This window comes from Dorea amylophila, assembly GCF_025567265.1.
GTDB classification, from domain to species: domain Bacteria; phylum Bacillota; class Clostridia; order Lachnospirales; family Lachnospiraceae; genus Dorea_A; species Dorea_A amylophila.
Map to the genome: position 1 here is coordinate 99,436 of NZ_JAOQJW010000001.1, position 57,671 is coordinate 157,106.

The window sequence follows — 57,671 nt, forward strand, 5'->3', positions numbered from 1 at the left end:
TAAGGCATTTGATACACACGGAATAAAGCTTCGGGTAGCCACAGCCTTCCTGAATTAAATCCCAACATCAGCCTCAAGTATCTCTGCCTCACCAATCGGAAGCACCAGACAGGTGGCTGTAATGAGCGGCACGAATGTAAACCATATTCCATGAATTCCGGCGTGCTTTACTGCAAAATATCCGGCAAGAACTCCTAGATGGAAGAAAATTAGTGTACCTGTAAAAAGCCATGCGCGTTTTTTCTGTGACTGATCATGAGTCATATGATATCTCATCCACGCAAGAATGGTCTGTTTGTAGTTATTTGTCGAAAAGATGGTGGAACTGTTATAACATTCCGGAGTAGTAAACGTCTGCCACTGGTATGCATTCAGGATGAATACAGGGAACAGTGCGATCAATGGATGAACGGATGACGGAATGATTCCGGCAATCCATACACAGACAGTTTCTATCACCAGCGCGATATAAGATTTTACGGAGGAAAAACGTTCCCCGATTAAGAAAGCTGCAATGATTGCAAGACCATATAAAATAAAAATCGCCAGACGCAGAAAAGCATCTGTCAGATTCATTTCAGCAAAATTTAAGATCATTTCAATCAGATTCATGGTCTGTGCGGCACCGAAGTTACCACCGCGGACTAAGATGGCGTAGACACCGGTCAGTCCGCCGATAAATGCAAGGTTTATGTGCAGTAATGCGCGTTTATGATTATGTATCCAATTCATTTTTATCACCCGTTGCCTATTATAGGCTGGGGAAACAGAAAAATCAAACAAAAGTGCAGAAAAATTCGATTGAATGGAAAATAATACAAATATAGATTGACATTTGAAGGAAAGTTGAGTATTATAGACTTTAATGAATAAAAGCGTTAAAGTACGAAAGCCAAAGACGCTAAGAATCATATAAAACATAATAAATATGAAATGAACACGAAAGGGGAATTTTCCAATGCCGATTACAGATATATTGGAGAAAAACTGCCGCCTGTACGGAGACGATGTTGCGCTGGTAGAGATCAATCCGGAGATGCCGGAGACAAAAAGAACTACATGGAAGGAGTTTGACCTGATTGAACCATCCCGTGCAGCTTATTACAGAAGAGAAATTACATGGAATGTATTTAACGAAAAGGCAAATAGATTTGCCAATCTGCTGGTTGAAAGAGGAATAAAAAAAGGAGAAAAAGTGGGGATTCTCCTGATGAACTGTCTGGAATGGCTGCCAATCTATTTCGGAATCCTGAAGACCGGAGCACTGGCGGTACCTTTGAATTTCCGTTATTCTGCGGATGAGATTAAGTATTGTGTAGAACTTGCAGAGATAGATATTCTGGTATTTGGGCCGGAGTTCATCGGACGAGTAGAGGAGATTGCAGACGAGATCAGTAAAGGACGTCTGTTATATTTTGTAGGAGACGGATGTCCCGGTTTTGCGGAGGATTACAATGCGCATACAGCTAACTGCTCCAGTCAGTCACCTAAGATTGATGTGAACGACGATGACGATGCAGCTATTTATTTTTCATCCGGAACAACAGGATTTCCGAAGGCAATCCTGCATAATCATGAATCGTTGATGCATGCGGCAAAAGCAGAACAGAATCATCACGGTCAGACAAAAGACGATGTGTTTTTGTGTATTCCGCCGTTGTATCATACCGGAGCCAAGATGCACTGGTTTGGCAGTCTTCTGACTGGTGGAAAGGCAGTATTGTTAAAAGGAACAAGTCCAAAGACAATTTTACAGGCTGTATCTGAAGAACACTGTACAATCGTATGGCTGTTAGTACCATGGGCGCAGGATCTTCTGCTTGCACTTGACAACAAAGAACTGGACATTGCAGATTATGATCTGGAGCAGTGGAGACTGATGCATATCGGAGCACAACCGGTACCGCCAAGTCTGATCAAACATTGGAAAGAATACTTCCCAAATCACAAATACGACACGAACTATGGTCTGAGTGAGTCTATCGGACCTGGATGTGTACATCTTGGAGTGGACAATATTGATAAAGTAGGAGCTATCGGAAAAGCCGGATATGGATGGGAAACGAAGATTATTGATGAACAGGGTGAGCCTGTAAAACAGGGCGAGACCGGAGAACTTGCAGTCAAAGGACCTGGAGTCATGACCTGTTATTACAGAGATCCAAGAGCAACCGCAGAAGTTCTGCATGATGGATGGTTATATACCGGAGATATGGCGATGGAAGATGAAGATGGCTTTATCTTTCTGGTTGACCGTAAGAAAGATGTTATCATCAGTGGCGGTGAGAATATCTATCCGGTGCAGATCGAAGATTTCCTGCGTACCAACGAGGCAATTCTGGATGTAGCTGTTATCGGGCTTGCTGATCACAGACTGGGCGAGATATCTGCGGCGATCATTGAACTGAAGCCGGGAGTAGAATGTACGGAAGAGGATATTCAGGAATTCTGTAAGAAGCTTCCAAGATATAAGAGACCACGGAAGATTATATTTGCAGATGTCCCACGTAATCCTACCGGAAAGATTGAAAAACCAAAGCTTCGTGCGAAATACGGAGCAACACAGCTGGTTGCAGCACAGAACCAGGGATAATGAAAAGTATCAGAAATGTCATTTCTTTTGCAAGGAAAACTTTGTAGGGAGATGACATTTTTTTACAGACGTGTTTATAATAGTGAGAATGAAAAATAAGCAGACTGGAGCTGAAGATAGAATGAATCAGAATGAGAAAAAAGAAATGAAGATCCGAATTGCAAAAGAGGAAGATGCGGAAGCACTGCTTGCAATCTATGCGCCTTATATCGAGCACACAGTTATTACATATGAGTATGATGTGCCGACCGTGGAAGAATTCCGAGGAAGAATCAGACGCGTGCTGGAGAGATATCCATATCTTGTGGCAGAGTTAAATGGGGAAATATGCGGATATGCATATGCAAGTGCCTTTCACGACAGACCGGCAGGTGGATGGAATGTAGAGACATCTATCTATGTGGACCAAAATAAAAAAGGAATGGGAATCGGAACAGCACTGTATGATAAGCTAGAGAAGATATTAAAGAGGCAAAATGTACTGAATATGAATGCGTGTATCGCCTGTACGGAAATAGAAGATGAATATTTGACCAATGCAAGTATTCGTTATCATGAACATCTGGGATATCGTATGGTCGGCTGGTTTACAAACTGTGGTTATAAATTCCACAGGTGGTATAATCTGGCGTGGATGGAAAAAGAGATTGGAGAGCACGTGGCAGATCAGCCGCCGGTGATTGCTTTTCCGGAGATTGTGAGAGATATTTCTTTACAGAACGGAGAACTACGTTTATAATATGCATGTTAAAATAAGTGAAAATACAAGGTTTCTCCGAAGCCTTCATACCTAAGATCACATAAAGTATCATATCTGAGACGTTGATGTATGCAAAATGAAATCAAAATCAGACATAATAAAAGAATTGTGATGATGGGATGTTGGCCAGGAACGGCAGATATGTCAGTTCCTCAGGGTAGATGTGGAAACGTATCTGCCTCCCGCATATTTGGAAAGGAGAGCAGCACCTGAGATATACAAGAGAAGTTGCCGGATGTCCAAGCATCTGTAAAGAACTGCCAGTGGCAGATTTTTTGAATATATGGCAAGTTCTCTGTGTCTGCCTGCTCTTTTTTCGGAAAGAGCAGGTTTTTTATATTATGAATGAAGAATTGGATAAGATAAAGTCCGGATCCAGCGCAGTGATACTTTGCGGAGGGAAAAGCACCCGGATGAATCAGGATAAAGCAGGACTTTTGATTGGGAAGAAGACATTTTTACAACAGATAGAGAAAAATCTAAAAGACGCAGATGAGATATTGCTCTCGGTAAAAGACCGGCGGGATTATCCTGAGATAGGAGCAAGGCATATCGAAGACCGGGAAGCGGATAAGGGTCCGCTTATGGGACTCTGCTCGGTGTTGGAAGAATGCAGTTATGATAAGGTCTGGGTAATGTCCTGTGATATGCCGTTGGTTAACTGGGATACGGCACAGGAACTGGAACATTATCTGACAGATGGAATCGATGCAGTAATCCCGGTAGACAGAACCGGAAAGAAATACGTTCTCTGTGCATGGTATCGGAAATCTATACTGGAGATTCTGAAAGAACAGATGGGATCCGGAGATTTGAAGGTAAAGCACCTGCTGGGGCGTCTGAGAGTGTGTTATGTAGCTGTAGAAGGATTGACGGATGGAAGCCGTAAATTCCAAAATATCAATACCAGGGAGGAATATCAGACGTTTACAGAAAGATTAGAAGTCAGTCCGGAAAAAAAACTGCACACAGATATTCCGATTGTATCTTTTGTCGCATATTCCGGCACCGGTAAGACGACATTTTTGGAAAGATTAATTCCAAAGCTGAAAGCACGGGGACTTAAGATCGCAATTGTGAAACATGACGGACACCGATTTGAAATTGACCACGAAGGAAAAGACAGTGACCGTTTCACAAAAGCCGGGGCAGATGTGACGGGACTGATCTCATCGGAAAAAGCGGTATTGATGGAAAACAGGCAGACAGATCCGGAGAAATTTCTGAAAAAGATAGACGGAGTAGATCTGATCCTGACGGAAGGATTTAAACAAGGACCATGGCCGAAGATTATGCTGCACCGGAAGGGGACCGGAAAAACCATGCCGCTATTGCCAGAAGAATGTCTGGCAGTGATCAGTGATGTGGAGATTCTGGATTGCGAAAATGTCTTCACATTGGAAGAGATAGAGAAAACGGCAGATTTTTTATTCCGCTATATACAGAATATATCATGATAATAATGTAAACAAAAAGAAAATGAGGAGAAAAATATGAGACTGATCAGAACAGAAGATGCAGCAGGACATGTATTATGTCACGACATGACACAGATCATTCCGGGAGTAACGAAAGATGCAAGATTTCGGAAGGGCCATGTTGTCACAGAAGAAGATATTCCGGTATTGCTTTCGATTGGGAAAGAACATCTGTATGTCTGGGAGAAGACAGATGGAATGCTTCATGAAGATGAAGGTGCGGAACGCCTGCGTAAGATCGCACAGAATGAAAATATGCATCCGTCGGAAGTAAAAGAAGGAAAGATTGAATTGATTGCGGATATTGACGGTTTATTTCAAGTGGATGTCGGGCGTTTATATGATGTGAACAGTGTCGATGAGATCATGATCGCGACCAGACATACGAATATGGCAGTGAGAAAAGGAGACAAGCTTGCGGGAATGCGTGTGATTCCGCTGGTCATAGATGAAAAGAAACTGGAAGAAGCAGAAAAAGCAGCGGGGAAAGAACCATTATTGAAGGTGACACCGTGGAAATTAAAGACTGCAGGTGTGATCACGACAGGAAGTGAAGTCTATAAAGGCCTGATCAAGGATCAGTTTACGCCGGTAGTAGAAAAGAAACTGGAAGCATTCGGGATACAGATGATAAAACATGTGCTGTGCAGTGATGATATAGAGATGATTACACAGGCGATTGCAGATATGAAGAAATCAGGAGTGGATCTGATTATCTGTACAGGAGGAATGAGTGTTGATCCGGATGATAAGACGCCGGGGGCGATCAAAGCTTCCGGAGCCGGGATTGTAACCTATGGAGCACCGACACTTCCTGGGGCAATGTTGTGTCTTGGATATTTTGAGGACGGGACACCGATTGTCGGACTTCCGGGGTGTGTGATGTATGCAAAGGCGACGGTATTCGACCTGATCCTTCCGAGAATAGCGGCAGGAGTCCGGATTGACCGGAAAGCGATTATCCGGATGGGACATGGAGGACTCTGCCTGGGATGCAGGGAATGCCATTATCCGGTCTGCCCATTTGGAAAGGAGACATAAAGTGCGGCCATCCAGAGTAACACTTGAACAGGCGCAGGAGTTGTTTAAAACCTGCATGCCTGTAAGAAAAAAAGAAGAAAAGCGGTCGGCAGACTGTCTGGGACAGATTCTGGCAAAGCCGGTATATGCGGCAGTGACACAGCCGCCGTTTCCAAGATCCGCAATGGATGGATTCGCATTGAGAGGCCGAGATATATGCAGGGCGGATATACAGCATCCGGTTACATTAGAAGTTACAGGGTGCGTGTGTGCCGGACAGGAGACGGAACTTGTGCTAAAGTCGTATCAGGCAGTACGGATCATGACCGGTGCGATGATACCGGAAGGCGCAGACTGTGTGGTAAAGCAGGAAGATGCAGAATGGGACGAAAGAGCAGTCCGGATATATCATAATGCGAAGCCCGGAGAAAATTACTGCCCGGCGGGAGAAGATTTTTCGGCAGGAGATTTGCTGGCAGAAGCCGGAACCCCGGTAGATTCTTATCTGCTGGCAGCTGTCACGGCAGCAGGAGTAAGAAACCTTACGGTGTACAAAAGACTGAAGGCAGCGGTGATCACAACGGGTGATGAACTACAGAATACAGAGACACCACTGCAGCCGGGAAAAATCTACGATGCGAATGGAATCTGGCTGTGTACAAGGTTAAGAGAGATGGACTGCGAGGTAGTACGGTATCAGACAGCAGGAGATGACCAAAGTAAAATTGCAGATGAGATCAGAGAAGCATGGAAAGAAGCAGATCTGATCCTTACAACCGGAGGTGTGTCGGTAGGAGAGAAAGACCTTCTGCCGGGTGTCATAGAAAATCTAACCGGAAACGTGTTATTTCATGGGATACAGGTAAAACCCGGAATGCCGACGATGCTTTCGATGGTGAAGGGAACTCCGGTTCTGTCGCTTTCAGGCAATCCATTTGCTGTGGAAGCGTTATTTGAAGTATTAGCCGGCGGCTATCTGACAGATATGGAAGCCAGCAGGTATTTGCAGAAAAATCAGATGAAAGCATTGAAACAGACATTTGTAAAGACAGGTAAAATGAAACGGATTGTAAAAGGAAGATGTGATGAAAGCGGTGTATATCTACCACAGATCCAGAAAAACGGTCAGCTTAAGAACGGAATCGGAAGTAACTGCCTGGTGATTTTTCCGGAAGGTGAACGGACGTATGCAGAAGGAGAAGTCGTTCGGGTAATCAGGATATAAGCAGAATCACATAGTAAAAAGGAGTAATCATGGGAGAATTTACGCATTTTAATGAACAGGGACATGCAGTGATGGTTGATGTCAGTGAAAAATCAGACACAGTGCGTGAAGCAACGGCAATGGGAAGAATCTCAATGTCGCAGGAGTGTTTCGAAAAAGTGAAAACAGGCGGAATGAAAAAAGGAGACGTTCTTGGAACGGCCAGAATTGCAGGAATCATGGGAGCTAAGAGAACATCGGAGTTGATTCCGCTGTGCCACATCCTGAATCTGAGCAAGGTTATGATAGAATTTGAATATATAGAGGCAGCCTGTGAAATTGAAGCATGCTGTACAGCGAAGACAGTCGGAAAGACCGGTGTAGAGATGGAAGCGCTCACCGGTGTACAGGTAGCACTGCTTACTATCTACGATATGTGTAAAGCAGTGGATAAAGGTATGTGCATGAAGGATATCCGGCTGTTGGAGAAAACAGGTGGAAAAAGTGGAGTGTGGAAAGCCGGACAGGAGAAGAACATATGATCGATGCTGCCGGAAGAACAATTGATTATATGAGGATCTCCATTACGGACCGGTGTAATTTGAGATGCAGGTACTGTATGCCGGATGGAATTACGCAGGTAGCTATGTCTGAGATCCTCACATACGAAGAAATTAAAAAAATATGCACGCTTGCAGAAGAGCTTGGAATCCGGAAGATCAAGATTACAGGAGGAGAGCCGCTGGTAAGAAAAGGTTGTGTGGATCTGATCGGAATGATAAAAGAGATTCCGGGTATCATCCAGGTGACGATGACGACAAACGGCGTCCTATTGAAAGAAAACCTGAAAGCATTAAAGGATGCCGGACTGGATGGGATAAATATCAGCCTGGATACACTGGATCATAAAAAGTACTACAAGATCACCGGAACAGATGCCTGTGATACTGTGCTGGAAGCAGTGGAGGCTTCGGCAGAAAGTGGAATACGGACCAAAGTAAACAGTGTGTTGCAGGATGCCGGTGACAGACAGGAATGGAGAGCACTGGTAAAACTGGCAGAGAAACTGCCGGTAGATGTCAGGTTTATAGAATTGATGCCGATTGGCTGTGGAAAGAGGAATACAGGTGTATCGAATCTGGAATTACTGGATGAAATAAAGAAAGAGTATCCGGATATCCGGATAGATCCGGAAATACATGGAAACGGACCTGCGGTATATTACCGGATCCCGGGATTTGAAGGAAGCATCGGATTCATTAGTGCGATGCACGGTAAATTCTGCAACACCTGTAACCGCATACGGCTGACTTCAACCGGAGACCTGAAGCCGTGTCTGTGCTACGGGGATATATATCCGCTTAAAGAATTACTGAAAAGCGGAACAGATGATGAGATAAGAGAACAGATAAAGCATGCCATAGAGAATAAGCCGGCGGCACATTGTTTTGAAAAGCCGGGGGAGATTACAGAAGCACATCAGATGGCACAGATTGGAGGATAAAAACAGGATGGATCAGAAGAAAGGCGTAGTCAGAGGAATCTGTATCAGCAAAAAAAGAGGAACTGCCAAGTATCCGGTAGAGTCTGCCAGGATCGTACCGGACTGGGGAATCGAAGAAGATGCACACGGCGGGAAATGGCACAGACAGATCAGCCTCCTTGCACTGGAGAAGATTGAAGCGTTCCGGGAACAGGGAGCAGATGTGGATTTCGGGGCATTTGGAGAGAATCTGATCATAGAGGGATTCGACTTGAGAAATGTTCCGGTAGATTCCGAGATACGGATCGGGGATACTGTCAGACTGAAAGTTACACAGATTGGAAAAGAATGTCACAGCCATTGTGCAATCTATCGGCGGATGGGAGACTGTATCATGCCGAGAGAAGGAATTTTTGCAGAAGTGCTGGAAGGTGGAAACATCTGTGTGGGTGACAGTGTAGAAGTCAGAATGCCGCAGGCAAACCGGCCATACAGCACTGCGGTGATCACACTGAGTGATAAAGCATTTGCCGGGGAGAGGGAAGACTTAAGCGGTCCGGCGGTTGAAAAGATGCTAAGAGAAAGTGAAGAAAAAGAACATATCAGATTTGATATAAAAGAGACACTTCTTCTGCCAGACGGCGAAGAAGGACTGAAAAAGCAGCTGATTCGTCTGGCAGATCAAAGGCAGCTTGATCTGATCCTGACAACAGGTGGAACGGGATTCGCACCAAGGGATGTAACGCCGGAAGCTACTTGTGCAGTCTGTGACCGCATGGCAAACGGAATTGCAGATGCGATCCGGAATTATTCCATGACGGTTACAGACCGTGCGATGTTTAGCCGGGCAGTATCGGGAATTCGGAAGAAGACACTGATCATCAATCTTCCGGGAAGTCCGAAAGCAGTGACGGAAGCATTGGAGTATATTCTTCCGAGACTTCCTCACGGACTGGATGTTCTGCGGGGAAATGTACAGGAATGTGGCAGAAAATAATCCTGGTGCAGATATAGCAACTGGTAAACTTATAAAAACACAAGAACAGGAAGAGAAAGTATTATGAGAAACCAGATAGTAAAGAGAATCGCAGCTGTCCTTCTGGCGGGAGTGATGGTAGTCTCACTGGCAGCATGCGGAGGAAACAAAAAGACAGAAGAAAAGGCAGCAGATGACAGCAAAAAAGAGACGGAGATCCAGGTATTCATCGCAGCAAGTCTGAATACAGTTATGACAGAACTTGCTAAAGAGTATAACGAAGATCATCCGGAAGTGAAGATCACCTTCAACGCAGACAGTTCGGGAACGCTTCTGACACAGATTGAAGAAGGATATGAGTGCGACTTGTTCTTCTCGGCAGCACAGAAGCAGATGGATCAGCTCGAAGCAGACGGACTGGTAGTAGACGGAACAAGAGCAAACGTCCTGAACAACCAGGTAGTAGTTATATCTCTAAAGGACAGCGGAACAAAGGTGACAGGGCTTGAGAATTTGAAAGATGCCAAAAGTATTGCACTTGCAGGAGGAAGCGTTCCGGTCGGAAAGTATACAAGACAGGCACTTGTAAATCTCGGAACATTAAAAACAGACGGGGAAGTAGATGCCATTACAACAGTCCAGGTATCACAGGCACTCGGTGGAGTTGAGATCAGTGAGGAAGACAATGTAAGTAAAGTACTTACAGCAGTAGCAGAAGGATCCTGCGAAGTGGGAACAACATACTATTCAGATACTTACGGATATGAAGACAAACTCGATATCCTTCAGACAGTAAGCTATGATCTGACAGGTGATGTTATCTATCCAATCTGCCAGGTACAGAATGATGAGGCAGATAAGACACAGACTGTAGCAGCAAAAGACTTCTACAAATTTGTATTATCTGATAAGGCCAAGAAAGTCTTTGATGCATACTACTTTGATACAGATGTAGAAAGATAAGAAAATCTATAGGAGTACAAACACAGAAAATATGCAGACGGTTACGGCTGCATGTTTTCTGTTTATCAAAGTATATTACAGATAAAGTATGTAATAGATGCAATAGATGAAATACGAGGAGGAAAATACATGGATGCAGTGATAGAGATATTAAAGGGACTGGACTACAGTCCGTTGTATGTATCATTGAAGACAGGAATTGTTGCAACGATATTCTCATTTTTCCTTGGTCTGTTTGCTGCGAGAAAAGTGATCAAGGCAGGTCCGAAAGTGAAAGCAATTGCAGATGGAATCCTGACACTGCCGATGGTACTGCCGCCAACGGCAGCAGGATTCTTCCTGCTTCTTCTGTTCAGCAGAAGACGTCCGTTTGGAATTCTGCTGTATGAGGAGTTTGGTATCAAGGTTGTACAGACTTGGGCAGGCTGTATCATCGCAGCAACGGTGATCGCATTTCCGCTGATGTATAGAAATGCAAGAGCGGCATTCGAACAGATCGATGTAAATCTGATCCATGCGGCAAGGACACTTGGCATGCCGGAATATAAGATATTCTGGAAGGTTGCGGTTCCTTCTGCAGGACCGGGCCTTGTGGCAGGAACAATCCTGACATTCGCAAGAGCGCTGGGAGAATACGGTGCAACGTCCATGCTTGCAGGCAATATTCCGGGAAAGACGGGAACCATTTCCCAGAGGATTGCAATGGTTATCCAGGATGGTGATTACATGACAGCCGGAATCTGGGTTGTGATCATTATGCTGGTTGCATTTGTGCTGATATTCCTCATGAATCTGGTGACAGGCCGGAATATGAAGAATATCCGGAGATGGTAGGAGGAAAGACAGATGTCGATGGAAGTAAAGATACATAAGAAGTTTGGAGAATATGAACTGGATGTCTACTGGAAATCCATGAAGAAGAGAATCGGAATCCTTGGGGCTTCCGGAAGCGGCAAGAGTCTGACTTTGAAAAGCATTGCGGGAATTGAACATCCGGACAATGGCTATATCAGGATTGGAGAGCATATCCTGTATGATTCCGATTCCGGAACGTGTTTAAAACCACAGAAAAGAAATGTCGGTTATATGTTCCAGAACTATGCATTATTCCCTGCAATGACCGTGGCACAGAATGTAGGAGCCGGACTTTCCGGTGATAAAAAGAAGAAGCAGGAACAGGTAGAGAAGATGATACGGCATTTCCGCCTGGAGGGGCTGGAAAAAAGACTTCCGAGAGAGCTTTCCGGTGGTCAGCAGCAGAGAGTTGCACTGGCGAGGATTATGGCATATGAGCCGTCCGTCATCCTTCTTGATGAACCGTTTTCGGCACTGGATGTCTTCTTGAAAGACCGTCTGCAGCAGGAGATGATGGAACTTTTGAGTGATTATGACGGGACGGTGATCCTGGTGTCCCACAGCAGGGATGAAATCTACCGGTTCAGCGAAGAACTTCTTGTTATCGATGACGGGAAGCAGATCTGTTATGGTGATACAAAGGAGATATTTGACCATCCAAAGAAGGTAGAAGCTGCAAGACTTACCGGGTGTAAGAATATTGTTCCGGCAGAACGTCTGGATGCACATCATGTCAGGATTCCGGACTGGGGAACCTGTCTTCATCTGAAACAGATGATAGATGTGGATATCACCCATATCGGGCTCCGCGCCCACGAGTTCATTCCGGTATGGGGAGAAAGAGAAGACAACTGTATTCCGGTTAAGGTAAAAGGAAAGGCAGAATTTCCATTCGAATGGAAATATTTCTTAAAAGGAGAGACGGAAGAAAGCGACGATATCTGCTGGTATGTACAGAAAACCCTCTGGGCAGAACTGGAAGAAAAAGGAATTCCGGATTATTTGAAACTGCCGGAAAAAGAGATTCTTTTGCTGAAATAGAAAGCATGTTATAATGAGCATCAGAGTTTTAAGATGATTCTATGGAGGAAAATAATGTATACAATCGGAACACACATGTCCATCGCAGGAGGACTTGCAAAAACTGCGGAAAACGTAGTAAAGATGAATGCTGATACCATGCAGATATTCAGCAGGAATCCAAGAGGATCAAGTTATAAAACGTATCTGCCGGAAGAAATAGAAAGATTCCAGAAGATACGGAAAGATCATGCATTCGGTCCGGTTCTCGCACATGCACCGTATACGATGAATCTGGCGAGTGCAACAGAAAAAACGTATGAATTTGCCTGTACGGTGATACGGGAAGATATCAGACGTATGGATGAATTGCAGATAGAAAATCTGGTATTCCATCCGGGCAGTCATACCGGGATTGGAGAAGAAGCGGGAATTGCCTATATCATCCGTGGACTGGATCAGGCAATTACAGGTTCGGAGAACATTACGGTTTTACTGGAAACGATGAGTGGAAAGGGTACAGAGATCGGTTACCGGTTTGAACAGCTAAAAGAGATCCGGGACGGTGTGCAGCATCCGGAAAGGATCGGAATCTGTCTAGATACCTGTCATGTGTTTGCGGCGGGATATGATATTGTTCATAATCTGGATGGAGTGCTGGAAGAATTTGACCGGATACTGGGACTGCCGCTTTTAAGAGCTGTCCATCTAAATGACAGTATGATGCCGTTTGATTCCAGAAAGGACCGTCATGCAGTGATCGGAGATGGAGAGATCGGATTGGAAGCTCTTCTGAATGTGATGCGTTATCCAAAGCTAAAAGATCTTCCATTCTATCTGGAGACACCGCTTGATGATGCCGGACACAAAGATGAAATTGCCAGATTAAAAGAGTATCTGGGGGAAACAAGGAGCGAACATATTTGAAAGCACTGAAATATATAGCAAAAATCCAAACAGACTTTCCGACAAAATTCGGGATTCCGAGACAGTCGGGACTTGTGAATACGAAAGGAACTATTGTATTCGAACCGGAATACCGCAAAGAAGAGGCACTAAAAGGACTCGAAGAATGTTCACATCTGTGGCTGATCTGGGAGTTTTCAGAGACTGTCAGAACAGGCTGGAGTCCGACCGTGCGTCCGCCGCGGCTTGGGGGGAATAAACGGTGCGGTGTGTTTGCAACCAGATCACCGTTCCGTCCGAATCCGATTGGATTATCCTGTGTGAAGCTGACCGGAATTAAAAAGCATCCGGAAAAAGGAATGGTTATTGAAGTGGAAGGGGCAGATCTGATGGATGGAACACCAATCTTCGATATCAAACCATATCTTCCATATGCGGATTGTGTACCGGATGCCAGAGGCGGATTCGCTGATGTGGTAAAGAATTATGCATTAGAGGTAGAGATTCCGGAAATCTATCTGTCAAAACTGCCGGAGGAGCACAGGGAATGTGTGAGGCAGATTCTTGCCGGTGATCCGAGACCATCTTATCAGAATGACCCGGACAGGGTGTATGGAATGGAATATGCCGGATACGAAATCAAATTCCGGGTGAAAGACTGCGTGTTGACGGTCTGTGAGATCGGACAGAGCAATAATAGGAAGACAATCAGGAGGACATAAAGGTGAAGTACTATCTTGCGCCATTAGAAGGAATCACAACTTACATATACCGGAGGGCATATCACACACATTACCGTCCGATGGAGAAATATTTCACACCGTTTCTGGTGCCGCATACCAAAAAGGATTTTAATACACGGGAGAAGAATGATATTTTGCCGGAACACAATCCGGACATGTATCTGGTGCCACAGATCCTGGCAAATGATGCAAAAGGTTTTTTGGATACAGTAGAAAAGTTAAAGATGTATGGATATGACGAGGTGAACCTGAATCTTGGATGCCCGTCGAAGACCGTAGTATCGAAAGGGCGGGGATCCGGATTCCTGATCCATACAGAGAAGTTGGAACGGTTCCTAGATGAGATCTATGCGAAAGCGGATGTAAAGATCTCTATTAAGACAAGAATCGGAAAATATGACGCCGATGAGTGGGGACAGCTTCTGGATATTTATAATAAATATCCGGTGGAAGAACTGATCGTGCATCCCAGGGTGCAGCAGCAGTTTTATAAAGGCCATCCAGATCTGGATGCATTTGCGGACGCAGTGAAAGAATGCAGGCATCCATTGTGTTATAACGGCGATATCTTTACAGTTGAGGATATGGAAAGGTTAAAAAAACGGTTTCCGGAGATATCCTGTGTTATGTTGGGGCGTGGAATCCTGAGGAATCCGGAACTGACAGATATTATCGAATCCGGTGGCGGAAGAATTGATGTGAAGAAATTAAGGGCATTCCATGACCAGATTTTTCAGGATTACCAGGAGGTAAGCAGTGGGGATAAGAATGTGTTGTTCAAGATGAAAGAACTCTGGTGTTATCTTGGAACTTTGTTCCAGGATAAAGAAAAACAGTTAAAAAAGATCCGGAAGGCAGAGAAACTGGACCGCTATGAAGTAGCTGTAGAAGAAATCCTTTACTTTTGAAAACGTATGCAATATAATAGATAAAAATTCTATATACAGGAATTTTGAAAAAGGGAGGGGCATGAATTGGATCATTTGAATGAGTTGATCGCAGAGAATCTGAAAGATATCAGGAAAGGAAAAGGACTGAGTCTGGAACAAGTGTCATCCCTTACCACAATCAGCAAAAGTATGTTGAGCCAGCTGGAAAGAGGAGAAGTCAATCCTACGATATCAACAGTGTATAAACTGGCATTGGGATTAAAGGTACCGGTTACTGCATTTACCGCAGACAAACCACAGCCATTCTTTGAAACCGGGAAGAAAGGAGTAGAACCTTTGGCGGGGGATGATGGAAGATACCGCCTTTATCCGATCTTCAGTTTCCGGGAGGGACAGGATTTTGAAATCTTTGACTTGGAATTTGATGAGAACGGAATGATGCAGGCGAATCGTCAGATGAATGGTACGAGAGAATTCATTACCGTGTATTCCGGTGAACTGACACTGATTTTTAAAGACCAGGAATATGTATTGAGAGCCGGCGATGCGGCTTCGTATAATGCTTTTGATGATTACGTGTATAAGAACACAGGAAAGGGAACGGTGACTGCGAATATCGTAGTACATTACCCGAATTAGAAAGGAGAAACAGCATGGAAGACCAGAAACAGCGTGTATATGATGCGTTAAACAAGATGGGAATTAAGTACGAGGTGGTAGAGCATGAACCCGTACATACGATGGAGGATATGGACCGGCTGGGACTCCCGGAAAAAGGAACTTTATGCAAGAACTTATTCCTGAGAGATTCCAAAGGAAAGAGACACTTCCTGATCACAGCAGATGAGAAGACAAAAGTAGACTTAAAGACGCTCGGAAGACAGCTTGGAGCAGGAAATCTAAGCTTTGCATCCGAAGAACGCCTGGAGAAATATCTTGGCGTAAAGCAGGGGAGCGTAACTCCGTTTGCGCTGATGAATGATACCGAGCATGCGGTAGAATTTTTCATCGATAAAAATTTAAGCAGATGTAAAAGTATGGGAATCCATCCGTTGGAAAATACAGCAACAGTATTCATATCATTCAAAGATCTGGATAAGTTTTTATGGAATCTGGATGTCGATGTCGTAAAGATCAAATTGTAAAAAAGTTTATATTTTTTTAATTGCAACTTTCCTCACGTAGAAGTAGAATAGAACAGTATATGATACGAAGCAACAGATGAAAGTGAGGATAACTATGGAAGAATGGCAGAACGGACACGACCAGCCGGGATACCATTATCACCAGGAACAGGAGAGAAAACCAGTTGAGACACCGGGAAAACGTTTCTGGAAGATGTGGGGACCGCTCCTGATCAAATGGGGGATCGGAATCGGCGTAGGTATGGCAGTCATGGCAGCCATGATGATGGCATATATGAAGACACACTATCAGACGCAGGCAGCATTAGAGGCGTTGATGTCTGATCAGAATAAGCTGATGGCCTTTTATGAAAAGATGTTGAATAAGTATATCGACTATACGACATGGGTAGAAGGTCTGTCGGCACTTGTTACAATCCCTGTTATGGCACTTATGTATCACGGGGACAGAAAGAAAGAGAAGACAGCCGGTATCGTACAGGATAAGAAAGCGCCGTTGTGGCAATATCCGGCAGTGATCATTATGGCACTTGCCATGAGTTTGGGGCTGAATAACCTGATCATCATTGGAAATCTGTCAGCGATAGATGCAAATTATAAGGCAACTATGAATGCGATGTATTCGGCACCGCTTGCAATACAGATCGTGTGTCTGGCAGTGCTGGTACCCATCTGTGAAGAATATGTATTCAGAGGATTGTTCTTCAGAAGAATGGAAAGGGAAAGCTCATTTGTGTATGCGATGGTCTATTCATCCGTCGTATTTGGCATATTGCATGTGAATCTGGTGCAGATGCTCTATGGATTTGCCCTGGGGATGATGCTGGCATATGTGTATGAAAAATATGGTTCATTGAAAGCACCGGTGGCAGCACATATGTCAATGAATCTGTTATCTGTGCTGGCTACCAGATATGGACTCTATAACTGGATGCTGAAAGATAATATCCGGATCGGTATAATTACAGTTGTTTGTGCAGCAGTTGCATCAACAATGTTTGTTATAATCCAGCGCATTGAAGAAAAACCAACAAAGAAGAAAGAAAACGAGAATCTGGCAATGTAAGTTGTCAGATTCTTTTTGGGTTGGAATATAAAAAGTCAAATAATCTGACAACTCAAAATAATTTTTATCTTTACAACAGTAAAGCCTTGTGATATAGTAGGAAAAAACAAAAGAAAGGAACAGATGTATGAAAGAAGGAAATGTAGTCCAGCAACGTGGACTGTATCGTTCCGAATTTGAACATGATAACTGTGGAATCGGTGCGATCGTTAATATCAAAGGACAGAAAAGTCACGATACAGTGGCAAATGCATTGAAAATCGTTGAAAATCTTGAACATAGAGCTGGCAAGGATGCCGAAGGTAAGACAGGTGATGGAGTTGGAATCTTATTACAAGTTTCTCACAGATTCTTCTCTAAAGTCTGTAAACCTCTCGGCATCTTTTTACGTTCTGAAAGAGATTACGGAGTGGGAATGTTCTTCTTTCCACAGGACGAATTAAAGAGAAATCAGGCAAAGAAGATATTCGAAGTGATCGTCAAAAAAGAAGGAATGAATTTCCTTGGATGGAGAGAAGTTCCGGTGAAGGCAGACGTACTTGGAAGCAGAGCGGTCGAATGTATGCCATGTATTATGCAGGGATTTATTGAAAGACCTAAGAAGGTAGAGCAGGGGGGTGACTTTGACCGTAAACTGTATATTGTAAGGCGCGTATTTGAGCAGAGTGCAGATGATACATATGTGGCATCGCTTTCCAGCCGTACCATCGCTTATAAAGGAATGTTTCTGGTAGATCAGCTCAGACTGTTCTTCCCTGATCTGCAGGATCCGGATTATGATTCCGCAATCGCACTGGTTCACTCCAGATTCAGTACGAACACGAATCCAAGCTGGGAGAGAGCGCATCCGAACCGTTTTATTGTGCATAATGGCGAGATAAACACGATCCGCGGCAATACGGATAAGATGCGTGCCAGAGAAGAAAATATGGAATCCGAGTGTATGAAAGGAAAACTTCATGAAGTGCTTCCTGCAATCAATAGTAGCGGTTCTGATTCGGCAATGCTGGATAATGCAATTGAATTCATGGTTATGAGTGGTATGGATCTTCCACTGGCAGTTATGATCGCAATTCCGGAACCGTGGGCAAATAACAGAAACCTTTCCCAGAAAAAGAAAGATTTTTATCAGTATTATGCAACTATGATGGAACCATGGGATGGTCCGGCGTCTATCCTGTTCAGTGATGGTGACTGCATGGGAGCCGTGCTTGACAGAAATGGCCTGCGTCCATCGAGGTATTATATCACGGATGATGATATGCTGATCCTTTCTTCGGAAGTTGGTGTACTGGATATTCCACCGGAGAAGATTGTAGTGAAAGAACGTTTGCATCCGGGAAAGATGCTTCTGGTAGATATCAAAAAAGGAAAAGTCATTGATGACGAAGAATTAAAAGAAACTTATGCAAGCAGACAGCCTTATGGTGAGTGGCTGGATAACAATCTGATCGAATTAAAGGATCTGAAGATCCCGAATCAGAAGGTTCCAGCTTATACAGCAGAAGAATGCAGAAGACTTCAGAAAGCATTCGGCTATTCATATGAAGAAGTAAAGACTTCTATCCTGAACATGGCGAAGAATGGTGCTGAAGGAACAGCAGCCATGGGTATTGATGCGCCGCTTGCGGTATTATCTGACATGCATCAGAACCTGTTTGGATATTTCAAACAACGTTTTGCACAGGTAACCAACCCTCCAATCGATGCAATCCGTGAGAAGGTCGTTACATCTACAACGGTTTATATTGGTGAAGATGGAAACCTTCTGGAAGAAAAAGCAGAGAACTGTAAGATGTTAAAGGTTAACAATCCAATTCTTACAGAGACAGATCTTCTGAAAATTAAAAATATGAAAGAAGATGGATTCAAGGTTGCGGAGATTCCGACCATCTATTACAAGAATTCGAGCCTTGAAAAGGCAATTGATTATCTGTTTATTGAAGTTGACAGAGCTATCCGTGAAGGAGCCAACATTCTGATCCTCTCAGATAGAGGTGTAGATGAATATCACGTGGCAATGCCTTCGCTCCTGGTGCTTTCCGGACTGCAGCAGCATCTGGTGCGCACAAAGAAACGTACTTCTGTAGGAATCGTTCTGGAGACCGGAGAACCAAGAGAGGTACATCACTTCGCAACACTGATCGGTTATGGTGCATGTGCGATCAACCCGTATCTTGCACACGAATCCATCAAACAGCTGATCGATACGGATATGCTTCAGAAAGACTATTACGCAGCAGTGGATGATTATAACAATGCGGTACTTAGCGGAATTGTAAAGATTGCATCAAAGATGGGTATCTCCACAATCCAGTCTTATCAGGGAGCAAAGATATTTGAAGCAATCGGATTAAAACAGGAATTCATTGACAAATACTTTACAGATACTGTCAGCAGAATTGGCGGAATCGGAATTGAAGAGATTGCAGCAGATTATATTGCGCGTCATTCACAGGCATTTGATCCGCTCGGACTGGAAGTGGATATGACACTGAACAGTGTAGGACAGCATAAACTAAAAAGCGGCGGAGAGAGACATCTTTACAATCCACAGACGATCCATATGCTGCAGGAATCTACCAGACGCGGTGACTATGGTATGTTCAAACAGTATACAGAGCTGGTCAATGCGGAAGGAGAACACATCAACCTGCGTGGACAGTTAGAATTCAACTATCCAAAGAAAGGCATTCCAATCGAAGAAGTAGAAAGCGTCGACGAGATTGTAAAACGATTCAAGACAGGAGCAATGTCTTATGGTTCTATCTCGAAAGAAGCGCATGAGACACTGGCAATTGCGATGAACCAGTTGCATGGTAAATCCAACAGTGGTGAAGGTGGAGAGGAGATTGAACGTCTGGATACGAACAGATGCTCTGCAATCAAACAGGTAGCTTCCGGACGATTTGGCGTTACATCCAGATACCTGGTAAGTGCACAGGAAATCCAGATCAAGATGGCGCAGGGGGCAAAACCGGGAGAAGGCGGACATCTGCCGGGCGGAAAAGTATATCCGTGGATTGCAAAGACGCGTCACTCTACACCTGGGGTCAGCCTGATCTCACCACCGCCACATCATGATATCTATTCGATCGAGGATCTTGCGCAACTCATTTACGATTGTAAAAATGCGAACAAAGATGCGAGAATTACAGTAAAACTGGTATCAGAAGCCGGTGTCGGTACAGTTGCAGCCGGTGTAGCCAAAGCGGGAGCAGGCCTGATATTGATTTCCGGATATGACGGAGGAACCGGGGCAGCACCAAGAAGTTCCATCCATAATGCAGGACTTCCATGGGAACTGGGACTTGCAGAGACGCATCAGACACTGATTCAGAATGGCTTAAGGGAAAGAGTCCGTATCGAGACAGACGGTAAGCTAATGAGTGGTCGTGATGTGGCGATCGCAGCGATCCTTGGAGCAGAAGAATTCGGATTTGCAACTGCACCGCTGGTAACGATGGGGTGTGTAATGATGCGTGTATGTAATCTGGATACCTGCCCAGTCGGTGTGGCAACGCAGAATCCGGAACTGAGAAAACGTTTCCGTGGAAAACCGGAATATGTCGTGAACTTTATGCGTTTTATTGCAGAAGAACTGCGAGAATATATGGCAAGATTCGGTGTCCGTACACTGGATGAACTGGTTGGAAGAACAGATCTTCTGAAAGTAAAGGAAGTGGCAACTTCAGAACGTGCAGCCACACTGAATCTGGAACAGATTCTCGATAATCCATATGAAGGCACAAAGACACCGATGACATTCAATCCGAAGAAAGTCTTCGATTTTGAATTGGAGAAAACTCTGGATGAAAAAGTTCTGGTCAGAGAATTGCTCCCGGCGGTAGAGAAGAAACAGAAGAGAAGCATTGAAATAGATGTGACAAATACGAACCGTACATTTGGTACAATCTTTGGTTCGGAGATTACGAGAAGATATCCGGAAGGTTTGGACGAAGACAGCTATGTGGTACATTGTAAGGGTGCCGGCGGACAGTCCTTCGGCGCATTTATTCCGAAAGGACTGACACTGGAACTGACCGGTGATAGTAATGACTATTTCGGAAAGGGACTTTCCGGCGGAAAACTTGTAGTATATCCACCAAAAGGAATACGCTATAAAGCGGAAGAAAACATTATCATCGGTAACGTGGCACTCTACGGGGCAACCAGCGGTAAAGTATTCATCAATGGCGTGGCGGGAGAACGTTTTGCAGTACGTAATTCCGGTGCGACAGCAGTTGTAGAAGGTGTAGGAGATCACGGATGTGAATATATGACAGGCGGACGCGTAGCAGTCCTTGGCGGAACAGGTAAGAACTTCGCAGCCGGTATGAGCGGTGGAGTTGCTTATGTACTGGATATGGAAAATGATCTTTATACAAGAGTCAATAAAGAGATGGTTCATATTGAACATGTGACAACCAAGATCGATGTCGGAGAATTAAAGAGCATGATCGAAGAACATGTTGCCAATACCAATTCGGAACTTGGTAAGAAGATTCTGGATAACTTCACTGAATATCTTCCGAAATTCAAGAAGATTATTCCGATTGATTATGAACGTATGCTGACAACCATCCTTCAGATGGAAGAACAGGGCATGAGCAGTGAACAGGCAAAGACAGAAGCATTTTATGCGATCAAAGAAGGAAGATAGGGGGTAAGAACAGTGGGAAAAGCAACAGGATTTATGGATTATGACAGGCAGGATAAGATGGCTGAAGATCCAAAAGAGCGAATTAAGCATTTTAAAGAGTTTCATACACCTCTGTCAAAAGAAGAACAGGAGCTGCAGGGAGCCAGATGTATGGCATGTGGCGTGCCGTTCTGCCAGTCCGGTCAGATGCTGATGGGAATGGCAAGCGGATGCCCTCTTCACAACCTGGTACCGGAATGGAATGATCTGATCTTTCAGGAAAACTGGGAAGAAGCATATTACAGACTGAAAAAGACGAACAACTTTCCGGAATTTACATCAAGGGTATGTCCGGCACTCTGTGAGGCTGCATGTACATGCGGACTGAACGGAGATGCAGTTTCAAGTAAGGCGAATGAATATAGCATTATTGAAAATGCATACAAAAAAGGTTATGCAGCAGCAAAACTGGTAAAGGTAAGAACCGGTAAGAAGGTTGCAGTTGTAGGTTCCGGTCCGTCGGGACTTGCAACTGCTGATATGCTGAACAGAAGAGGACACAGTGTGACTGTCTTTGAAAGAGAAGATAAAATCGGTGGACTCCTTCGATATGGTATCCCGAATATGAAACTGGAAAAGCAGTTCATTGATCGCAAGATTGCAATCATGGAAGAAGAAGGGGTTCAGTTTGTGACAGGATGTAATATCGGAAAAGATAAGAAAGCAGCTACATTATTAAAAGAATTTGACCGTATAGTACTTTGCTGCGGTGCATCAAATCCAAGGGATATTAAAGTACCAGGAAGAGAAGCCGAAGGCATCTATTTCGCAGTAGATTTCTTAAAATCAACAACAAAAGCACTCTGGAAAAATGCAAAACAGAATGCAGATGGAACCTATGACCTGAGTCTGAAGGAAGGCACATACATTTCCGCAAAAGGAAAAAATGTTATGGTCATCGGTGGAGGAGATACAGGAAATGACTGTGTGGGAACATCGATGAGACATGGTGCCAAGAGTGTACTGCAGCTTGAGATGATGCCGAAAGCTCCGGATGAACGTACGGAGATGAATCCTTGGCCGGAGTGGCCGAGAGTCTGCAAGACAGATTACGGTCAGCAGGAAGCCGCTGCCGTATTTGGACATGACCCACGTGTATACCAGACAACCGTCAAAGAATTCAAAAAAGACAAAAACGGTAAAGTATGCAAGGCAGTTCTGGTGAAATTAGAGCCGAAAAAAGATGAAAAGACAGGCCGTATGATGATGGCAGAGGTGGCCGGAAGTGAATACACGGTGGATGTAGATCTGGTATTGATCGCAGCAGGTTTCCTGGGAAGTCAGGATTATGTGACCAAAGCATTTGGCGTAGAAGTAAATGAACGCACAAATGTTAAGACTGCAGCCGGAGCATATAGTACAAACGTTAAAAATGTCTTCACAGCAGGCGATATGCACAGAGGACAGTCACTGGTTGTGTGGGCAATCCGTGAAGGGCGCGAGGCTGCAAAAGCTGTAGATATCAGTTTGATGGGATATACGAATATGTATGTCCAGTAGTGAAAAAGTACAGCAAAAGGATGGGCGAAAAATTTCCTCGCATAAAATAAAAAGCTGAATTATAATAGGAAAGAACAGGTCGGAATCATATATTCCGGCCTGTAATTGTTACAAAAGTATTAAAAAATGTTGCAATTTGCTCTATGTTGAGCTATAATAGCAATCAGATGCGGAAGAAAGAATAATCTTGCGCCTGAGGGGAAGCAATAATTAAAACAAAAAGAAAGAAGAGTGAGTATGAATAAACACGGAATCAGATTGATCACAGCAGTGGTGACAAGTTCAATGATTGTAACACCTGTTTTGGCAGCACCGTCTGTCGATGATTTGAAGAAGGAAAAAGCTGCAAAGCAGAGTGAAGTAAGTTCCTTGCAGTCGCAGCTGACAACATTAATGGGAAAAGTCAATACACTGGAAAGTGAATTGATTCAGACCGGTGAGGACATTACAAAAGCACAGGGCGATTTGGAAGTTGCGCAGGAAAAAGAAAAAGAACAGTATGCAGCAATGAAGAAGCGTATCAAGTATATGTATGAAGCCGGTAATGATTCAGCATTTGAGACACTGGTTACATCAGAAGACTTTACAGATCTTCTCAGTAAAGCAGAATATGTTCAGAATGTACATAGCTACGACAGAAAACAATTGCAGGAATATGTAGAGACAAAACAGCAGATTTCCGATCTGAAAGACAGTCTTGAAAAAGACCAGAAAGAATTGGAAAGTAAACAGGTGGAATATGAAAAACAGGGTGATAACCTGAATAACCTGATTACTTCTAAATCAGCAGAAGTTGCTAATCTGGATTCAGAGATTCAGGCAGCAGCAGAAGCAGCAGCCAGAGAAGCAGCAGAAAGAGCAGCAAGAGAGGCAGCGGAAAAAGCAGCAAAAGAAGCGGAAAGACAGCAGGCAGCAGCAAGCAATAATAATGCAGCTTCAACATCGAATAGAAACAATACAACAAGCAGTTCAACAGCTACAAGCAACAGAAATAATACAACAAGCAGCAGCTCGTCAAGCAGTTCAAGTGCACCAGCAGTAACAAAACCGTCCAATTCAAGCAGCAGTACTACGACGAGTGGAACGAATGCAAACGGAGGTTCAATCGTAAGCAGAGCATACAGCCAGCTTGGAAAACCTTATGTATGGGGTGCATGCGGACCAAACAGTTTCGACTGTTCCGGATTTGTAAGCTATTGTCTGACAGGAAGCTATACCCGTCTCGGAACAACACTTACATTCATGGGATGGACAAGAGTAAGTAACCCGCAGCCTGGTGATGTTGTAACAACAGCAACACATTGTGGTATTTATATCGGAAATGGTCAGATGATTCATGCTCCGCACACGGGAGATGTTGTAAAAGTCGGACCGGTACAGTCTGGTATGATCTATGTGCGTAGATAATGAAAAGTAAATAAAATAAAAACCGGAATCAGGTAACTGGCTTCGGTTTTTTATTTTTTATGCTAAAGTTTGCAGAAAAATAAAATGAAAATCCTTGCAAACAGACAACCTTTATGGTAATATTAAAAAGTCGCAAAAAATCACGCATAGGCTTGTCCCGATGGTGCCAAAGCCTGGTAACAGGACGGTTTCGGGGACGTATAACAACATATGCGGAAGTAAAAAACCAATGGAGGAAAGAAACATGAGCGTTATTTCAATGAAGCAACTTTTAGAAGCAGGTGTTCACTTTGGACATCAGACAAGAAGATGGAACCCTAAGATGGCTCCTTATATCTACACAGAGAGAAATGGTATCTATATCATTGACCTTCAGAAATCTGTAGGTAAAGTAGATGAAGCTTACCAGGCAGTAGCTGATATCGCGGCAGAAGGTGGAACAATCCTTTTTGTAGGTACTAAGAAGCAGGCTCAGGATGCTATCAAAGTAGAAGCTGAACGTTGCGGAATGTACTATGTAAATGAAAGATGGCTTGGAGGAATGCTTACAAACTTCAAGACAATCAAGAGCAGAATCGCTCGTCTGAAAGATATCGAAAGAATGTCAGAAGACGGAACATTTGATGTACTGCCTAAGAAAGAAGTTATCCAGTTAAAGAAAGAATGGGATAAACTTGAGAAGAACCTTGGCGGAATCAAAGACATGAAGACACTTCCAGATGCTATTTTTATCGTAGATCCTAAGAAGGAAAGAATCTGTGTTCAGGAAGCACACACTCTTGGAATTCCACTTATCGGTATCGCTGATACTAACTGTGATCCAGAGGAACTTGATTATGTAATTCCTGGAAATGACGATGCTATTCGTGCTGTAAAACTGATCGTTTCTAAGATGGCTGATGCTGTAGTAGAAGCTAACCAGGGTGTTGCAGGCGAAGAAGAGTATGTTGAAGAAGCTGAAGAAGCAGTAGAAGAATAAGATTCTTAAAAAACATAATTGGAGGATAAGATCATGGCAGTTACAGCTAAGATGGTAAAAGAATTAAGAGAAATGACCGGTGCAGGAATGATGGACTGCAAGAAAGCTCTTAATGAGACAAATGGTGATATGGATGCAGCTATCGAGTTCTTAAGAAAGAACGGAGAAGCTAAGGCTGTTAAAAAAGCCGGACGTATCGCAGCAGAAGGTATTGTTATGGCTGATGTTAAGGATGACAAGACAGCAGCTATCGTAGAAGTTAACTCAGAGACAGACTTCGTTGCTAAGAATGCTGAATTCCAGGGATTCGTTAAAGCAGTTGTTAATCAGGCAATCGCTTCTGATTCCGCAGATATGGATGGATTCATGGCTGAAGCTTGGAATGAAGACGCTTCTAAGACAGTACAGGATGCATTAAATGAGAAAATCTCTGTAATCGGAGAAAAACTTAGCATCAGAAGATTTGAGAAAGTTGTTACTGATGGTTGTGTAGTATCTTATATCCACGGCGGCGGACGTATCGGTGTTCTTGTAGAAGCTGAGACAGATGTTGTTAACGATGAGATCAGATCATGCCTGAAGAACGTAGCTATGCAGGTTGCAGCTATGTCTCCAAAATATACTTCACGTGATGAAGTAGATGCTTCTTTCTTAGAGCATGAAAAAGAGATTCTTCTTGCTCAGGCTAAACAGGAGAATCCAAACAAACCAGATAATATTATCGAAAAGATGATTATCGGACGTCTCAACAAAGAGATGAAAGAAATCTGCCTGTTAGATCAGGTATACGTTCAGGACAGCGACCTTACAGTAGCTAAATACGTAGAGAAGGTAGCTAAAGAGAACGGAGCTAATATGACAGTTAAGAAGTTTGTTCGTTTTGAGACAGGAGAAGGTCTTGAGAAGAAGAATGAAGACTTCGCAGCTGAAGTTGCAGCACAGATGGGAAACTAATTTATCAATCGCAAGACTGGTAAAAAGCAAATTAAATAGCGTATTTAAGCGGTTTCTGCCTATTTTGACAAGTGTTATGAACTACTGTAAAATCTCACAAAATATCGTGCTATTTTGGGTACAGATTGGGTAGGGTATTGGGTAAAGAAATTTACCCAACCTCTTAACGAGGAATTTACTTGTTGTTTAAAAATAGAAAGGGAACGCTGTGAGTGTTGAGGGTGTATTGCATTTTGCAATATGCCCTCAAATTTTTTAAAAAAATAATGTTAAAGATTGGGGAATATGCTAGAATAAGAGAAATAAACAAATTAGAATTTGAGGTGGAGATATGTATGAAATACGAAAAATACATAGCAATGAAGTAATGGAAGCCCTTGCTTTAGCATTAGAAGTGTTTTTACAATTTGAAGCACCGGACTATAAACCGGAGGGAATTGAAACATTCAAGCGAGATATAGTTGAAAATGATGAATTTATTTCAAAATGTCAACAAGGTATCTGCCCTATATATGCGGCGTTTGACAAGGGTAAAATGATTGGAATTATCGGTATGTATTCAAACAGGAAGCATATCAACTTAGCATTCACAAAGAAAGAATATCATCGTCAAGGTGTAGCTACTTCAATTTTTCAGTATCTTTTAGCAGATATTTTGAAAGATGCTCCAAAGTTGCACGAGATTACTTTAAATTCGTCACCATACGGTAAGCCATTTTATCTTCATATCGGATTTAAGCCACAATCAGACGAGCAAGAAATAGACGGGATTAGGTTTACCCCTATGAAGTACACAATCTGATAAACTTCAGTTTGTAAAATTGAAAAATGTGAATTTGGAGGATAATAGGATGTTAGAATTTAGATATGATACTCAACTTTTGATTGAAGGCGAAAATCTTGATGAAGATAAAATAAATGAATATTTCACAAATAATTTTAAAGGAGATTGCTTATTGGCGGTTGGAGATGAAGAATTGATTAAAATTCATTTTCATACAAATGAGCCATGGAAAGTGTTAGAATATTGTTCTCAAATCGGAGAAATCTATGATATTGTTATTGAAGATATGGATAGACAGGCGAGAGGGTTAAAGGGGTAAATTCCATATTATTGCAGACAGTTTTTTTATTGACTGTCTGCTTTTTCTTTTTAATTATAATTGATAGTGGTACTATAAAATGGTTCATATCCATTGCGAAAAGACCATTTAGAGTGATACAGATTGATTGTAAGAATAGTAGGAGTTCCGTTGATTTGATTATGTTCTGCTTCGATTTCCGCTATTACTTCATCTGTATTCCAGTATTGATATACAATAACTTGTAGTTCGGTATCACGATTAGCCCCATTGCTGAATGACATACTGTTAAATACAAGATAATCGGGCAAGCTAATGTAATAGAGAATGCCTGCAAGCAAGACTAGAATAATAGTGGCAAATAACAATTTCTTTTTCATTTTGATATACCTCTGTTTCTGTATAGTTATAGGGATAAGTATATAGTACCTCACTATATAGTGAAATACTACATAAAGATTTATTGAATATACTTTTATGTAGAGGTGAGGCAATGAAGTATGGACATTTGGAACTTCACATAGAGGAACTGCTGAAAGAAAAAGGAATTAGTAAGAATACCATTTGTAAGGAATTGGATATACCGAGGTCTAATTTTAATCGTTATTGCAGAAATGAATTTCAGAGATTAGACGCACAACTAATCTGTAAACTGTGCAGTTACTTGGAGTGTGGAATAGAAGAACTGATAGAGTATGTGAAAGAATGAGAGCCTGTCGGATTGAAGAAAATTCGTGCAGGCTTTTGTTGTGTCAAGAAAAAGAGAAAATGTAGTGAGGTCAAGGAACAAGGCGTAGCCGATACGCCGTAGGGCAGTCCTTGACGGAACGGACACAGCCAACAGCACCATGATACAGCAGAGGACTTGAAAGGTCGGAAACCTTGCAAGTCCTCTTGTCTGTTACTGGGCGTTATGCTTTAAGTAAAGTGCTTCTTTCTCCAGTTCCTTTTCAAATGCTTTTATGTGACCGTCTTGTATTCCGTTGTCGATATGAAAGCAGTCGTCAGTCTGTGAGTAGGAGAGCATGGTAACTTTCGGTTCATAGGTTGCTGTATCAATTCCATAATAGTAAATCGTGGCGGTTGTTAATACCATGTGAATGCTTTCAAAATCTCTTGTAAAAATTGTATGCCTGTCGGAATAAAAGAAATCAGACGGGCATTCATAGAATTGGGAACTATCCTCTTTCAAAAATAGTGGCAGTATGTGCATTGCATTTCCAGCACGATTGACAAGGACATAAAAGCGTGGAATGAGGGCGGCATATTGTGTCATCATGGCGATATATATATCATCTAAATCATCAAGAAGATACTCAGAGCAGGAGTTGTTATAAAAGACATATTGCAGGGCGTTATCGTTTTGACTTGTATGTTCCATAGGCACATTTTGTCCGTAAAGCCAACGCAAATCTACATCTAAGGAGTCGGCGATCAGTTCCATTTTATCGGCTTTGGGGTTGTATTGTCCCGAAAGATAGGAACTAAACGCCCCTTTGCTGATACCTGTATCTTTGACTATATCTACTTGTTTTTTATTTTTTGCTTTCATGGCAAATTTAATCCGTTCTGCGATTGTATTCATCTGAAAACCCTCTCTTTCCATATCTCGTTATAACTTTTCATATCTTATCGTCTAAGGACACTATACCACAAGTTCAGAAAAAAGAAAATAAAAAGTTTATAAAAAACTAAACTTCCTATTGCAAAACAAATATGTCTGTGCTAATATACAATTAAGTTCAGAAATAACTGAACCACAAACGACGTCGTAATAAGAAATTGAAAATATGAGAAACTGACCTATCGGTTCAACGGGGAGAAAGGAACGTGTATGCAGATTACATTGACAAAAGAACAGGTAAAAGAAGCATTTGGAGAACTTCGTTTCATGGGTGCGGATAACTGTTACCGCTATGATAAAGACAGTAAGAAGAAAACAGAGGAAGTGGAAGCCTTAAAACTTCATCTTGGAAGTATGAAGCTTGGGAACAGCGTGGATATTCGCTTGGAAGCAACGGAACTTCCGAAGATTGAGCCTTATGCTGTGGTGGAACTGGGAGAACCAGTTTATGCCCCTTATGTGCAGAGAGGAAACTTTCCTGTATTAGTGGAGAAGATTACCTGTAAGGGTATCCGCCCTGTTCCAAATAAAAATATGTAGGCGGTCAAAGTTCCTGTCCTCGTTCTGACGTACCAAACGGCAGGTTGAGGGCAGGGCAATGGCAACGCCATTGCAGATAAGGAGGTTTGATAAATTTGGAAGAAAGAAGCGGAAGTTTTCTTCCAGAACTCCCCTACACTAACAGGGGAGTAATACGGCAGAAAGAAGAATTAAGTGCCTTGATAGATTGGTGTCAGATAACCATTAAGGAAGTTCCGTTAGAAGCAGTCATAGAAGATGTGTTGAGAATACCTTTGGAACTTATGACGGTAACAGGCTATGAAAAAGGGATTGCAGGACATGAGGTTGTGGCAATCTTCGATAATATCAAGGTGCTAAAGCCGACAGGAAATGCACAGTATCAAGGCTTTCAGATCTTAATGAGTGGGAAAGGCTGTCGTAACTATGAGAATTTTTTACAACTCAATGAGGAAACATGGTTTGATTTCTTAAACAGAGTTTGTCAGTATCACATCAATTTTCCTCGGATTGATTTAGCGATAGATGATAGAAAACCGTATTTGAGTATTCCCGATTTGATTATACGGACAAAAGAGGGATTGCTTTCCACAAAACTAAGGGATATAGATTTTCACGATTCGGGAGAACTGAAAGAGGAAGTGTTTCAGAGTAAAGGTGGCAGTCTTTATCTCGGCAGTTCAGCCAGTAATTTGAGATTGGTATTTTATGAAAAGGGATATGAACAGAATAAAAAGTATGGAACAGAATTAGATGAAAATTGGAATAGATATGAGTTGAGATTTCGGCAGGAAATGGCAGTTAGCGTAGTACAGGAATTATTGAGATATAGAGATGTGGCAGGACTGGCAATGGAAGTATTGAACAGCAAAATACGATTTTTAGAAAAGCCGACAGACAGCATGACAACACGAAAAAGGCTTTACCCAACCTATCAAGCGTGGGCGGAACTGATGAAAGATATAGGTAAGGTTAAACTTACCATGCAACCACAGAAGAAAAGTTTACAAAAGGTGTGGGAATGGTTAGAAAAGTATGTTGCTCCGTCTTTGAAACTGTTTGCAGAGGTTGGAAAGATAGAGAAAAGGGATTATATCGGTAATCTTGTAGCAAATGGAGAAATGAATATCACACAGAAACAGTTGTATGATGATTACATAAAAGCAAGAAGATTAGAGGAAAGGGGATAATCGTATAGAAAAAGCATTATTAAATTTAAAGGAAGTAAGTGAGTATCTTGGACTTGGAGAAACAAAGACAAGAGAACTCTTGAAAAGTAGAAACTGTCCGTTTTCCATGAAGATTGGGTATCGGTGGTATGCGAACAGAAGATTATTAGACACATGGCTAGAGCAACAAGCAAAAAGTTATTGAAGTTCTGATTGAAAAGGAGGCGAACTTATAGTAGTATATGGTTAAAATCACAGAAGTTCCCTTTTTATTTATCAAAATATTTGATTGATAGAAAGGGTAGAGATTATGGGTAAAGATTTAAAAGGAAAAGAATTAGGAACAGGTTTACGTCAAAGAAAGGACGGTAGATACGAAGCAAGAGCAAAGATAAACGGAATAGACATTAACTTGTATGATGTTGATTTGAAGAAATTAAAAATATTGTTTGAAAAGGCAAAAGAAGAAGCAAGAAATAATATTGATATGAAACGTCAGAAAATAACGCTGAATGAATGGTTTGAGGAATGGTTTGCAAATTATAAAATTCCTAATATCAAGGAAACAAGCGTGTTTCCTATGCGTAGCAAATATTATAATACATTTGGAAAAGCAATAGGGAATATGAAAGTGACAGATATACGGAACTTGGATATTCAACGTGTCATTAACGATATGAATAAGCAGGGGAGAGCGTCTTCCAGTATGCGAGATGCTTTAGGCAGAGTTCGGGAGTGTTTGGAGTCTGCAAAGAATAATCGTATTATAGACATCAATCCATGTTTTGAAATCAATGTACCTTGGGAAAATAAAACAGCAGAAAGACGTTTCTTATCAATGGCAGAGCAAACAAGGTTTTTGCAGGAAGTAGAGCATAACTGGTATAAAGAGATGTTTTACATTATGTTTCTGACGGGTATGCGAATTGGGGAAGTCGGTGGTCTGAAATGGGAAGATATAGACTGGAATAAGAAATGTATTAACATTCAAAGGTCTTTATCCTGTCAATATGAAAATGGAGTAAAGACTATGCGACTAACAAAGCCTAAAACACATAATTCATACAGAAGTATTCCGTTTATGGCAGAAACAGAAGAAATTCTGTTATCTCAAAAAGAAAAACAGAACAGGCAGAAAAAAGCCTATGGAAATCGTTGGCGTTCAAGTGGAGAATTTGATAACTTGGTGTTTACCACTTCTTTAGGAAGTCCAGTTATTCGGAATGTAGCAGAAAAAGAAATTAAGAAAGTAGTAAAAGCAATCAATTTTCAAGAAGCAATAGAAGCGGTAAAGGAAAACAGAGAGCCGATAGAATTTAAAGACCTTTATCCTCATGCAATCCGACATACATTTTGTAGCAGGTGCTTTGAAAAAGGAATGGACGCTAAAGTAGTGCAAATGCTAATGGGACATCAGCATTACAGTACAACGATTGACATATATACTCATGTGACAGAAACAAAATTTGAAGAAGAAATAGCAAAGTTTGGTAGCGTGAGTGAAAAACAGAAAGTTCAGAAAAATAAAAACTCTACCCAGTGTGCATAAAAGAGTACCCAACATAGCAAAATAAGAGAAATTTGCTTTCAACGGGAATGAAAAGTTTCTACCCAAAGGGAAATTGGGTAAAATGGAAGAGCAGAATTGAGGAAAGCGTAGAAAGCCTTATAAAATGGGCATTTGAGAAAACAGTAAATAAAAGTTGGCAAAACAGATGAACGCATAATCGAATAGTGTGTTGAATTTCTGAAATGATAATAACCCTTGCGAATGGTGGTGACTCTGTTTGTGAGGGTTGTTTTTATAGAAACTTAAAAAAATGAATTGATTTGTTAAGCGGATTTTTCATATAAGATAGACAAAGAAAACGAATAAATTTATTTGAACATGAGATGAAAGAAGGCAATGAGCTGTCAGAACTCTTGTCTTCTTTTTTTGTGAGAAAGATGAAGAGTGTTATTCTTAGATATTTCATAAATTGGTTTATAGATGTACAATATTCTGTTGTAATAATGTACAAAGAAAGGAGGTGCTACAATGCCAGTAATCAAACCAATTACAGATTTACGTAATACAAATGAAATATCTGAATTATGTCATAAACAGCAGCAGCCAGTTTTCATTACAAAAAATGGTTATGGAGATTTGGTAGTTATGAGTATGGAAACTTATGACGAGTTGCTTAGCACGAACCATATTGATAAAGCAAAGGCAGGATTTTCTGATCCTAAGTCTGCTATATATAATGCCTGAGAAAAGACTTGACTTTTAAATACTACAAGTGTAAGATTTAAAAAATAAAAGCGTTGAAAGAAAGGGGTATCTATGAAAAAAAGACGGAAAAAACAAAGCACTAAAAAATCTTACACTTGTAGGATTTTGGGGTTAATAATGGCTATAACAGTAATTGCTATTTGGGGAGGTGTTTTATTAAAAAGATCAATTACGGAATCACCAGAAGACACACTGGTGGAATATATGAATCATATTGAAAAAAAGGAATATGAAGCGATGTATGCCATGATAGATTCAGGGGAGAAAGCTTATCTGGAAAAAGAAGAATACATACAACGAAATTCTAAGATATACGAAGGAATAGAGGTCAGTGACATTAAAATCAGTCATATAGCTGTGAAAGAGAAAAAAGCAGATACAGTTACGCTTTCGTATGAAACATCATGTAATACAATTGCCGGAACAATACAATTTGACAATATGGCGGAACTGAAGAAGACGAAACAGGGATATAAATTAGTATGGCAGGATAGCCTGATTTTTCCAGATTTAGAGAGTGATGATAAAATAAGTGTTACTACATCAAAAGCGGAGAGAGGAGAAATATTAGACCGAGATGGTAAAATGCTTGCAGGAAAAGGAGTAGCAACATCAGTTGGCATTATACCGGGAAAGCTGGAAGACAGGAATGTATCTATTGAAAAAATAGCGGAGTTATTAGAGATAGATGTAGAAACAATAAATAACAAACTCACAGCAAAGTGGGTAAAAGAAGATTCTTTTGTACCAATTGAAACTATTCCGAAAGTAGAAGAAATAGATTTAATGAAAATACAGCCAGAAGAAAAGACACTTGAGGAGCAGGATTGTCAGAATAAACTTTTGGAAATTCCAGGGGTTATGCTATCAGATGTGGAAGTTAGAACCTATGAGTTAGGGGAAGCAGCAGCTCATTTAATTGGTTATGTACAGTCTGTAACAGCAGAAGATTTGGAAAATCATCCAGGGGAAGGATATTCAGCTGAAAGTGTAATCGGAAGATCTGGGTTGGAAAAGTTATACGAAAAGCAATTAAAAGGAAAAGATGGTTGTGATATAAAGATTTTGGATAGTGATGGGGAAGTAAAAGAGGTTCTTGCAAGTATTTTTAAAGAAGATGGTATGGATATAAGATTAACGATAGATTCCGACTTGCAAAAATCATTATACGAGCAGTTTAAAGAAGATCCGGGGTGTTCTGTCGCAATGAATCCTTATACGGGAGAAGTATTGGCTTTGGTAAGTACCCCATCTTATGATAATAATGAATTTATACGGGGCTTATCATCAGAGAAATGGACATCATTAAACGAAGATGAAAAGAAGCCATTATATAATCGTTTTCGTCAAGTATGGTGTCCTGGCTCAACATTCAAACCAGTTGTGGCAGGAATTGGGTTGAAAACGGAAAGCATAGATCCAAAAGAAGATTTTGGAAATGAAGGTTTGGCATGGCAGAAAGATTCGTCTTGGGGATCTTATCAAGTGACAACACTTCATGAATATGAACCGGTTATTATGAAAAATGCAATTATCTATTCTGATAATATTTATTTTGCAAAGGCAGCTCTTAAAATTGGTAGTGAGAATTTTATGAATACTTTAAATGAAATAGGATTTAATCAGAATATGCCGTTTGAGATTGCGATGCAGGAATCAACATATTCCAATACAGATAAAATAGAAACAGAAATACAATTGGCAGATAGTGGTTATGGGCAAGGTCAGATTCTTGTAAATCCATTACATCTGGCAAGTATTTATACTTCATTTTTAAATGAAGGGAATATGATAAAACCGTATTTGAAATACAAAGAAGAAGCATCCGGTGAAACATGGATAGAAAATGCGTTTAGCAAAGAAAATGTAGAAGAAATTATGCAAGGGGTGGAAGGTGTTGTAAATGATCCGGAAGGAACCGGATATGCTGCACATCGTGACGATATTTTGCTGGCTGGAAAAACAGGGACAGCCGAGTTGAAGGCAACGAAAGAAGATACTTCTGGCAAAGAAATCGGGTGGTTTTCGGTGTTTACGGCAGATAAAAGCGTGGACAAACCAATTCTTCTTATCAGTATGGTTGAGAATGTGAAAGGAATCGGTGGAAGTGGTTATGTTGTTAAAAAAGATGCAACAGTATTGGATGAGTATTTTGAAGAATAAAATATTTTTATGGGAAATTATTACATATGTAAGATATTTGCGATGATATTGATAGTTCTTATTGTTTTTACAGGGTGCGGACAAAATCGAATTACGGAAAAAGAAGAAAAGAAAGAAACCGTGGAATCTGAAATGAATGCAGAAGTAAAAAAAACAGCGCAAACTTTTCGGTCTGTTTATATGAAGGAGAAGTCGGAGTTAAATACATTAAAGGTGAAAAGAAAAATTATCAATTGTCTGGAAGAAAAAGGATATGCGGCAGTAGATTGTGATAATCAGATTGATATGGTCAATCGTGAAAAAGTAGAAGATTTTTGCAAAACAGCGGAGAAAGAAGAACAGGCAGCAGTAGATATTGTACAACCGAACAGAGATTCGCTACAATATTAATATTTCTGGTGATAAGGAGGTGGGAAGATGAGACAATGTATGGATGCAGATAATCTGCACCGAAGACTGAAGAAAATAATCGGACAGGTTCAGGCAATCAGATGTACTGGTATCACTGGCATTAATTGCATCAGTCTGTATTGGTGAAAATTTTGCAGCAGGCGAGGTCTTTCTGGTTCAATATTCCATTAAAGCGGCTTAAGAAGGTTATGGTTGTAATGGCAGCCGCCAGGATATCACTGACTGGTTCTGCAAGGAAAACTGCAAATACCTTATCAGATAAAAAGAGCGGCAGGATAAAGATCAGAGGGATCAGCAGGATCAGTTTTCGCAGGCATGCAAGAAGCAGACTGATTTTTGCCTGTCCGAGTGCCATAAAACTCTGCTGGCAGCTTATACTCCCGGAAAGCAGGAGACAGCAAGAGAAGATTTCAATAACAGCAGAAATTATGTATAATTATGTTGTAGGTACAAAAATAGTGTGACAGCGAGGTAGAGAAAATGGAAGAGCAGATAAAAAAGATTTATGAAAAGCAGAAAAATGGACGCATCAGGATGATACGGAATGTGCTGTTGATTTATGTAGCATTGATCTGTGTGGTGAGTATTTTCAAAGGAAATCCGTTCCCGCATCAGGAGACAGTACTCTTTTTCGATGTGAAGCAGCCGGGCTGGGTCACGACAGATCCCTGGCTACTGTGGATTTGCGTGGTGGTTGATCTGATTGCAGGTATATTCATTTTAATCAGGGACATTCTCAGAGATTTTTCAAAAATTGACCGGATTCTGTCACAGCAATGTGATGCAGAAAAATATTCAGAAATGCTGGAAGAGTTGATAAAGTACGGAAAGAGCTTGGATTATCATGGATTTCAAAAAAGTGTCATGCTGATAGCTGAGTCTAAATATGTAGTTGCACTGATCATAAATGGGCAGTTGCAGAAGGCAGAAGAGTATATAAAGAATGAATGGGAAGGAAAAAGAGAGGGACGTTCCTGGCAGCAGGTCATGACGAATCTCGAACTGGCGAAGAAATATCAGGAGAAAGATGCGGCAGGTTATTCGGCTACATTAGAAAAAGCAGGGAAAGTATTTCAGAAGAATCCACTGTTTATGGCAAAAAATTTGATGCTGAAAGGTGAAGATGAGGCAGCAGTAAGATTACTGGAAAATGATACGGAAAAGCTGCCTTATTATGAGGTTACACGCAGATTCCTGCTGGGAGTATGTTACTACCGAATCGGAAAAGAAGAGCAGGGAAAAGAATGTATGGAATATGTAATTGGGCATGGAAATACGTTGAAGTGCAAAGAAGAAGCGGAAAAATATGTAACAGTGTAAGTAAGGATGTTCTTTAAAATAACAGGGTAACAAAAATGGAGAAGATATAGAGGATGGTAATAAAATAGGATATATCGCACATAAAGATGGTGAATCTGGAGTATACAATTCCTGAAAATAGATTTGACTTTTAAATATTACAAGCGTAAGATTTAAGGGACAAAAAAATTAGAAGAAAGGAATCGGTGGAAGTGGTTATGTTGTTAAAAAAGATGCAACAGTATTGGATGAGTATTTTGAAGAATAAAAAAATTTTTATGGGGAATTATTACATGTGTAAGATATTTGCGATGATATTGATAGTTCTTATTGTTTTTACAGGGTGCGGACAAAATCGAATTACGGAAAAAGAAGAAAAGAAAGAAACCGTGGAATCTGAAATGAATGCAGAAGTAAAAAAAACAGCGCAAACTTTTCGGTCTGTTTATATGAAGGAGAAGTCGGAGTTAAATACATTAAAGGTGAAAAGAAAAATTATCAATTGTCTGGAAGAAAAAGGATATGCGGCAGTAGATTGTGATAATCAGATTGATATGGTCAATCGTGAAAAAGTAGAAGATTTTTGCAAAGCAGCAGAGAAAGAAGAACAGGCAGCAGTAGATATTGTTGTTGTATTTGATGAAGGGGAAATTATACAATATCATTTAGAGTCAATGAATGGAAAGATAAATGTTCGATTATGTCAGGTTAAATGGAAGGATAATAGTCCACAGGCTAATTATTATGATGAATATGAAGCATATGAGTGGAAATATACAGAAAAAGGATACTTGTTTCTGGAGGAATATCACCCACCGGGATTTGATGGAGCACCGGGTGAAACTGGATTCAGAGTGCAGCCATTAGATAAAACATGCCGGGAATTGAATCGAAAATATGTTATGCCGTTGGGGTATGCACTTAATAATCTGTTGATTACAAATTGGGATAACCAGAATTATACGGAACTTGATTTTTATGATCTTTATGAAAAAATGTATTATATGAAATATGGAAAGCAAGTTCCATATGAAGCAAATTATGGTGGAGCAGAATATGAAGTTCCAAAAGATGAGTTTGAAGAGGTTATAAAGACCTATTTACCATTTAGTAATAGCGAGATTGAAAAAGGAACTTTTTATAACTCTGATAATAGAACTTTTAGATACAGACCGCGAGGGTTATATGATTGTGAATTCCCATATGAGCCATATCCGGAAGTTATATCATATGAAAAATTACAAGATGGAACATTAAAACTTACGATAGAAGCAGTATGGGAAATCAGAATGTTAGATCAGGCAATCACCAGTGAATTGATGATAAAACCTATGGAAGACGGAAGTTTCCAGTATTTATCAAATAAGGTAATCAGTTCAGATCAAAATGCAAATGCAGGGTGGTATATGCCAAGGTTAACAGAAGAAGAGTGGGAAGAGAATTACAGTAATAATTAGGGGGCAATATGAAAAGAAAAAGTATTTTGTTAGTACTTTGTATAGGAATGATTCTGACTTCCTGTGAAAGTAAGATATCGTTAAACAGCACAGATGTAAAAAATGAGAAGAATCAGAAAAACACTACCATGGAAAATCCGGATAAGGGATATAATCTACCAATCGATGAAGACAAGAAAAAGGAAGTTGTGAACGATTGTGAAGAAATTATGGGCATTGTCCGAGACATTTATTCTGAATATAATGGAATACAAGAAGCAGATCAGAACACTGCTGAGCAAATGATGAATCGGATGAAAGAAATTATCAAACAAAATGGGAATCCGGTTATTGGTTCCGATCATTATTCTGTTATGGATAATTATCAGAAGATGGAACAATTTTTAAAATCTGCAGAACAAGAAGAAAAAGGAAGTGTAATTTTATATGAAGCAGATACAGATGGTGGAATTACCAGAAAAGAATATAGTTATGATGGAAAAGAAATGAGTGTGATGTCCGCAAAAATGATCTGGAGTGAGGATACAGAGCCTGTACTTACATACATATCGCTATCAAAAATAAAAGAATGGGCATATACTGAAAATGGGAATTTCTGTTATGAATTATGCGTACCTGAACCACCGGAAGTGACAGAGATTGTAGATGGAAGTTGTATTATCCGGGTAAAGCCTTTGAGTGAGGAGTGTCGGGAATATTTAAAAAAATATGTGAGTACGTTCGGCTATCAAGGAAACAATCTGTTATGTTCAAACTGGAATGCGGAGGATATGCAGGGGTTGGATTATAATGGACTTTATGAATATTTTTATCAAATGAAATATGGAGAAAAATTTACTGCAGAAAAAGAGGTTGTGGGAATTCCAGCAGAAGAGTTCGAAAATGTAATTATGACATATCTTCCTGTTACAAAAGAAGAATTGAAAGAATGGGCGGTCTACGATGAACAAAGTAATAGGTTTATCTGGGAACGATTGGGATATGGTAATTATTCACCAACACATTTTGGCTTGTCTTTACCGGAAGTAACAGAAGTCAGGCACAATGAAGATGGAACCATTGTTTTGACAATTCATGCAGTATGTGATTCTGTTGTATGTAATGATGTTGTTATTACACACGAACTTACGATGAAAATTCAGGATGATGGAACGATTCAGTATGTTGGAAACAGGATTTTAGATAATGGTATTGATAATATACCGAGGTATCAGTACCGGTTAGGTAATTTGCAGAATTGATCAGTAGAGAAGAAATAAATAAAGAGAACTGATAACGGGAAATTATGCTATCAGTTCTCTTTATTTATTTACGCGAGCAACGAGCCAAAGTCCGTGCTTGCACGAGACCTTGGCGACTGCCGCGATAACTTGAGAAACTCGCAGAGCGTGTTTCTCATAGTTTCCAAATACCAAGATTAGAAAGTACAGATTTTGTTATTTCGGTAGCCTGACTTCCAGTTGCACCAGAAGAGGATTGAATATTTGTTGCGAAGTAGTAAGTATTATTCGATGTTTCAATGTATCCGATAAACCAGCCATTGACATCCTTACCATTGACACGCCCGGTTCCTGTTTTCCCGTAAAGAGAACCGGAAGAAGTAGTGGAAAGCAGCAGAGCTTTTTTTACTGCCTGGATATTTTTACTGTCAAAATGAAAATTATTTTGATAGAAATCCTGTAACAATTCCACCTGTTCTATGGGTGATATCTTCAGAGAGAAATCTGTCCAATAGAGATTTAGATTTGTTCCAGTATTCTGATTCCCATAGTTTATTGTCTGTAAAAATGTTCTTACGGCTTCAAAACCTGCCTGTGAATCAATTGCCTGAAAATACCAGTTTACGGAATTATGTATAGCCGAGGTTAAATCTTGATCGGCTTCCCATGAATTAAAAGGATATGGTTCTCCATTCCATGTGAAAGTGGAATGTTCTGGTGTAATAATTCCAGATTCCAAGCCAAGTAATGCATCATATATTTTATAAGTCGAATTCGGTGATACACGTGTGGAAGCATGCTCCATATTATAAATATTCCATTTATCAGCAGACTGATCATATAAAACAAAACTTCCAGTGTAGTCCCCAAAATTGGAAGAAAGATTTAGCTGAGTAATATTCTTTTCGGTTGTGTCAAAATGATACCCAGTCTGATCAGAAGCATAAGCAGAAAGTATGGGAATGCATCCAATGATGATAGTAGAGACGAATATGCATATAAGATATCCACGAATTTTTTGTTTAAAAGTAGGTTGGTGGAATGATGCAATATTTAAAATGCGTCCTTTTAACTGTTTTATATTTCCACTAATTCCCATAGTAAGAGGGAATGGAGACAGAGCTATTGTTTCGGCAAAGTTAATCAGTGTATTTCCATATGACTTGTATTCTGTTTCTTTCAATAATTGTAATACAGCACTGTCGCAGGCAAGTTCCCGTTCCTGTCGTATTCTTTTTAGAAAATACCAGATTAGGGGATTGAACCAGTAGAAAACATTTACTGTATTTATCAAATATCCAATTAGAATATCTTTATGCTTGTAGTGCTGCAGTTCATGAAGAAGCATATAGCGAATATCAGTTGCGCTTATAGTTCCAGCGTTAAAATCTGAAATCAAGTGAATTGGAAGATAAATGCGAGGATGCAGGAAACCAGCCAAAACAGGAGATTTCAAAAATGCTGTACTATAAATCGGAATGGTATGCTTGCTGTTCACTTCGTTTAAACATTCTATATAAAGAGCGTTTAGTTCTTCATTTTGAAGAGGTAAAGCAGAACTATGTAAGGCTTTTACTTGTTTTACTGAGCGGTAGAGAAGAAAAAACATTATGAATATACCGATACTCCAGAAAAATACAAGTAATGTGTGAATAAAAGTTGGTATTTGGGTGCTGACAGAGACAGCAAAATCATTTATTTTATCCAAATTATAACCATTACCAGAAAGAAAAGTGGTTTGAATGTCACCATTGGTACTTGAACTGGCTGTCAGCAAATGTCTCCACGATATAGAAGATGGGGCAGAGTTTATCGGTAAAAAGGGAACAATTAGAACGGCAAGAAATATAATCGAAAGATTATATTGCATACATGCGGATAATTGCCTTTGCAATAAATTTTTTAATCCCAGTAAACTACCTAAAAAAATACAAATGATGGCATTACAGAGTAAAAATCGAAAACTAAAATATATCAAAATATGCTCCTCCCATGGTTAATGATTGGAAAGAAGATTCCGTAAGCTGGCAATGTCTTCTTCAGACAATTTATCATCCTCAATGTAAGAGGCAAGCATAGAAGTGATATTATCATTATAATATCGCTTTAAAAAAGAATTACTTTCCTGCCGAATATATTCGTCTTCCTTGACCAATGGAGTATAGACAAAAACCCGGCTTTGTTTTTCATAGGTTAGTGCTTTTTTAGAAACGAGACGTTTAATCAATGTCTGAATTGTTTTAGGACTCCAACTGGAAATTTGTGTTAATTTTTCAGTAATTTCATTGGTGCTGATTGGTGCGTATTTCCAAACGATTTTCATAACTTCAAATTCAGCTTCTGAAATTTGAGGCAAATTGCTCATGTGACATCCCTCCAAATCTTACGTTTGTAATAAAAATATTATATATTGAAAACGTCTGATCTGTCAATGGAATGAAAAAAGCTTGGTTTTATTGATAGACGAGGAAGGTAGTGGATTCCTTTACTGGACTTGGTTAAAGTAATCAGGTAAAATAATATTTAACAGAATGCGGAGTGTGAATATCCGCCTGATTAAAAATACCTAGGACGAAGGAGATAAAATTATGTATGAAATTATGAGTGCAGATGAAGCGATTCGTCTGATCCGGGACGGTGACTGTATCTGTGTCAATTCATTTGTAGGAATAGAGAATCCGACGGAACTTCATGAGGCAATCTACCGAAGATATCAGAAGATGCAGTCACCGACGCATCTGACAATTGTATCGAGTGCAGGGTTTGGTGTCTGGGATGAGGAACATAATGCAGAAAGATATATCAAAGAAGGTGCAGTGGACAAGCTGATCTGTGGTCATTTTGGAGCAATGCTTAGCACGAAAAAATTGGTGCTGGAGGATCGGTTTGAAGCATATAATCTGCCGCTTGGATGTATTTCCCACGCAATCCGTGCACAGGCAGGGGGGCTTCCCGGAGCTCTTTCCAAAGTTGGTCTGGATATTTTTGTAGATCCAAGACGAGAAGGACCTGGAATTAACAGAATTTCTATTGATGACTCACTGGTAAAACATGTTGAAGTGGATGGGGATGAATTTCTGTATTATAAACTTCCAAAGATTACTATTGCGTTGATCAAAGGAACTGCGGCAGACAGAAAAGGCAATATTACATTTGATGATATGTTCATGTCAGGAGATGCGCTTTCTATTTGTCAGGCAGTAAAGGCAAACAGGGGAAAAGTAATTGTACAGGTAGACAGATTGGTTGATACACCATCCCGGCCACGTAATGCCATTATTCCGGGCTGTTTGGTAGATGCAATCGTTGTGACAGAGCCGGAGAAGAGAAACGAAGCATATACTGCACTTACCGGAAGTTTTGAGATTCCTTATAAGGAGTGGCATACATGGAGCGAAAAGATAGAGAATGTGTCTACGAAGCCACAGAAAAACAGTGTAACCGGAAATATTATCGGCAAAAGAGCGGCGCAGGAACTCAGGGTAGATGATATTGTTAATATCGGAATCGGAATTCCGGAGATGGTATCAAGATATGCACGAAAGTGTGGTATGCTTGATATGGTAACCTTAACAGTAGAATCGGGCGGCATTGGAGGATTTCCGGTATCAGGAGAGGCTTTTGGAGCAATGATTGGCGCAGCATCTGTCTATGATATGGCAAATCAGTTTGATCTGTATGATAATGGCGGACTTGATATCTGTTTTATGGGTGCGCTGGAAGTGGATAGATATGGAAACATCAATGCACATAGAGGTCCCGGAGCTTTTGCAGGAATTGGCGGATTTGCGAATATTACGGCAAAAACACCAACGGTTGTATTCTGCATGACATTTGATGCCAAGGGATTGGATGTTACGCAGGAAAAAGGTGTGGTAACGATTCGGAAAGAAGGAGAGATACCAAAATTTGTAGAGAAGGTCAATAGTGTAAGCTTTTCTGCAAAACGTGCGATTGAAAACGGACAAAAGGTATTATATGTAACAGAACGTTGTGTATTCAGGCTGACACCAAAAGGCTTAAAACTGATCGAAGTCTACCCAGGAGTAGATATGCAGAAAGATATTCTGGACAGGCTGCCGTTTGAGGTGGAGATTTAAATTGGGATTTATTTATTAACGGGGAAGCGGCCTCTCAGTCCTTGAAGGAAACAATAGATAAGGCTTCTTGTTCAGGTTCCATACCATAAGAAACACTAAGAGAGTCAGAATCACCTAAAAGCAAAGGAACTACGCTCAAACTCGGCGTTCGCCTCAAACACATTCGCTTCGTTCCTTTAACGGTGCTTCTGACTCTCTAATTGTTTCTAACGGCATTCCACATTCACAATAATCCTTATCTATTGTTTCCTTCAAGTCGTGACTGGCAGCGAATGTTAATAAATAAAATGTCCGAAAGTGTAACCCGGTGGAGGCCACTACGGTTACGCATTTGCCATTTCATTCTTAAGGCATTTGATACACACGGAATAAAACTTGGAAAGGCGTTCTAGTGAATGTGAAAGAGGCGTTGGTAATTCTTAAGGGGCAAAATTCTGCGTTAGGTTTTCAAAATTTGACTGTTTGAGGCGTATGCCGAGTTTCAAATTTTGAAAGCCTGATTTTAGCAGAATTTTGCCCCTTTAGAATTGACCCGCCGATGGAACCTGAACAGGAACACCTTTCCAAGCTTTATTCCGGTTCGGGTATCCACAGCCTTTCTGAATTAAATCCCAATTTAATTAAATCCCAAGAATTACAGAATATCAATATATTCTCCGGCCAAAGCTTTATTCATACTTCTGACTGCACAGAATTTTCCGCACATACTGCAGGTATCACTATGATCATCTTCCGGGCTTCGGCTGTCACGGATGGCTTTGGCTGTTTCAGGGTCTAATGCACAGGCATACTGTGCGTCCCAGTCAAGTTTCTGACGTGCTTCAGCCATTTTATCATCAATATCACGTGCTCCGGGAACACCTTTGGCGATGTCAGCAGCATGGGCAGCAATCTTGGAAGCAATGATCCCCTGTTTTACGTCATCTACATTAGGAAGCGCCAGATGTTCTGCAGGTGTTACATAACATAAGAATGCAGCACCATTCATAGCAGCAACTGCACCACCGATAGCGGATGTGATGTGATCGTAACCTGGAGCAATATCCGTAACAAGAGGGCCAAGTACATAGAACGGAGCACCCATGCAGATACTCTGCTGTACTTTCATGTTGGCAGCAACCTGATCAAGCGGTACATGTCCCGGTCCTTCTACCATTACCTGTACATTGTGGTCCCATGCACGTTTTGTAAGTTCTCCAAGACGCACCAGTTCTTCAATCTGGCATACATCGGTAGCATCGGCCAGACATCCAGGGCGGCATGCATCACCAAGGGAGATAGTAACATCATATTCTTCGCAGATATCAAGAATCTCATCATAGTGTTCGTAGAAAGGATTTTCTTCTCCGGTCATACACATCCATGCAAATACAAGACTTCCGCCACGGCTTACAATATTCATTTTACGTTTGTGTTTTTTTATCTGTTCAATCGTTTTACGTGTAATTCCGCAGTGAAGTGTGACAAAGTCCACACCATCTTCTGCGTGAAGACGGACAACGTCGATGAAGTCCTGCGCAGTCAGAGTTGCAAGATCTCTTTGATAGTGGATGACACTGTCGTATACAGGAACAGTACCGATCATAGCAGGACATTCATGTGTCAGTTTCTGGCGGAATGGCTGTGTGTTACCGTGGCTCGATAAATCCATGATGGCTTCAGCACCAAGATTTACAGCGCTCATAACTTTTTCCATTTCAATATTGTAATCCTTACAGTCGCGGGATACACCAAGGTTTACATTGATCTTGGTACGGAGCATGCTTCCGACACCTTCCGGATCAAGACTGGTGTGATTCTTGTTGGCACAGATTGCAACCTTGCCTTCTGCAACAAGTTTCATAAGTGCTTCTGTTGTCATGTTTTCTTTTTTTGCTACAATTTCAATTTCAGGAGTGACAATTCCTTTTCTTGCAGCATCCATCTGTGTTGTGTAATTTCTCATGTGTTTGCCTCCGTTAAAAAATTAAATATAAGGTTATAATGCGTCAGCAAAAACACACAGATTTCGATGCAGGAAAACATTTCTCTACACAGATCTGAGGTTCATAAAAGAACTATGAAATTACTGACGCCTATATCAGATGGGAAAATCTGATACTTGTGTATGCGGTACAAGGTGGTGTCCCCAATGTACCGTTTCTAAACAACTCTTAACGAGTCGTTTTTATCATAGCCATTACGCCGCCTTTATTCAGCGCTGTAATCAGCAGAAATGCAAGAATGCTTCCTGCAATAGTAGAAATCAGAAATGGAACTACATAGACAAAGATCCCGGCAGGAGTGATTCCCATAATATATACTGCAACAGGATAAGCAGCCAGGCCGCCAAGAATTCCTGTGCCGAGTGCCTCTGCAAGACAAGTCAGGCTGAGCTTGTGGCAAATGGAGTATACAAGTCCACAGCAAAGTGCTCCAACCATACTTCCGGGAAAAGCCATCATGCTGCCAAGACCAAGCAGATTTCGTAACAGGCTGGCACAAAATGCAATTCCTACACTGTACCAGGGCCCTAACGTGACTGCTGCCAGGATATTAATAATATGCTGTACAGGTGCACATTTACTGCCTGCAACCGGAAAGCTTAAGAAACTTCCGACGATGGCAAGAGCCGTAAATACACCGGCAAGAGCCAGTCGTCTTGTCCGTGAAGAGTCTGATGATAAAGTTGTGTGTGTCATAAATAAACATTCCTTTCATAAAAAAATACCCTTCATTCATAAAGCGGATGGAGGGTACAAAAAGTAAAAAAAGAAGAGATGCGGGGGCATCTCTGTCAAATCAATACATGGTATGAATCCCTCCGTTGGCATTATCCAAATCAGGTAAAGGGTCGAAACGGAATTACGCTTCCTCTCAGCCGGTTTTCTCCAGCTCCCCTGTTAATATGAACTTTATTCACGAATTATTATAGCGCAGTCAATATCAGATAGCAAGAGAGAATGAGAAATTTTATATACATGTGATAGAAAATTATGGTAATATATAGAAAGATGTTGTAAATGAATATGTTGCTTTAAAGCACAGATGTGTGAACTGGAGGTTCAGAAGAATGAGAGAGAATAATTTAGCAAGGTTTATAAAAGCACAGGATTCTGATTATAAGACAGCTCTTGCAGAGATTAAGAGTGGACATAAGAGAAGTTGCTGGATGTGGTACATTTTTCCGCAGATTCAGGGGTTGGGGAGTAGTGGTACTGCAATGTACTACGCTATTGAAGACTATGAAGAAGCTAAAGCATATATAGAAAACGCAGTGACAAATGCACATTTAAGAGAGATTTCAGAGGTACTTTTGCAACTGGAATCAGATGATGCAACCAGAGTCATGGGATGGCCTGATGATCTGAAACTGCGTTCGTCAATGACGTTGTTTGCGCTGGCGGCAAAAGAGAATGAAGTCTTTCGGAGAGTACTGGATAAGTTCTTTGATGGAAAATTAGATGTGCAGACAGTAGATATCCTGGATATGGGATATCTGGTGATGAGAATTGATGAACCGGATTTTGGGTGTGAAGGAAGACCGGACGGGGTAGAACCAATGGCTAAAGTAACCCTTCTGAAGCTGAAAAGTGAAGAAGAGATCCAGTTAGAGATTCCGGATGCAGAACTTTACCGGAAAGAGATTGTTGAGGGGAGCGAAGTTGCAGTCAGTCCGGATGGAGTCATGATTAAGATGTAAACAGATCAGGGAGCCGTTTCAGAAGACGATAAGTAAATAAGACGGGTAATAATAAGTAATAAAGGGGAGTTTCAGGTGAAAGACAGAGACGAGAAAAAAGAGACCAAGAAGAAAAGAAAAGAAGAGAAAGAAGAACTGACCGGTATGGCGGCTGTATGGGATTATCTGAAAACATTTCTGATCATATTCTGTGTTGTATTTGCAATGAACAAACTGGTGTATATCAATGCCGTGATTCCGTCGGAATCCATGCAGGATACGATCATGAAGGGGGACCGTGTACTGGGAAACCGTCTGGCATATATAAAGGATGATCCGGAGAGATATGACATTGTAATCTTCAAATATCCAGATGATCCGTCCAAGATTTTTATCAAGCGCGTGATCGGACTGCCAGGAGAGACGGTTACCGTGAAAGACGGGAAGATTTACATTGATGGAAAAGAGCAGACACAGGCGGTAAGCTTCTGCCCGGAAGAGATGGCAGGAAGCTTCGGACCTTATGAAGTTCCGGAAGATAGTTATTTTGTAATGGGGGATAACCGGAACAATAGTCTGGATTCCAGATACTGGGATAACACGTATGTAAAGAAAGAGGCAATTCTGGCCAAAGCAGGATTCCGGTACTGGCCGCTTAATAAAGTTGGATTTGTAAATAAATCTGCAGAAAAATAGTTGCAATTGTTTTCCGCGTTTTATATAATGAATAAAGTTTTGCGAGAAAAGGCTCTGAAGCGATATCAGGGTCTTTTCTTAACGTAAACACATAGAAGGCAGCTTGAAGATGAAAGATAGCGATATACACAGATGACGGAAAAGGAGGAAAACAGGATGGAAAAAGATATGACGGCCGGCACTCCCGGGAAGATCATTTTCAATTTTACAATGCCGATCTTTATCGGTAATATTTTTCAGCAGTTTTACAACATGGCAGATACGGTGATCGTCGGGAAATTTGTCGGTAATGCGGCACTGGCGGCGGTAGGAGCATGTGGAACACTGGTATTTCTGATCATTGGCTTCCTGCAGGGAGTTACGGCGGGATTTACGGTTGTTACAGCACAGCACTTCGGAGCCGGAAACATGAAGGCGATGAAGAAGTCTGTGGCATCCGGTGCGGTACTTACAGGGATCGTAACCGTTATTCTTACATTGCTGAGCATGATCAGTATGGCGAAGGTGCTGCATTTGATGAATACACCGTCAGACATGTATGGAGAAGCTTACGGATATATTATGGTCATTTGCGGCGGGATTGTGGCACAGGCACTTTACAATTATCTTGCAAGTGTATTAAGGGCACTGGGCGATAGTAAGCGTCCGCTTTATTTTCTTGTGATTGCAGCACTTTTGAATATTGTGCTGGATCTGGTGTTTATCATTGTATTTAGAATGGGAGCGGCAGGGGCAGCCTATGCGACAGTGATCGCACAGGGAATTTCGGGAATCCTGTGTCTGCTATATATTGCAAAGAAGGTTCCCGCACTGTATCTTCATAGAGAAGACTGGGAAATAGATAAGAATCTGGCCGGATGGCAGCTGAAGATCGGACTTCCGATGGCATTCCAGTATTCCATCACGGCGATAGGAACGATTGTTGTACAGTCTTGCCTGAATATCCTCGGTTCTACAGCTGCAGCCGGATTTGCGGCAGCAAGCAAGATCGAGCAGGTGTTTACGCAGGCCTACGTTGCGCTTGGTACAACGATGGCGACTTACTGTGCACAGAATATGGGGGCAGGGAAATATACGAGAATCCGTAAAGGATTTAAGAGTGCAACATTGATTGGATTTATTTATGCGGTTGTGACAGGTGTGATTATTTTCTTTGTCGGAAAATATATGACGATATTCTTTGTATCAGAGAATGTAAATCAGATCATGGAATATGTGGATATTTATTTGAGGTGTGTAAGCGTGTCATTCCTGCCTCTTGTTATTGTTAATTTGTATAGAAACGGAATTCAGGGAATGGGATATGGACTGCTTCCGATGACAGCGGGGATTGCAGAACTTGTCGGACGGAGCGGTGCATCGCTGATTGCATCACATTTTGGCAGCTATATGGGAATCTGTCTGGCATCTCCGGCGGCATGGGTGCTGGCGGGAACACTTCTTCTTATTATGTACTTTGAGATCATGAAAGGAAAGAAAGACAGAAATTTGAAAAATAGATAGAAAACTGAAAAGCAACTTGTTATAATAAAATGTACGAATAAACATAGAAACATTGATGGGTGAAACAGCATGAATCAAAGAGTAATAAAAAAAGTCCGCTGTAATATCTGTTCAGCGGGATGTCCGATCGATGCTTATGTAGAAGAAGGAACGCTTGTGTCGGTAGAAGGCAGCCGGGATCTTCCGGGGCAGAGTGGAGGATTATGTTCTAAAGGAGCTGCTTCCAGGCAGTATGTTTATAACAAAGACAGGATTCTGTATCCGATGAAACGGATTGGAAAAAAAGGAAGCGGGGAATTTGAACGCATATCCTGGGATGAAGCGTATCGGATGATTGCAGAGAATCTTCTCAGGATCAAAAAAGAATATGGTCCGCAGGCGGCAGCATTTTATGCGGGATATCCGAAATGGTACAGACCGGCACTTCTGCGGCTTGCCAATGCTTACGGGTCTCCGAATTACTGTACGGAATCCAGTACCTGTTTTCAGTCGGCGGCAATGGCATGGAGATCTATTTATGGAAATGACATCTGCTTTCCGGATCTGAAGCATGCACAGACGGTTCTCGTATGGAGTAACAATCTGTATCATTCCAATGTGGGAATGGCAAGACCTTATCAGTCGTTAAAAGCACGTGGGGCGAAGATCATAGCCGTAGATCCAAGAGAGACCGTAACGACACAGGCAGCGGATATCCACTTGAAACTTCTGCCGGGAACGGACGGAGCACTTGCGCTGTCTATGGCACGGGTGATCATAGAAGAAGGGCTGTATGATAAAGAATTTGTAGAAAAATATGTATATGGTTTTGAAGAGTACAAAGCGTATGTGAATCAATTTCCACCGGAAAAAGCAGAGAAAATCACCGGTGTAGATAAAGAACTGATCCGTGAGGCTGCCAGAATGTATGCGTCTAACGGTCCGGCTGGCATAATGTTTTCAGCGTCTCCAGTTGTACATAATATTAATGGAATGCAGAATTACCGGGCAGTGATGTGTCTGATCGCACTTACCGGCAACTATGATATCCCGGGTGGCAATCCGTCAAGACCGGGTCCGGTGTCTCCTTGCAATGAATATGGAAAAGTAAAACGGCTGGATACGATAGAAGCCATCGGTGAGAAAGATTTTCCGGCATGGTTTGATCTCCCGTGTGAGGAAGCGCAGTGTACAAGAATTGCAGATTATATTCTGAAGGAAGAACCATATCCGTTGAAAGCTGTGGTGGGATTCGGCCTGAACCACAGAATGTGGCCGGAGCCGGAGCATTTTCAGAAAGCATTAAAAGCGCTGGACTTTTATGTGAATGTAGATCTGTTTTTCTCGGATTCAAGCAAGATGGCAGACCTGGTTCTTCCGGCAGCGTCTGCCTTTGAACGAGATGTTGTGCTGAATGGACGGGGAGGAATGTTCTTCCTGTCAGAAAAAGCAATCGAACCGATCGGAGAGGCGAAGAATGATATTGAGATCATGATCGGCATGCTTCGTGCCATGCAGTTACATGATGAAGCATTGGAACATGGCTATGAGAAATATATGGAATATATTCTGGAGCCATCCGGTGTCACACTGGAGGAATTGCGGGCGCATCCGGAAGGGGTAAAAGGACGTGTGATCATTCCGCCGGCATTTAAGAAATATGAAAAAGAAGGCTTTCATACACCATCCGGTAAGGTGGAATTTGTATCACAGATACTCGAACGTTACAAAGACAGCCACGGATATTCCGGACTTCCGGAATACAGAGATTTCCGTGAGGTGTCAGGCATGGACAGGGAAGCATATCCACTGATTCTGAATACCGGTTCCAGAAAACCACAGCTTTTCCATGCAAGAACATACCGGGTACCGTGGCTTGCAGGACTTGAAAAGGCAACACTGGTAGAAATCCATCCGGAAGATGCGAAAAAGTATGGCATTGCAGATGGTGACATGGTGAGGGTATCTTCCCCGGTGGGAAGTATCTGCGGAATTGCGGCGGTTTACCTGAACAGCCAGCCGGGAATTGTACACGTCTATCATGGCAATGCAAAGGGTGAGGCAAATGATCTGATAGACAGAAATTATCTGGATCCAATTTCAGGATTCCCGGGATATAAAAGTTATTTCTGTAAAATCGAGAAAGAAAAAGGCGAGGTGAAGGCATGAGTTACCGATTAAAATTTGATCCGGATAAATGTGTCGGCTGTTATGCCTGTCATATAGCCTGTCTGGATGCACACCATGATGTGGAAGATGTAGATGCAAAGAGCCATCGGACGGTCAAAAAGGTAGTGAAAAATCAGTTTGAAAAGAATATCTGTCCGGGCTGTGATCACTGCGGTATCTGTATCAAAGCCTGTCCGGTGCAGGCAATTTACAAAGATCCGAAGACTGGATTTGTACTGACATACAAAGAAAAATGTATTGGATGTCATGCCTGCGAAAAGGTCTGCCCGAAAGACGTGATCCATTTTGACAAGGACGGAAAAATGGAAAAGTGTGACGGGTGTATTGAAAGAATCAGGGAAGGGCGGGAACCTGCCTGCGTCAGAGTCTGTTTTCCCGGTGCGATCACACTGGAATAAAGACGAATAGATAAAAAGGTGAGACTGATAAAAGTAAGAATAGATGAAACTGGATAAAGCTAAGTAAAGAGAGATAAGGATAAAGGCGTATGTTAAAAATCAAGGAATATGTGAAGGCAGAAAGTCTGGAACAGGCATATGAACTGAACCAGAAGAGGACGAACTGCATTCTGGGCGGCATGTTGTGGCTTAAGATGTCGAACCGGAATGTACAGAAAGCGATTGATCTGTCCGGACTTGGTCTGAATCAGATCGAAGAGACAGAAGAAGAATTCCGGATCGGATGTATGACGACACTCCGTGAACTGGAATGTCATGAAAGATTGAACCAGTGGTGTGAAGGCGCAGTAAAAGATGCGGTCAGTGATATTGTCGGCGTACAGTTCCGGAACCTTGCAACGATTGGTGGAAGTATATTCGGACGCTATGGATTTTCGGATGTACTGACGGTGTTTCTTGCAATGGACAGTTACGTAGAACTGTATAAAGGAGGGATTGTTCCATTACAGGAATTTGCGCAGATGAAAAGAGACAATGACATTTTAGTCAGAGTCATTGTAAAAAAGGATCAGAGAAATATGATCTATCTGGCACATAGAAATTCCAAGACAGATTTTCCGGTATTGACATGTGCGGTTTCAGTAAATGCTGAAAATGGATGCGTATGTATCGGTGCAAGACCGCAGAAGGCGGTCCGACTGGAACTGACAGAAGCAGTCAGAGAAAAAGTATGGAGCGGTGTCTGTACTGAAGAAGAGATGAAGAAAGAGGCAGAATGCATTGCTTCACAGGTGAAGACGGACAGTAATATGCGCGCCGGCAAAGAATACAGAAGCCGTCTGGCATATGTTCTGATCCGCAGGACATTGGAAGCACTGAATACAAAAGGAGGAGATCAGTAGGATATGAAAGTAAAGATTCTTTTAAATGGGACAATGAGAGAAGCGGAAATATCCAGCGATCAGCTTCTGATCGATTTTGTCAGAGATCATGGATGCTATAGTGTAAAACGTGGATGTGAGACGTCGAACTGCGGTCTGTGTACAGTGTTTGTAGATGATAAACCGGTATTATCCTGTTCGATGCTGACAGCCAGAGTCGACGGATGCAAGGTAGATACGTTAGAAGGACTTCAGGAAGAAGCAAAAGAATTCGGTGCATTTGTTGCAGATCAGGGTGCAGAACAGTGCGGTTTCTGCAATCCGGGAATGATCATGAATGCAATTGCCATGTTCCGCGAGAATCCGGAGCCGACAAGAGAAGAGATCAAGGCATATCTTGCAGGAAATCTTTGCAGATGTTCCGGATATGAAGGACAGCTTCGTGCAATGGAAGCATTTATCGAATACAGAAAGAAAGGAGAAAGATCATGAAAGCAGTCGGACAACCGATAAGAAAAAAAGACGCAATGGCACTGGTGACAGGAAAACCGGTATTCATGGATGATCTTGCTCCAAAGGACTGCCTGATCGTAAAGGTACTCCGAAGCCCGCATGCCAATGCGATCGTAAAATCAGTAAAGAAAGATGTGGCAAAAAGAGTGCCGGGGATTGAAGACGTTTACACATGGGAAGATGTGCCGCAGGAAAGATTTACAACAGCAGGACAGACCTACCCGGAGTTCAGCCCATATGACCGGCTGATCCTGGACCGGCATGTCAGATATGTGGGAGATCCGGTGGCAATCGTTGCAGGTGAGAATGAGGCATGTGTGGATAAAGCGTTAAAGATGCTGAAGGTGGAATACGAAGTGCTTCCGGCAGTTCTGGATTTTCATATGGCAAAAGATGGTGATGTTCTGGTACATCCGGAAGATAACTGGAAAGCACTCTGCAAGGTAGGCGCCGATAATAAGAGAAATCTCTGTGCAAGCGATTCTACGGAAGATGGAGATGTGGATGCAGTGCTGGCAGATTGTGATGAGGTCGTAGAAGGAACTTATCACGTCAGGGCTGCGCAGCAGGCTATGATGGAGACATTCCGTACCACTTGCTTTATGGATGCTTATGGAAGACTGAATATTTTAAGTTCCACGCAGATCGTATATCATGTAAGACGAATCATTTCCAATGCACTTGGAATTCCGAAATCCAGGATCCGTGTCAGTAAGCCAAGGATCGGAGGAGGATTTGGTGCAAAACAGTCGGTTGTGGCTGAATTATTCCCAGCATTTGTTACATGGAAGACCGGGAAAGCATCGAAGATGATCTTTACGAGAGAAGAATCACAGATTGCATCGTCTCCAAGACATGAGATGGAAGTTCATGTACGTCTTGGTGCATCCAGAGAAGGAAAAATCCGTGCGATTGATGTGTATACACTGTCAAATACAGGGGCATATGGAGATCACGGCCCGACAACAGTCGGATTATCAGGACACAAATCCATTCCTTTATATAGTTCTGCAGAAGCACACCGTTTTGCATACGATGTTGTCTATACAAATCACATGGCAGCAGGAGCGTACCGCGGATATGGAGCAACACAGGGAATCTTTGCGGTGGAATCTGCGGTAAATGAGATGGCGCAGAGACTTCATATGGATCCTGTGGAGATTCGTCTTAAGAACATGGTAAGAGAAGGCGACGTTATGCCGGCATATTACGGTGAGACGGCGAAGAGCTGTGCACTTGACCGTTGCCTTGAACGGACTGCGGAGCTGATCGGATGGAAAGATAAATATCCATACAAAGATATGGGAAACGGCAAAGTCAGAAGTGTGGGAATCGCAATGGCTATGCAGGGTTCCGGAATCTCCGGTGTCGATGTAGGATCTGCAACCATTAAGATGAATGATGATGGATTCTATACTCTGATGATCGCAGCGGCAGATATGGGTACCGGATGTGATACGATCCTTGCACAGATGGCGGCAGAATGCCTGGATTGTCCGGTGGAAAATATAGAAGTCCTCGGAGCAGATACGGATTCGTCTCCATACGATTCAGGATCTTATGCGTCAAGTACGACATATGTAACCGGAAAAGCGGTAGAAAAAGCCTGCCAGAAACTGATCGCCAGAATTCTTGAGATTGCATCCGGTATGCTGGATGCACCGGTGGAAGAACTGGAATTTGCAAGCGATCGTGTAGAATGGCCAAAAGCACGGAAGTCTGTATCACTGATAGATATTGGTACGAAATCAATGTGTGGAAATGGCTGTGCACTGGAAGCGACAGAAAGTAACAGTTCACCGACATCACCGCCGCCATTCATGGCAGGAGCTGTGGAGATTGAACTGGACAAAGAGACCGGTCATGTGGAGATATTGGATTATAAAGCGGTTGTGGACTGCGGAACAGTAGTGAATCCAAATCTTGCAAGAGTACAGACCGAAGGTGGTCTGGTACAGGGAATTGGCATGACGCTTTATGAGAACATCCAGTACAATGACAAAGGAACCATGTTGAATAATTCTTTCATGCAGTACAAGATCCCGTCCAGAAGAGATATGGGAAACATCCAGGTGGAATTTGAAAGCAGTTTTGAGCCGACGGGACCGTTCGGAGCAAAATCCATTGGAGAAATCGTAATTAATACTCCTGCACCGGCACTTGCACATGCAATTGCCAATGCGACAGGAATCTGGTTTAAGGAACTTCCGATTACCAGTGAGCAGATCGCAATGGGAGTTTTTGAGAAGGAAGATATAAAATAGATCATATATTAAAAAATATATGTATAAATGACTTGCAATCAGAACGAAAAGTCATTACAATATGGGGTAACGTTTAGAAAAATATGTGGAGGCCGCTAAGATGCAGTTATTAAAAGACAGAATCCGCAAGGATGGAAAGATAAAAGAAGGCAACGTCTTAAAGGTGGACAGCTTTCTCAATCATCAGATGGATGTAAAGTTATTTCAGGAAATCGGGAAGGAATTCAAGAGAAGATTTGAAGGTGAGGAGATTACGAAGATTCTTACGATCGAAGCTTCTGGGATCGGAATCGCATGTGTTGCGGCTGAAGTATTTGATGTACCGGTTGTATTTGCAAAGAAGACACAGACAAAGAATATTGCAGGGGATGTATATACAACAAAGGTAGAATCATTCACACACGGAAGAGTTTATGATATTATCGTTTCCAGAGAATTTCTTGGAAAAGGAGATAAGGTTCTTCTGATTGATGATTTCCTTGCTAACGGGAAAGCACTGGAGGGACTGGCAGAACTGGTTAAAAAGTCAGGAGCCGAGCTGGTCGGAGCTGGTGTTGTGATCGAGAAAGGATTTCAGGTTGGTGGAGATATCATCCGCTCCAAAGGAATTCATCTGGAGTCGCTGGCAATCGTAGAAAGTATGGATGAGAAGACAGGGGAAGTCGTTTTCCGTAATTAACAGCTAAAATTCAAAGGATTTTTTAAGGGAATGTGAGGGTTTCATATTCCCTTTTTTTTATTCCTATGATATACTTTATGATAAGTATGTGAATGCATAAAGAGAACTTATAGTAAGGAGTAAGAACTTATGAAAAGAGTATTGTTAAAACTCAGCGGGGAAGCTCTCGCAGGCGATAAAAAGACAGGATTTGATGAAGCTACCTGTATGGGTGTTGCAAAACAGGTAAAGCAGCTTGTAGATGATGGGGTACAGGTTGCGATTGTAACAGGTGGTGGTAACTTCTGGAGAGGAAGAACCAGCGAGACGATAGACCGTGTTAAAGCAGACCAGATCGGGATGCTGGCAACAGTTATGAACTGTATTTATGTATCTGATATTTTCCGTTATGCAGGAATGAAGACAGAAGTATTTACACCATTTGTGTGTGGCGCATTTACTACATTGTTTTCTAAAGATGCGGCAGTAGAAGCATTGAATGAAGGAAAAGTTGTGTTCTTCGCAGGCGGAACAGGACATCCATACTTCTCGACAGATACTGGTGCGGTTTTAAGAGCAATTGAGATTGAAGCAGATGCTATGCTTCTTGCAAAAGCAATTGACGGAATTTACGACAGCGATCCGAAGGTTAATCCGGAAGCAAAGAAATATGACGAGATTTCTATTCAGGAAATTATTGATAAGAAGCTGATGGCTGTAGACCTGACAGCATCTATTATGTGTCTAGAGAATAAGATGCCGATGCTGGTATTCGGACTGAATGAAGAGAACAGCATTGTTGAGACGATGAAGGGAACATTTACAGGAACAAAAGTAACAGTATAAGTATTATTATGGATTATTGCGATAAAAGGAGATCACGCTATGAATGAAAGATTAAAAACATTTGAGGAAAAGATGAAAAAAACAATTGGAAATCTGGACGGAGAACTTTCAGCAATCCG

The 57,671-nt window shown here is 41.6% G+C and carries 55 protein-coding genes, 2 pseudogenes and 2 riboswitches (1 of these 59 running past the window's edge); of the genes and pseudogenes, 48 read left to right on the forward strand and 9 right to left on the reverse strand.

Annotation, left to right across the window (positions count from 1 at the left end):
• Positions 1 to 54: 54 nt before the first annotated feature.
• On the reverse strand, positions 55 to 732 hold the full coding sequence (locus OCV72_RS00465; protein ID WP_055281063.1) for a YoaK family protein: 678 nt from the start codon (positions 730 to 732) through the stop codon (positions 55 to 57).
• Between the two features lie 226 nt (positions 733 to 958).
• Between OCV72_RS00465 and OCV72_RS00470 the strand changes: the two genes are divergently transcribed.
• The 22 genes from OCV72_RS00470 to tsf all read left to right on the forward strand — a co-directional run bounded on the left by OCV72_RS00470 (position 959) and on the right by tsf (position 26,644).
• The gene (locus tag OCV72_RS00470; RefSeq protein WP_055281065.1) at positions 959 to 2,593 is read left to right on the forward strand and encodes a class I adenylate-forming enzyme family protein; all 1,635 of its coding nucleotides are present in this window, start codon (positions 959 to 961) and stop codon (positions 2,591 to 2,593) included.
• 121 nt (positions 2,594 to 2,714) lie between these two features.
• Entirely contained in the window at positions 2,715 to 3,332 is a 618-nt protein-coding gene (locus tag OCV72_RS00475) for a GNAT family N-acetyltransferase (RefSeq protein WP_055281266.1), read from the forward strand.
• Positions 3,333 to 3,354: 22 nt separating this feature from the next.
• A riboswitch (molybdenum cofactor riboswitch) is annotated at positions 3,355 to 3,570 on the forward strand.
• A gap of 124 nt (positions 3,571 to 3,694) precedes the next feature.
• Positions 3,695 to 4,810, forward strand: coding sequence for a molybdopterin-guanine dinucleotide biosynthesis protein B (mobB, locus tag OCV72_RS00480; RefSeq protein WP_070099603.1), 1,116 nt, complete (start codon positions 3,695 to 3,697; stop codon positions 4,808 to 4,810).
• 36 nt (positions 4,811 to 4,846) lie between these two features.
• Positions 4,847 to 5,872: a molybdopterin-binding protein gene (locus OCV72_RS00485; protein ID WP_055281069.1), complete on the forward strand. Its 1,026-nt coding sequence runs from the start codon at positions 4,847 to 4,849 to the stop codon at positions 5,870 to 5,872.
• A gap of 1 nt (position 5,873) precedes the next feature.
• On the forward strand, positions 5,874 to 7,076 hold the full coding sequence (locus OCV72_RS00490; protein ID WP_055281071.1) for a molybdopterin molybdotransferase MoeA: 1,203 nt from the start codon (positions 5,874 to 5,876) through the stop codon (positions 7,074 to 7,076).
• Positions 7,077 to 7,105: 29 nt separating this feature from the next.
• On the forward strand, positions 7,106 to 7,597 hold the full coding sequence (gene moaC / locus OCV72_RS00495) for a cyclic pyranopterin monophosphate synthase MoaC (RefSeq protein WP_055281073.1): 492 nt from the start codon (positions 7,106 to 7,108) through the stop codon (positions 7,595 to 7,597).
• Entirely contained in the window at positions 7,594 to 8,559 is a 966-nt protein-coding gene (moaA, locus tag OCV72_RS00500; protein WP_055281075.1) for a GTP 3',8-cyclase MoaA, read from the forward strand. The genes moaC and moaA overlap by 4 nt, the downstream gene beginning before the upstream one ends.
• 7 nt (positions 8,560 to 8,566) lie before the next feature.
• Positions 8,567 to 9,535 (forward strand): MOSC domain-containing protein, encoded by a 969-nt coding sequence (locus OCV72_RS00505; RefSeq protein ID WP_055281077.1) that lies wholly within the window; start codon positions 8,567 to 8,569, stop codon positions 9,533 to 9,535.
• Between the two features lie 63 nt (positions 9,536 to 9,598).
• Positions 9,599 to 10,477, forward strand: a complete 879-nt coding sequence (modA, locus tag OCV72_RS00510; RefSeq protein WP_172677186.1) for a molybdate ABC transporter substrate-binding protein — start codon at positions 9,599 to 9,601, stop codon at positions 10,475 to 10,477.
• Between the two features lie 129 nt (positions 10,478 to 10,606).
• Positions 10,607 to 11,311, forward strand: coding sequence for a molybdate ABC transporter permease subunit (gene modB / locus OCV72_RS00515; RefSeq protein WP_028087107.1), 705 nt, complete (start codon positions 10,607 to 10,609; stop codon positions 11,309 to 11,311).
• 12 nt (positions 11,312 to 11,323) lie between these two features.
• Positions 11,324 to 12,373 (forward strand): sulfate/molybdate ABC transporter ATP-binding protein, encoded by a 1,050-nt coding sequence (locus OCV72_RS00520; RefSeq protein ID WP_055281079.1) that lies wholly within the window; start codon positions 11,324 to 11,326, stop codon positions 12,371 to 12,373.
• Between the two features lie 54 nt (positions 12,374 to 12,427).
• Complete coding sequence (locus OCV72_RS00525; protein ID WP_055281082.1) at positions 12,428 to 13,279, forward strand: deoxyribonuclease IV; 852 nt, start codon at positions 12,428 to 12,430, stop codon at positions 13,277 to 13,279.
• A complete protein-coding gene (tsaA, locus tag OCV72_RS00530; RefSeq protein ID WP_055281084.1) occupies positions 13,276 to 13,980 on the forward strand; it encodes a tRNA (N6-threonylcarbamoyladenosine(37)-N6)-methyltransferase TrmO in 705 nt (234 codons plus the stop codon). The genes OCV72_RS00525 and tsaA overlap by 4 nt, the downstream gene beginning before the upstream one ends.
• Before the next feature lie 2 nt (positions 13,981 to 13,982).
• Entirely contained in the window at positions 13,983 to 14,909 is a 927-nt protein-coding gene (locus tag OCV72_RS00535; RefSeq protein ID WP_055281086.1) for a tRNA dihydrouridine synthase, read from the forward strand.
• A 66-nt stretch (positions 14,910 to 14,975) separates the two neighbouring features.
• Complete coding sequence (locus OCV72_RS00540; protein WP_055281088.1) at positions 14,976 to 15,530, forward strand: helix-turn-helix domain-containing protein; 555 nt, start codon at positions 14,976 to 14,978, stop codon at positions 15,528 to 15,530.
• Between the two features lie 14 nt (positions 15,531 to 15,544).
• Positions 15,545 to 16,036: a prolyl-tRNA synthetase associated domain-containing protein gene (locus OCV72_RS00545; protein WP_055281090.1), complete on the forward strand. Its 492-nt coding sequence runs from the start codon at positions 15,545 to 15,547 to the stop codon at positions 16,034 to 16,036.
• Between the two features lie 94 nt (positions 16,037 to 16,130).
• On the forward strand, positions 16,131 to 17,102 hold the full coding sequence (locus OCV72_RS00550; RefSeq protein WP_226851264.1) for a CPBP family intramembrane glutamic endopeptidase: 972 nt from the start codon (positions 16,131 to 16,133) through the stop codon (positions 17,100 to 17,102).
• Between the two features lie 127 nt (positions 17,103 to 17,229).
• Positions 17,230 to 21,765 carry a glutamate synthase large subunit gene (gene gltB / locus OCV72_RS00555; RefSeq protein WP_055281095.1) on the forward strand — a complete coding sequence of 1,512 codons (4,536 nt, stop codon included), beginning with the start codon at positions 17,230 to 17,232 and terminating at the stop codon, positions 21,763 to 21,765.
• Positions 21,766 to 21,777: 12 nt separating this feature from the next.
• Positions 21,778 to 23,304, forward strand: a complete 1,527-nt coding sequence (locus OCV72_RS00560) for a glutamate synthase subunit beta (protein ID WP_055281097.1) — start codon at positions 21,778 to 21,780, stop codon at positions 23,302 to 23,304.
• A gap of 237 nt (positions 23,305 to 23,541) precedes the next feature.
• Entirely contained in the window at positions 23,542 to 24,711 is a 1,170-nt protein-coding gene (locus tag OCV72_RS00565; protein WP_055281099.1) for a coiled-coil domain-containing protein, read from the forward strand.
• 244 nt (positions 24,712 to 24,955) lie between these two features.
• Complete coding sequence (rpsB, locus tag OCV72_RS00570) at positions 24,956 to 25,690, forward strand: 30S ribosomal protein S2 (protein ID WP_028087118.1); 735 nt, start codon at positions 24,956 to 24,958, stop codon at positions 25,688 to 25,690.
• 33 nt (positions 25,691 to 25,723) lie between these two features.
• Positions 25,724 to 26,644 carry a translation elongation factor Ts gene (tsf, locus tag OCV72_RS00575; protein ID WP_055281102.1) on the forward strand — a complete coding sequence of 307 codons (921 nt, stop codon included), beginning with the start codon at positions 25,724 to 25,726 and terminating at the stop codon, positions 26,642 to 26,644.
• 74 nt (positions 26,645 to 26,718) lie between these two features.
• Here tsf and OCV72_RS16845 read toward each other — a convergent pair whose 3' ends face one another.
• Positions 26,719 to 26,883 carry a group II intron maturase-specific domain-containing protein gene (locus OCV72_RS16845; RefSeq protein ID WP_154253351.1) on the reverse strand — a complete coding sequence of 55 codons (165 nt, stop codon included), beginning with the start codon at positions 26,881 to 26,883 and terminating at the stop codon, positions 26,719 to 26,721.
• Between the two features lie 92 nt (positions 26,884 to 26,975).
• Between OCV72_RS16845 and OCV72_RS00580 the strand changes: the two genes are divergently transcribed.
• Together OCV72_RS00580 and OCV72_RS00585 are read left to right on the forward strand one after the other, a co-directional pair.
• Positions 26,976 to 27,446 carry a GNAT family N-acetyltransferase gene (locus OCV72_RS00580; protein WP_015554185.1) on the forward strand — a complete coding sequence of 157 codons (471 nt, stop codon included), beginning with the start codon at positions 26,976 to 26,978 and terminating at the stop codon, positions 27,444 to 27,446.
• Between the two features lie 49 nt (positions 27,447 to 27,495).
• Complete coding sequence (locus OCV72_RS00585) at positions 27,496 to 27,747, forward strand: hypothetical protein (RefSeq protein WP_005335687.1); 252 nt, start codon at positions 27,496 to 27,498, stop codon at positions 27,745 to 27,747.
• 50 nt (positions 27,748 to 27,797) lie between these two features.
• Here the strand turns inward: OCV72_RS00585 and OCV72_RS00590 are convergent, their stop codons facing one another.
• The gene (locus OCV72_RS00590; RefSeq protein ID WP_006426016.1) at positions 27,798 to 28,106 is read right to left on the reverse strand and encodes a hypothetical protein; all 309 of its coding nucleotides are present in this window, start codon (positions 28,104 to 28,106) and stop codon (positions 27,798 to 27,800) included.
• Between the two features lie 113 nt (positions 28,107 to 28,219).
• On the opposite strand from OCV72_RS00590, the gene OCV72_RS00595 reads away from it, so the two are divergent.
• Positions 28,220 to 28,435, forward strand: a complete 216-nt coding sequence (locus OCV72_RS00595; RefSeq protein WP_005335690.1) for a helix-turn-helix domain-containing protein — start codon at positions 28,220 to 28,222, stop codon at positions 28,433 to 28,435.
• Between the two features lie 192 nt (positions 28,436 to 28,627).
• On the opposite strand, the gene OCV72_RS00600 is transcribed toward OCV72_RS00595, so the two are convergent.
• The gene (locus tag OCV72_RS00600) at positions 28,628 to 29,311 is read right to left on the reverse strand and encodes a helix-turn-helix domain-containing protein (RefSeq protein WP_015554186.1); all 684 of its coding nucleotides are present in this window, start codon (positions 29,309 to 29,311) and stop codon (positions 28,628 to 28,630) included.
• Between the two features lie 249 nt (positions 29,312 to 29,560).
• Between OCV72_RS00600 and OCV72_RS00605 the strand changes: the two genes are divergently transcribed.
• The 8 genes and pseudogenes from OCV72_RS00605 to OCV72_RS16715 all read left to right on the forward strand — a co-directional run.
• Complete coding sequence (locus tag OCV72_RS00605; RefSeq protein ID WP_004614003.1) at positions 29,561 to 29,890, forward strand: hypothetical protein; 330 nt, start codon at positions 29,561 to 29,563, stop codon at positions 29,888 to 29,890.
• A gap of 86 nt (positions 29,891 to 29,976) precedes the next feature.
• Entirely contained in the window at positions 29,977 to 31,059 is a 1,083-nt protein-coding gene (locus OCV72_RS00610) for a replication initiation factor domain-containing protein (RefSeq protein ID WP_044919239.1), read from the forward strand.
• Between the two features lie 4 nt (positions 31,060 to 31,063).
• A complete protein-coding gene (locus OCV72_RS16710) occupies positions 31,064 to 31,243 on the forward strand; it encodes a helix-turn-helix domain-containing protein (RefSeq protein WP_080543107.1) in 180 nt (59 codons plus the stop codon).
• A 105-nt stretch (positions 31,244 to 31,348) separates the two neighbouring features.
• On the forward strand, positions 31,349 to 32,587 hold the full coding sequence (locus OCV72_RS00620; RefSeq protein WP_005330087.1) for a tyrosine-type recombinase/integrase: 1,239 nt from the start codon (positions 31,349 to 31,351) through the stop codon (positions 32,585 to 32,587).
• 489 nt (positions 32,588 to 33,076) lie between these two features.
• Positions 33,077 to 33,292 (forward strand): type II toxin-antitoxin system prevent-host-death family antitoxin, encoded by a 216-nt coding sequence (locus tag OCV72_RS00625; RefSeq protein ID WP_055281104.1) that lies wholly within the window; start codon positions 33,077 to 33,079, stop codon positions 33,290 to 33,292.
• A gap of 72 nt (positions 33,293 to 33,364) precedes the next feature.
• On the forward strand, positions 33,365 to 35,476 hold the full coding sequence (locus tag OCV72_RS00630) for a penicillin-binding transpeptidase domain-containing protein (RefSeq protein WP_055281107.1): 2,112 nt from the start codon (positions 33,365 to 33,367) through the stop codon (positions 35,474 to 35,476).
• A 42-nt stretch (positions 35,477 to 35,518) separates the two neighbouring features.
• Positions 35,519 to 35,866: a DUF6070 family protein gene (locus OCV72_RS00635; protein WP_196019828.1), complete on the forward strand. Its 348-nt coding sequence runs from the start codon at positions 35,519 to 35,521 to the stop codon at positions 35,864 to 35,866.
• Positions 35,867 to 35,893: 27 nt separating this feature from the next.
• Positions 35,894 to 35,965: pseudogene (locus tag OCV72_RS16715) on the forward strand (metal-sensing transcriptional repressor); the annotation flags it as partial.
• Between the two features lie 31 nt (positions 35,966 to 35,996).
• Here OCV72_RS16715 and OCV72_RS00645 read toward each other — a convergent pair.
• Positions 35,997 to 36,263 (reverse strand): annotated as a pseudogene (locus OCV72_RS00645) (hypothetical protein); the annotation flags it as partial.
• A 104-nt stretch (positions 36,264 to 36,367) separates the two neighbouring features.
• Here OCV72_RS00645 and OCV72_RS00650 point away from each other — a divergent pair.
• The 3 genes from OCV72_RS00650 (at position 36,368) to OCV72_RS00660 (ending at position 39,884) form a co-directional block, all read left to right on the forward strand.
• Positions 36,368 to 37,207: a hypothetical protein gene (locus tag OCV72_RS00650; protein WP_055281111.1), complete on the forward strand. Its 840-nt coding sequence runs from the start codon at positions 36,368 to 36,370 to the stop codon at positions 37,205 to 37,207.
• Between the two features lie 272 nt (positions 37,208 to 37,479).
• The gene (locus tag OCV72_RS00655; protein ID WP_070099608.1) at positions 37,480 to 38,643 is read left to right on the forward strand and encodes a DUF6070 family protein; all 1,164 of its coding nucleotides are present in this window, start codon (positions 37,480 to 37,482) and stop codon (positions 38,641 to 38,643) included.
• A gap of 8 nt (positions 38,644 to 38,651) precedes the next feature.
• A complete protein-coding gene (locus OCV72_RS00660; RefSeq protein WP_006428648.1) occupies positions 38,652 to 39,884 on the forward strand; it encodes a DUF6070 family protein in 1,233 nt (410 codons plus the stop codon).
• A gap of 154 nt (positions 39,885 to 40,038) precedes the next feature.
• On the opposite strand, the gene OCV72_RS00665 is transcribed toward OCV72_RS00660, so the two are convergent.
• Entirely contained in the window at positions 40,039 to 41,841 is a 1,803-nt protein-coding gene (locus tag OCV72_RS00665; RefSeq protein ID WP_081020960.1) for a BlaR1 family beta-lactam sensor/signal transducer, read from the reverse strand.
• Between the two features lie 18 nt (positions 41,842 to 41,859).
• Complete coding sequence (locus OCV72_RS00670) at positions 41,860 to 42,228, reverse strand: BlaI/MecI/CopY family transcriptional regulator (RefSeq protein ID WP_006428645.1); 369 nt, start codon at positions 42,226 to 42,228, stop codon at positions 41,860 to 41,862.
• Positions 42,229 to 42,451: 223 nt separating this feature from the next.
• On the opposite strand from OCV72_RS00670, the gene OCV72_RS00675 reads away from it, so the two are divergent.
• The gene (locus OCV72_RS00675; protein WP_055281113.1) at positions 42,452 to 43,963 is read left to right on the forward strand and encodes a CoA-transferase; all 1,512 of its coding nucleotides are present in this window, start codon (positions 42,452 to 42,454) and stop codon (positions 43,961 to 43,963) included.
• 634 nt (positions 43,964 to 44,597) lie between these two features.
• Here the strand turns inward: OCV72_RS00675 and thiC are convergent.
• A complete protein-coding gene (gene thiC / locus OCV72_RS00680) occupies positions 44,598 to 45,908 on the reverse strand; it encodes a phosphomethylpyrimidine synthase ThiC (protein WP_022415567.1) in 1,311 nt (436 codons plus the stop codon).
• 208 nt (positions 45,909 to 46,116) lie between these two features.
• Positions 46,117 to 46,644 (reverse strand): energy coupling factor transporter S component ThiW, encoded by a 528-nt coding sequence (thiW, locus tag OCV72_RS00685; RefSeq protein ID WP_055281115.1) that lies wholly within the window; start codon positions 46,642 to 46,644, stop codon positions 46,117 to 46,119.
• A 100-nt stretch (positions 46,645 to 46,744) separates the two neighbouring features.
• Positions 46,745 to 46,854: riboswitch (TPP riboswitch) on the reverse strand.
• A 161-nt stretch (positions 46,855 to 47,015) separates the two neighbouring features.
• Between thiW and OCV72_RS00690 the strand changes: the two genes are divergently transcribed.
• The 11 genes from OCV72_RS00690 to frr form a co-directional block, all read left to right on the forward strand.
• Complete coding sequence (locus OCV72_RS00690; protein ID WP_070099604.1) at positions 47,016 to 47,645, forward strand: DUF1810 domain-containing protein; 630 nt, start codon at positions 47,016 to 47,018, stop codon at positions 47,643 to 47,645.
• 144 nt (positions 47,646 to 47,789) lie between these two features.
• Entirely contained in the window at positions 47,790 to 48,320 is a 531-nt protein-coding gene (lepB, locus tag OCV72_RS00695; protein WP_055281276.1) for a signal peptidase I, read from the forward strand.
• 156 nt (positions 48,321 to 48,476) lie between these two features.
• Positions 48,477 to 49,823 carry an MATE family efflux transporter gene (locus OCV72_RS00700; protein ID WP_055215549.1) on the forward strand — a complete coding sequence of 449 codons (1,347 nt, stop codon included), beginning with the start codon at positions 48,477 to 48,479 and terminating at the stop codon, positions 49,821 to 49,823.
• A gap of 69 nt (positions 49,824 to 49,892) precedes the next feature.
• Positions 49,893 to 51,971, forward strand: coding sequence for a molybdopterin-containing oxidoreductase family protein (locus OCV72_RS00705; RefSeq protein ID WP_055281118.1), 2,079 nt, complete (start codon positions 49,893 to 49,895; stop codon positions 51,969 to 51,971).
• Positions 51,968 to 52,390 (forward strand): 4Fe-4S dicluster domain-containing protein, encoded by a 423-nt coding sequence (locus tag OCV72_RS00710; protein ID WP_055281120.1) that lies wholly within the window; start codon positions 51,968 to 51,970, stop codon positions 52,388 to 52,390. The genes OCV72_RS00705 and OCV72_RS00710 overlap by 4 nt, the downstream gene beginning before the upstream one ends.
• Positions 52,391 to 52,479: 89 nt before the next feature.
• Entirely contained in the window at positions 52,480 to 53,292 is an 813-nt protein-coding gene (locus OCV72_RS00715; RefSeq protein WP_022415574.1) for an FAD binding domain-containing protein, read from the forward strand.
• A gap of 3 nt (positions 53,293 to 53,295) precedes the next feature.
• Positions 53,296 to 53,763, forward strand: coding sequence for a (2Fe-2S)-binding protein (locus OCV72_RS00720; protein ID WP_006426855.1), 468 nt, complete (start codon positions 53,296 to 53,298; stop codon positions 53,761 to 53,763).
• Positions 53,760 to 56,048 (forward strand): xanthine dehydrogenase family protein molybdopterin-binding subunit, encoded by a 2,289-nt coding sequence (locus tag OCV72_RS00725; RefSeq protein ID WP_055281122.1) that lies wholly within the window; start codon positions 53,760 to 53,762, stop codon positions 56,046 to 56,048. The genes OCV72_RS00720 and OCV72_RS00725 overlap by 4 nt, the downstream gene beginning before the upstream one ends.
• A gap of 100 nt (positions 56,049 to 56,148) precedes the next feature.
• A complete protein-coding gene (locus tag OCV72_RS00730; protein WP_028086240.1) occupies positions 56,149 to 56,727 on the forward strand; it encodes a xanthine phosphoribosyltransferase in 579 nt (192 codons plus the stop codon).
• Between the two features lie 129 nt (positions 56,728 to 56,856).
• Positions 56,857 to 57,552 carry a UMP kinase gene (gene pyrH, locus OCV72_RS00735; RefSeq protein WP_006426852.1) on the forward strand — a complete coding sequence of 232 codons (696 nt, stop codon included), beginning with the start codon at positions 56,857 to 56,859 and terminating at the stop codon, positions 57,550 to 57,552.
• Positions 57,553 to 57,591: 39 nt separating this feature from the next.
• A protein-coding gene (gene frr, locus OCV72_RS00740) for a ribosome recycling factor (protein WP_028086241.1) crosses the window boundary here: on the forward strand, positions 57,592 to 57,671 show its 5' end (the start). The gene runs 472 nt beyond the window's last position; 80 of the gene's 552 nt are visible here — the first part of the coding sequence; its start codon is at positions 57,592 to 57,594; the stop codon falls past the right edge of the window.

Coding starts and splice junctions, on each gene's coding strand:
- lepB (WP_055281276.1), top strand. CDS start 47,790: ATGGCGGCTGTATGGGATTATCTGAAAACATTTCTGATCATATTCTGT.
- OCV72_RS00660 (WP_006428648.1), top strand. CDS start 38,652: ATGAAAAGAAAAAGTATTTTGTTAGTACTTTGTATAGGAATGATTCTG.
- OCV72_RS00720 (WP_006426855.1), top strand. CDS start 53,296: ATGAAAGTAAAGATTCTTTTAAATGGGACAATGAGAGAAGCGGAAATA.
- OCV72_RS00700 (WP_055215549.1), top strand. CDS start 48,477: ATGGAAAAAGATATGACGGCCGGCACTCCCGGGAAGATCATTTTCAAT.
- OCV72_RS00705 (WP_055281118.1), top strand. CDS start 49,893: ATGAATCAAAGAGTAATAAAAAAAGTCCGCTGTAATATCTGTTCAGCG.
- OCV72_RS00525 (WP_055281082.1), top strand. CDS start 12,428: ATGTATACAATCGGAACACACATGTCCATCGCAGGAGGACTTGCAAAA.
- OCV72_RS00725 (WP_055281122.1), top strand. CDS start 53,760: ATGAAAGCAGTCGGACAACCGATAAGAAAAAAAGACGCAATGGCACTG.
- OCV72_RS00585 (WP_005335687.1), top strand. CDS start 27,496: ATGTTAGAATTTAGATATGATACTCAACTTTTGATTGAAGGCGAAAAT.
- OCV72_RS00475 (WP_055281266.1), top strand. CDS start 2,715: ATGAATCAGAATGAGAAAAAAGAAATGAAGATCCGAATTGCAAAAGAG.
- OCV72_RS00630 (WP_055281107.1), top strand. CDS start 33,365: ATGAAAAAAAGACGGAAAAAACAAAGCACTAAAAAATCTTACACTTGT.
- OCV72_RS00625 (WP_055281104.1), top strand. CDS start 33,077: ATGCCAGTAATCAAACCAATTACAGATTTACGTAATACAAATGAAATA.
- OCV72_RS00730 (WP_028086240.1), top strand. CDS start 56,149: ATGCAGTTATTAAAAGACAGAATCCGCAAGGATGGAAAGATAAAAGAA.
- OCV72_RS00715 (WP_022415574.1), top strand. CDS start 52,480: ATGTTAAAAATCAAGGAATATGTGAAGGCAGAAAGTCTGGAACAGGCA.
- rpsB (WP_028087118.1), top strand. CDS start 24,956: ATGAGCGTTATTTCAATGAAGCAACTTTTAGAAGCAGGTGTTCACTTT.
- OCV72_RS00600 (WP_015554186.1), bottom strand. CDS start 29,311: ATGAATACAATCGCAGAACGGATTAAATTTGCCATGAAAGCAAAAAAT.
- OCV72_RS00655 (WP_070099608.1), top strand. CDS start 37,480: ATGTGTAAGATATTTGCGATGATATTGATAGTTCTTATTGTTTTTACA.
- OCV72_RS00650 (WP_055281111.1), top strand. CDS start 36,368: ATGGAAGAGCAGATAAAAAAGATTTATGAAAAGCAGAAAAATGGACGC.
- OCV72_RS00485 (WP_055281069.1), top strand. CDS start 4,847: ATGAGACTGATCAGAACAGAAGATGCAGCAGGACATGTATTATGTCAC.
- gltB (WP_055281095.1), top strand. CDS start 17,230: ATGAAAGAAGGAAATGTAGTCCAGCAACGTGGACTGTATCGTTCCGAA.
- pyrH (WP_006426852.1), top strand. CDS start 56,857: ATGAAAAGAGTATTGTTAAAACTCAGCGGGGAAGCTCTCGCAGGCGAT.
- OCV72_RS00675 (WP_055281113.1), top strand. CDS start 42,452: ATGTATGAAATTATGAGTGCAGATGAAGCGATTCGTCTGATCCGGGAC.
- OCV72_RS00590 (WP_006426016.1), bottom strand. CDS start 28,106: ATGAAAAAGAAATTGTTATTTGCCACTATTATTCTAGTCTTGCTTGCA.
- OCV72_RS00690 (WP_070099604.1), top strand. CDS start 47,016: ATGAGAGAGAATAATTTAGCAAGGTTTATAAAAGCACAGGATTCTGAT.
- OCV72_RS00635 (WP_196019828.1), top strand. CDS start 35,519: ATGATATTGATAGTTCTTATTGTTTTTACAGGGTGCGGACAAAATCGA.
- thiC (WP_022415567.1), bottom strand. CDS start 45,908: ATGAGAAATTACACAACACAGATGGATGCTGCAAGAAAAGGAATTGTC.
- OCV72_RS00605 (WP_004614003.1), top strand. CDS start 29,561: ATGCAGATTACATTGACAAAAGAACAGGTAAAAGAAGCATTTGGAGAA.
- OCV72_RS00470 (WP_055281065.1), top strand. CDS start 959: ATGCCGATTACAGATATATTGGAGAAAAACTGCCGCCTGTACGGAGAC.
- OCV72_RS00545 (WP_055281090.1), top strand. CDS start 15,545: ATGGAAGACCAGAAACAGCGTGTATATGATGCGTTAAACAAGATGGGA.
- modB (WP_028087107.1), top strand. CDS start 10,607: ATGGATGCAGTGATAGAGATATTAAAGGGACTGGACTACAGTCCGTTG.
- OCV72_RS00580 (WP_015554185.1), top strand. CDS start 26,976: ATGTATGAAATACGAAAAATACATAGCAATGAAGTAATGGAAGCCCTT.
- thiW (WP_055281115.1), bottom strand. CDS start 46,644: ATGACACACACAACTTTATCATCAGACTCTTCACGGACAAGACGACTG.
- OCV72_RS00550 (WP_226851264.1), top strand. CDS start 16,131: ATGGAAGAATGGCAGAACGGACACGACCAGCCGGGATACCATTATCAC.
- OCV72_RS00710 (WP_055281120.1), top strand. CDS start 51,968: ATGAGTTACCGATTAAAATTTGATCCGGATAAATGTGTCGGCTGTTAT.
- OCV72_RS00620 (WP_005330087.1), top strand. CDS start 31,349: ATGGGTAAAGATTTAAAAGGAAAAGAATTAGGAACAGGTTTACGTCAA.
- OCV72_RS00520 (WP_055281079.1), top strand. CDS start 11,324: ATGTCGATGGAAGTAAAGATACATAAGAAGTTTGGAGAATATGAACTG.
- OCV72_RS00465 (WP_055281063.1), bottom strand. CDS start 732: ATGAATTGGATACATAATCATAAACGCGCATTACTGCACATAAACCTT.
- OCV72_RS00505 (WP_055281077.1), top strand. CDS start 8,567: ATGGATCAGAAGAAAGGCGTAGTCAGAGGAATCTGTATCAGCAAAAAA.
- moaA (WP_055281075.1), top strand. CDS start 7,594: ATGATCGATGCTGCCGGAAGAACAATTGATTATATGAGGATCTCCATT.
- moaC (WP_055281073.1), top strand. CDS start 7,106: ATGGGAGAATTTACGCATTTTAATGAACAGGGACATGCAGTGATGGTT.
- mobB (WP_070099603.1), top strand. CDS start 3,695: ATGAATGAAGAATTGGATAAGATAAAGTCCGGATCCAGCGCAGTGATA.
- modA (WP_172677186.1), top strand. CDS start 9,599: ATGAGAAACCAGATAGTAAAGAGAATCGCAGCTGTCCTTCTGGCGGGA.
- OCV72_RS00670 (WP_006428645.1), bottom strand. CDS start 42,228: ATGAGCAATTTGCCTCAAATTTCAGAAGCTGAATTTGAAGTTATGAAA.
- OCV72_RS00595 (WP_005335690.1), top strand. CDS start 28,220: ATGAAGTATGGACATTTGGAACTTCACATAGAGGAACTGCTGAAAGAA.
- tsf (WP_055281102.1), top strand. CDS start 25,724: ATGGCAGTTACAGCTAAGATGGTAAAAGAATTAAGAGAAATGACCGGT.
- OCV72_RS00565 (WP_055281099.1), top strand. CDS start 23,542: ATGAATAAACACGGAATCAGATTGATCACAGCAGTGGTGACAAGTTCA.